45 protein-coding genes and 1 other RNA gene (1 of these 46 cut by a window edge) are annotated in these 48,076 nt (G+C 64.0%); 36 read left to right on the forward strand and 10 right to left on the reverse strand.

Going from position 1 to position 48,076, the window contains the following annotated elements; all coding sequences use genetic code 11:
- From thrC to C0Z18_RS18950, 4 genes are all read left to right on the forward strand, one after another.
- On the forward strand, positions 1 to 697 hold the 3' portion of the coding sequence (gene thrC / locus C0Z18_RS18935; protein WP_102646953.1) for a threonine synthase. 755 nt of this gene lie to the left of the window's left edge; the window shows 697 of its 1,452 coding nt (coding positions 756-1,452); its start codon lies off the left edge, out of view; the stop codon is at positions 695 to 697.
- A gap of 142 nt (positions 698 to 839) precedes the next feature.
- Positions 840 to 2,111, forward strand: coding sequence for a molybdopterin molybdotransferase MoeA (locus C0Z18_RS18940; protein ID WP_102647003.1), 1,272 nt, complete (start codon positions 840 to 842; stop codon positions 2,109 to 2,111).
- Between the two features lie 39 nt (positions 2,112 to 2,150).
- Positions 2,151 to 2,408: a molybdopterin converting factor subunit 1 gene (moaD, locus tag C0Z18_RS18945; protein ID WP_102646954.1), complete on the forward strand. Its 258-nt coding sequence runs from the start codon at positions 2,151 to 2,153 to the stop codon at positions 2,406 to 2,408.
- A 33-nt stretch (positions 2,409 to 2,441) separates the two neighbouring features.
- A complete protein-coding gene (locus C0Z18_RS18950; RefSeq protein WP_102646955.1) occupies positions 2,442 to 2,933 on the forward strand; it encodes a molybdenum cofactor biosynthesis protein MoaE in 492 nt (163 codons plus the stop codon).
- Here the strand turns inward: C0Z18_RS18950 and C0Z18_RS18955 are convergent, their stop codons facing one another.
- Positions 2,934 to 3,446: a group III truncated hemoglobin gene (locus C0Z18_RS18955; RefSeq protein ID WP_233217388.1), complete on the reverse strand. Its 513-nt coding sequence runs from the start codon at positions 3,444 to 3,446 to the stop codon at positions 2,934 to 2,936.
- A gap of 228 nt (positions 3,447 to 3,674) precedes the next feature.
- Here C0Z18_RS18955 and C0Z18_RS18960 point away from each other — a divergent pair, with 228 nt between their 5' ends.
- From C0Z18_RS18960 to C0Z18_RS18975, 4 genes are all read left to right on the forward strand, one after another.
- The gene (locus tag C0Z18_RS18960; RefSeq protein WP_102646956.1) at positions 3,675 to 4,166 is read left to right on the forward strand and encodes an Rrf2 family transcriptional regulator; all 492 of its coding nucleotides are present in this window, start codon (positions 3,675 to 3,677) and stop codon (positions 4,164 to 4,166) included.
- Between the two features lie 102 nt (positions 4,167 to 4,268).
- A complete protein-coding gene (gene clpB, locus C0Z18_RS18965) occupies positions 4,269 to 6,866 on the forward strand; it encodes an ATP-dependent chaperone ClpB (protein ID WP_102646957.1) in 2,598 nt (865 codons plus the stop codon).
- 116 nt (positions 6,867 to 6,982) lie between these two features.
- Positions 6,983 to 7,450: a MerR family transcriptional regulator gene (locus C0Z18_RS18970; RefSeq protein ID WP_102647005.1), complete on the forward strand. Its 468-nt coding sequence runs from the start codon at positions 6,983 to 6,985 to the stop codon at positions 7,448 to 7,450.
- Complete coding sequence (locus C0Z18_RS18975; protein WP_102646958.1) at positions 7,393 to 7,833, forward strand: carboxymuconolactone decarboxylase family protein; 441 nt, start codon at positions 7,393 to 7,395, stop codon at positions 7,831 to 7,833. Before C0Z18_RS18970 ends, C0Z18_RS18975 begins: the two co-directional genes overlap by 58 nt.
- A 6-nt stretch (positions 7,834 to 7,839) precedes the next feature.
- Here the strand turns inward: C0Z18_RS18975 and C0Z18_RS18980 are convergent, their stop codons facing one another.
- The 6 genes from C0Z18_RS18980 to trxA all read right to left on the reverse strand — a co-directional run bounded on the left by C0Z18_RS18980 (position 7,840) and on the right by trxA (position 14,362).
- On the reverse strand, positions 7,840 to 9,204 hold the full coding sequence (locus C0Z18_RS18980) for an MATE family efflux transporter (RefSeq protein ID WP_102646959.1): 1,365 nt from the start codon (positions 9,202 to 9,204) through the stop codon (positions 7,840 to 7,842).
- A 6-nt stretch (positions 9,205 to 9,210) separates the two neighbouring features.
- Entirely contained in the window at positions 9,211 to 10,971 is a 1,761-nt protein-coding gene (locus tag C0Z18_RS18985; protein WP_102646960.1) for an ArnT family glycosyltransferase, read from the reverse strand.
- Positions 10,972 to 11,223: 252 nt separating this feature from the next.
- Complete coding sequence (locus C0Z18_RS18990) at positions 11,224 to 11,487, reverse strand: type B 50S ribosomal protein L31 (RefSeq protein ID WP_102646961.1); 264 nt, start codon at positions 11,485 to 11,487, stop codon at positions 11,224 to 11,226.
- 187 nt (positions 11,488 to 11,674) lie between these two features.
- Entirely contained in the window at positions 11,675 to 12,532 is an 858-nt protein-coding gene (locus C0Z18_RS18995; protein ID WP_102646962.1) for a M90 family metallopeptidase, read from the reverse strand.
- Positions 12,533 to 12,586: 54 nt separating this feature from the next.
- Entirely contained in the window at positions 12,587 to 13,849 is a 1,263-nt protein-coding gene (rho, locus tag C0Z18_RS19000) for a transcription termination factor Rho (protein WP_102646963.1), read from the reverse strand.
- Between the two features lie 186 nt (positions 13,850 to 14,035).
- Positions 14,036 to 14,362: a thioredoxin TrxA gene (trxA, locus tag C0Z18_RS19005; protein ID WP_102647006.1), complete on the reverse strand. Its 327-nt coding sequence runs from the start codon at positions 14,360 to 14,362 to the stop codon at positions 14,036 to 14,038.
- 370 nt (positions 14,363 to 14,732) lie between these two features.
- Between trxA and ffs the strand changes: the two genes are divergently transcribed.
- The 5 genes from ffs (at position 14,733) to C0Z18_RS19030 (ending at position 19,873) form a co-directional block, all read left to right on the forward strand.
- Positions 14,733 to 14,831: signal recognition particle sRNA small type (gene ffs, locus C0Z18_RS19010), an RNA gene on the forward strand.
- Between the two features lie 240 nt (positions 14,832 to 15,071).
- On the forward strand, positions 15,072 to 17,546 hold the full coding sequence (locus C0Z18_RS19015; RefSeq protein ID WP_102646964.1) for a DNA polymerase III subunit gamma/tau: 2,475 nt from the start codon (positions 15,072 to 15,074) through the stop codon (positions 17,544 to 17,546).
- A 119-nt stretch (positions 17,547 to 17,665) separates the two neighbouring features.
- The gene (locus tag C0Z18_RS19020) at positions 17,666 to 17,992 is read left to right on the forward strand and encodes a YbaB/EbfC family nucleoid-associated protein (protein ID WP_102646965.1); all 327 of its coding nucleotides are present in this window, start codon (positions 17,666 to 17,668) and stop codon (positions 17,990 to 17,992) included.
- Between the two features lie 30 nt (positions 17,993 to 18,022).
- On the forward strand, positions 18,023 to 18,619 hold the full coding sequence (gene recR, locus C0Z18_RS19025; protein ID WP_102646966.1) for a recombination mediator RecR: 597 nt from the start codon (positions 18,023 to 18,025) through the stop codon (positions 18,617 to 18,619).
- Between the two features lie 48 nt (positions 18,620 to 18,667).
- Entirely contained in the window at positions 18,668 to 19,873 is a 1,206-nt protein-coding gene (locus tag C0Z18_RS19030; RefSeq protein WP_102646967.1) for a CaiB/BaiF CoA transferase family protein, read from the forward strand.
- A gap of 70 nt (positions 19,874 to 19,943) precedes the next feature.
- Here the strand turns inward: C0Z18_RS19030 and C0Z18_RS19035 are convergent, their stop codons facing one another.
- A complete protein-coding gene (locus C0Z18_RS19035; RefSeq protein ID WP_102646968.1) occupies positions 19,944 to 20,918 on the reverse strand; it encodes an NADPH:quinone oxidoreductase family protein in 975 nt (324 codons plus the stop codon).
- 143 nt (positions 20,919 to 21,061) lie between these two features.
- Here C0Z18_RS19035 and surE point away from each other — a divergent pair, with 143 nt between their 5' ends.
- The 5 genes from surE to C0Z18_RS19060 are packed head-to-tail and all read left to right on the forward strand — an operon-like array spanning position 21,062 to position 25,576.
- Positions 21,062 to 21,820 (forward strand): 5'/3'-nucleotidase SurE, encoded by a 759-nt coding sequence (surE, locus tag C0Z18_RS19040; protein ID WP_102647007.1) that lies wholly within the window; start codon positions 21,062 to 21,064, stop codon positions 21,818 to 21,820.
- The gene (locus tag C0Z18_RS19045; RefSeq protein WP_102647008.1) at positions 21,817 to 22,665 is read left to right on the forward strand and encodes a protein-L-isoaspartate(D-aspartate) O-methyltransferase; all 849 of its coding nucleotides are present in this window, start codon (positions 21,817 to 21,819) and stop codon (positions 22,663 to 22,665) included. The genes surE and C0Z18_RS19045 overlap by 4 nt, the downstream gene beginning before the upstream one ends.
- A 5-nt stretch (positions 22,666 to 22,670) precedes the next feature.
- Complete coding sequence (locus C0Z18_RS19050) at positions 22,671 to 23,630, forward strand: peptidoglycan DD-metalloendopeptidase family protein (RefSeq protein ID WP_102646969.1); 960 nt, start codon at positions 22,671 to 22,673, stop codon at positions 23,628 to 23,630.
- 11 nt (positions 23,631 to 23,641) lie between these two features.
- Entirely contained in the window at positions 23,642 to 24,739 is a 1,098-nt protein-coding gene (gene rpoS, locus C0Z18_RS19055) for an RNA polymerase sigma factor RpoS (RefSeq protein WP_102646970.1), read from the forward strand.
- A 33-nt stretch (positions 24,740 to 24,772) separates the two neighbouring features.
- Positions 24,773 to 25,576: a 3'-5' exonuclease gene (locus C0Z18_RS19060; protein WP_102646971.1), complete on the forward strand. Its 804-nt coding sequence runs from the start codon at positions 24,773 to 24,775 to the stop codon at positions 25,574 to 25,576.
- Positions 25,577 to 25,597: 21 nt separating this feature from the next.
- Here the strand turns inward: C0Z18_RS19060 and C0Z18_RS19065 are convergent, their stop codons facing one another.
- Positions 25,598 to 26,452 (reverse strand): endonuclease/exonuclease/phosphatase family protein, encoded by an 855-nt coding sequence (locus C0Z18_RS19065; RefSeq protein WP_102646972.1) that lies wholly within the window; start codon positions 26,450 to 26,452, stop codon positions 25,598 to 25,600.
- 72 nt (positions 26,453 to 26,524) lie between these two features.
- On the opposite strand from C0Z18_RS19065, the gene rlmD reads away from it, so the two are divergent.
- Positions 26,525 to 27,919, forward strand: a complete 1,395-nt coding sequence (gene rlmD, locus C0Z18_RS19070; RefSeq protein ID WP_102646973.1) for a 23S rRNA (uracil(1939)-C(5))-methyltransferase RlmD — start codon at positions 26,525 to 26,527, stop codon at positions 27,917 to 27,919.
- A gap of 131 nt (positions 27,920 to 28,050) precedes the next feature.
- On the opposite strand, the gene C0Z18_RS19075 is transcribed toward rlmD, so the two are convergent.
- Positions 28,051 to 28,752, reverse strand: coding sequence for a Bax inhibitor-1/YccA family protein (locus tag C0Z18_RS19075; RefSeq protein WP_102646974.1), 702 nt, complete (start codon positions 28,750 to 28,752; stop codon positions 28,051 to 28,053).
- A gap of 239 nt (positions 28,753 to 28,991) precedes the next feature.
- Between C0Z18_RS19075 and ndk the strand changes: the two genes are divergently transcribed.
- The 17 genes from ndk (at position 28,992) to C0Z18_RS19160 (ending at position 47,875) form a co-directional block, all read left to right on the forward strand.
- Complete coding sequence (gene ndk, locus C0Z18_RS19080) at positions 28,992 to 29,417, forward strand: nucleoside-diphosphate kinase (RefSeq protein WP_102646975.1); 426 nt, start codon at positions 28,992 to 28,994, stop codon at positions 29,415 to 29,417.
- Positions 29,418 to 29,535: 118 nt separating this feature from the next.
- The gene (rlmN, locus tag C0Z18_RS19085) at positions 29,536 to 30,693 is read left to right on the forward strand and encodes a 23S rRNA (adenine(2503)-C(2))-methyltransferase RlmN (RefSeq protein ID WP_102647009.1); all 1,158 of its coding nucleotides are present in this window, start codon (positions 29,536 to 29,538) and stop codon (positions 30,691 to 30,693) included.
- Positions 30,694 to 30,831: 138 nt separating this feature from the next.
- Entirely contained in the window at positions 30,832 to 31,998 is a 1,167-nt protein-coding gene (locus C0Z18_RS19090; protein ID WP_102646976.1) for a helix-turn-helix domain-containing protein, read from the forward strand.
- Positions 31,999 to 32,090: 92 nt separating this feature from the next.
- A complete protein-coding gene (gene ispG, locus C0Z18_RS19095; protein WP_102646977.1) occupies positions 32,091 to 33,395 on the forward strand; it encodes a flavodoxin-dependent (E)-4-hydroxy-3-methylbut-2-enyl-diphosphate synthase in 1,305 nt (434 codons plus the stop codon).
- Between the two features lie 18 nt (positions 33,396 to 33,413).
- Positions 33,414 to 34,751 carry a histidine--tRNA ligase gene (gene hisS / locus C0Z18_RS19100; RefSeq protein WP_102646978.1) on the forward strand — a complete coding sequence of 446 codons (1,338 nt, stop codon included), beginning with the start codon at positions 33,414 to 33,416 and terminating at the stop codon, positions 34,749 to 34,751.
- A 57-nt stretch (positions 34,752 to 34,808) separates the two neighbouring features.
- A complete protein-coding gene (locus C0Z18_RS19105) occupies positions 34,809 to 35,438 on the forward strand; it encodes a tetratricopeptide repeat protein (protein WP_102646979.1) in 630 nt (209 codons plus the stop codon).
- 73 nt (positions 35,439 to 35,511) lie between these two features.
- On the forward strand, positions 35,512 to 36,657 hold the full coding sequence (gene bamB, locus C0Z18_RS19110) for an outer membrane protein assembly factor BamB (protein WP_102646980.1): 1,146 nt from the start codon (positions 35,512 to 35,514) through the stop codon (positions 36,655 to 36,657).
- Between the two features lie 306 nt (positions 36,658 to 36,963).
- Positions 36,964 to 38,301 (forward strand): ribosome biogenesis GTPase Der, encoded by a 1,338-nt coding sequence (gene der / locus C0Z18_RS19115; RefSeq protein WP_102646981.1) that lies wholly within the window; start codon positions 36,964 to 36,966, stop codon positions 38,299 to 38,301.
- Between the two features lie 142 nt (positions 38,302 to 38,443).
- Positions 38,444 to 38,680, forward strand: coding sequence for an RNA chaperone Hfq (gene hfq, locus C0Z18_RS19120; protein ID WP_090543740.1), 237 nt, complete (start codon positions 38,444 to 38,446; stop codon positions 38,678 to 38,680).
- A 76-nt stretch (positions 38,681 to 38,756) separates the two neighbouring features.
- Positions 38,757 to 39,956 carry a GTPase HflX gene (gene hflX / locus C0Z18_RS19125; RefSeq protein WP_233217389.1) on the forward strand — a complete coding sequence of 400 codons (1,200 nt, stop codon included), beginning with the start codon at positions 38,757 to 38,759 and terminating at the stop codon, positions 39,954 to 39,956.
- A 32-nt stretch (positions 39,957 to 39,988) separates the two neighbouring features.
- The gene (gene hflK / locus C0Z18_RS19130) at positions 39,989 to 41,338 is read left to right on the forward strand and encodes an FtsH protease activity modulator HflK (protein ID WP_102646982.1); all 1,350 of its coding nucleotides are present in this window, start codon (positions 39,989 to 39,991) and stop codon (positions 41,336 to 41,338) included.
- A 12-nt stretch (positions 41,339 to 41,350) separates the two neighbouring features.
- Positions 41,351 to 42,259, forward strand: a complete 909-nt coding sequence (gene hflC, locus C0Z18_RS19135) for a protease modulator HflC (RefSeq protein WP_102646983.1) — start codon at positions 41,351 to 41,353, stop codon at positions 42,257 to 42,259.
- Positions 42,260 to 42,300: 41 nt separating this feature from the next.
- The gene (locus tag C0Z18_RS19140; protein ID WP_102647010.1) at positions 42,301 to 42,492 is read left to right on the forward strand and encodes a DUF2065 domain-containing protein; all 192 of its coding nucleotides are present in this window, start codon (positions 42,301 to 42,303) and stop codon (positions 42,490 to 42,492) included.
- Between the two features lie 110 nt (positions 42,493 to 42,602).
- Positions 42,603 to 43,769: an ATP phosphoribosyltransferase regulatory subunit gene (locus C0Z18_RS19145; RefSeq protein WP_102646984.1), complete on the forward strand. Its 1,167-nt coding sequence runs from the start codon at positions 42,603 to 42,605 to the stop codon at positions 43,767 to 43,769.
- A gap of 128 nt (positions 43,770 to 43,897) precedes the next feature.
- The gene (locus C0Z18_RS19150) at positions 43,898 to 45,244 is read left to right on the forward strand and encodes an adenylosuccinate synthase (protein ID WP_102646985.1); all 1,347 of its coding nucleotides are present in this window, start codon (positions 43,898 to 43,900) and stop codon (positions 45,242 to 45,244) included.
- 3 nt (positions 45,245 to 45,247) lie between these two features.
- Complete coding sequence (locus C0Z18_RS19155; RefSeq protein WP_199189494.1) at positions 45,248 to 45,835, forward strand: phosphoribosyltransferase; 588 nt, start codon at positions 45,248 to 45,250, stop codon at positions 45,833 to 45,835.
- Between the two features lie 147 nt (positions 45,836 to 45,982).
- Positions 45,983 to 47,875 (forward strand): potassium transporter Kup, encoded by a 1,893-nt coding sequence (locus C0Z18_RS19160; RefSeq protein WP_102646986.1) that lies wholly within the window; start codon positions 45,983 to 45,985, stop codon positions 47,873 to 47,875.
- Positions 47,876 to 48,076: the final 201 nt, after the last annotated feature.

A 48,076-nucleotide genomic window follows, 5' to 3' on the forward strand; every position in this document is an offset into this window, starting at 1 on the left:
CTTCGCGGCGACGAAGTCGAACGAGGAGCGCGTTTCGTTCACGGTGCCGTCGGGCAACTTCGGCAACGTCTGCGCCGGGCACATCGCCCGCATGATGGGATTGCCGATCGAAAAGCTCGTCGTGGCCACGAACGAAAACGACGTGCTCGACGAGTTCTTCCGCACCGGTATTTATCGCGTGCGCGGCGCGGCGCAGACGTACCACACCACGAGCCCGAGCATGGACATCTCCAAGGCGTCCAACTTCGAGCGTTTCGTCTTCGATCTGCTGGGCCGCGACCCGGCGCGCGTGCTGCAACTGTTTCGCGACGTCGAGGAAAAGGGCGGGTTCGATTTGGCGGCGAGCGGCGACTTCGCCCGGGTGCGGCAGTTCGGCTTCGTCTCGGGACGCAGCACGCACGACGATCGCGTGGCGACGATCCGCGACATCGATGCGCGTTACGGCCAAGTCATCGACACCCACACGGCCGACGGGCTCAAGGTGGCGCGCGAACACTTGGACCCGGGCGTACCGATGATCGTGCTCGAGACGGCGCAACCGATCAAGTTCGGCGAGACGATACGCGAAGCACTCGGGCGCGATCCCGAGCGGCCCGCGGCGTTCGATGGACTCGAATCGCTCCCGCAACGCTTCGACGTGTTGCCGGCCGATGCAGCCATCGTCAAGGCTTTTATCGCGGAGCACACAGGCGATTGACGTAAAGCGGGGGCGCACCGTCCCCCACTATTGCCGCCCGCGCGCCGCGCGCCGCGCGCATGCGCGGCTTGCCGCGAGGCATATGCCGGATCGGCCCATGCCTCGCTACAATGAGGGCTTTCGCAGCGAGAATCGCCTGCCGATGTCCACGCCCTCACACTCGACGCCCCGCGCGCCGCTTCTATCGACGGCCGAAGCGCTTGCCACGTTGCTCGCCGCCGCCACGCCCATTGCCGAAACCGAATCCGTGCCGACGCTCGAGGCGCTCGGCCGGGTGCTCGCAGCCGACGTCGTGTCGGAGCTCGACGTGCCGCCGACGCACACCAGCATGATGGATGGCTACGCCGTGCGCATCGCCGATCTCATGCAGGGCGATCGCCGCCTCCCGGTCTCGCAAAGGGTGCCTGCCGGTCATCGCCCGGAGCCGCTGGTTACGGGTACGGCCGCGCGTATCTTCACGGGCGCGCCGATCCCGCCCGGGGCGGACGCCGTCGTCATGCAGGAACAAGCGGAGGCGGACGGCGACGCCGTCGCGATCTTGCATACGCCCAAGGCCGGCGAATGGATTACCGCACAGGGCGCCGATATCCGCCGCGGTGCCGTGATCTTGCCGGCCGGCACGCGGCTTTCGCCGCAAGCACTCGGTCTGGCTGCGTCCATCGGGGCGGCGCGGCTCGAGGTGAAGCGGCGCTTGAAGGTCGCCGTGTTCTTCACCGGCGACGAGTTGACGATGCCCGGCGAGCCGCTCGCGCCGGGCGGTATCTACAACTCGAACCGCTTCACGCTGCGCGCGCTGCTGGAACGCCTGAACTGCCAGGTGACCGATCTCGGCATCGTCCCCGACCGGTTGGAGGCCACGCGCGATGCGCTGGCTGCGGCGGCAAGCGGTCATGACCTCATTTTGACCTCGGGCGGCGTATCGGTGGGCGAGGAAGACCACGTGAAGCCCGCCGTCGAGTCGCAGGGCCGCCTTGCGCTATGGCAGATCGCGATGAAACCGGGCAAGCCGCTCGCGTTCGGCGCGGTGCGGCGCGACGCGGCTTCCGGCGCTGTGGCTGCGTCCACGCGCGACGAGGCGCATTTCATCGGCTTGCCCGGCAACCCCGTATCGAGCTTCGTCACGTTCTTGCTGTTCGTGCGTCCGTTCTTGCTGCGGCTCGCCGGCGTGCCCAGCGTGGAGCCGCGCGCCATTGCGCTGCGCGCCGATTTCACGCAAACGAAGGCCGATCGCCGCAACGAATTTCTGCGCGCGCGTATCAACGGCGCGGGAGGGCTCGATCTGTTCCCGAATCAAAGCTCGGCGGTGCTGACTTCGACGGTATGGGGCGACGGCCTGATCGACAATCCGCCGAATCACGCGATCAGTGCCGGCGAGACCGTGCGTTTTCTTCCTTTTTCCGAATTGCTGGGCTGACGGCGCGCCCGTTACGGCACGCCGGACCCGGACTCCAACATGAAAATCGACCTCAGATACTTTGCGAGCGTGCGCGAGGCCGTCGGCCTCGCCGGGGAAGCGGTCACGGTGCCGGACGGCGTCGCGACCGTGGGCGACGTGCGGGCTTGGCTGCGCACGCGCGGCGGGGCATGGGCGGAGGCGCTCGCCGAGGGCCGAGCCCTGCGGATGGCCTGCAATCATACGATGACGGATGCCGGCACGCGGTTGACCGACGGCTGCGAAGTCGCCTTCTTCCCCCCCGTCACCGGTGGCTGAAATGAGCGGGCCACACATCGGGAGCCTGATGACATGACTATCCGCGTGCAAACGGAAGACTTCGACCTATCGACGGAAATCGCGGCGCTGCGCGCCGAGAACCCGAAGATCGGCGCCGTGGTGGCGTTCGTGGGAACGGTGCGCGATCTGAGCGAGGGGGAGAACGTCGAGGCGATGGAACTCGAGCATTACCCCGGCATGACCGAAAAAGCGCTCGAGGCGATCGAGCGGGAAGCGAAGGGGCGTTGGCCCGGCTCGGAATTGCTGATCGTGCATCGGGTCGGCAAGCTGCTCCCGCGCGACCAGATCGTATTGGCGGCCGCGACCTCCGCGCACCGGCACGATGCGTTCGACGCCTGCTCGTTCGTCATGGATTATCTGAAGACGCAAGCGCCGTTCTGGAAGAAGGAGACGACGCCGAACGGGGCGCGCTGGGTGGATGCCCGCGTCGCCGACGACGCCGCGCTTGCCCGCTGGGGAATTACGGGGACGAATGCGCCGGCGGACGATAAGCCGGGCGCTTGATCAGCGTTCGTCCCCCGATCTTTCATGCGGCGAATCGTCGCGTGCGCGCTTCGGCGCGATGCGCTCGAGCAGCGCCTGCTGTTCCGGGGGAATCGTGTAATCCCAACCGAAACGGCTCAATTGCAGGCTCTGGGCGATCCGCAGCGCGGGTTCCATGAAGCGTACGGCCGCCGCGGGTTCGTAGCGATCGCAGACCGTATCGAGAAACAAGTGCAGCCAGCGGCTGAAATGGCGCGGTTCGACGCCCGCCAGCGGCTGATGAGCTTGCTGGACGTTGCCGCGATAGCCCTTTTCGCCGAGCACGAGGCTACTCCAAAACAGACACATCTTCGGCAAGTGATCGTCCCAGCGGCCTTGCAGGACCGCGTCGAACACGGGCCCGAGCAGCGCGTCGGCGCGGACTCGATCGTAAAAGGCATACACCAGTTCGCGGATGTTCTCGGCGTTGGGTTCGCGATGGCGCGCGGGGGACACATCGGCGAGCGCGTTGCCCGGATTCGTGGAGGTCGGCATCTGAGGTCGAAAAACATGAGCGGTTTGTGGTCTAATCCGCCGCAAACCGCGCGCAAAGCAAGCTAAATTATCGAGAAGCGAAGCACGCACATCATATTACCCGTGCGGTCGATGCATGTTATGGTCAAGCCGCCGCCCATACAACCCTTGCGCTCGGTATCGTTTTTGCCGCGGGCATATTGCGTCCCGCCGGCTTTCGCCGAGCGCCAATCGAGCCGTTGCCTGCCCATGAGACTCACTGACTACACCGATTACGCGTTGCGCGTGCTGCTGTTCTTGGCCGTCCGCGACGAGGGGCTGGCGACGATCCACGATATTTCCGATGCCTACGGCATTTCCAAGAACCATTTGATGAAGGTGGTTCAACGGCTCGGGGAGCTGGGCTGGATCGAGACGGTGCGAGGGCGGCACGGCGGTTTGCGACTCAACGCGCGCTCGTTGAGTCTGACGATCGGCGAAGTGGTCCGCGGCACCGAGAGCGATTTCGCGCTCGTCGGCTGCTTTCCACGCGAGGGCGCGGAGCCGCGGCACTGCGTCATCGAGCCGCAGTGCCGCCTGAAGCACGTTTTCGAGGCGGCGCGCGGCGCGTTCCTTGCGGAACTCGACCGGTACACGCTCGGCGAGCTTGCCGGCCCGGCGGCCCCGCTGGCCGAACTGCTCGGCTTGCCCGCCGGCCGGGGCGCGCCTGCGCGTCCGGTGGTGCCGATCGCGTCGATGTAGCGTCGTTCGACGCGCAAAGTAGGCGTGGCGCGACAAAAATAGTGCTTGAAACGAGCCGAGAGCACCTCATTTTGGTGATAGTCAAAAATTGGAGGTCTCTTCATGAGAATCGACAAGCTCACCACCAAGTTCCAAGAAGCGCTCGCCGATGCCCAAAGCCTCGCGGTAGGTCGTGGCCAGCAATATATCGAACCGGTTCACGTGCTGGCGGCGCTCGTGGCGCAGCAAGACGGCTCGGCCCGCTCGCTGCTCTCGCGCGCCGGCGTGCACGTGCAAGCCCTGCAAACCGCGCTGAACGAGGCTATCGCACGCTTGCCGCAAGTGCAGGGCACGGATGGCAACGTGCAGATCAGCCGCGAGCTGAACGGCTTGCTCAATCAGGCCGACAAAGAAGCGCAGCAACTGAACGACACGTTCATCGCGAGCGAGATGTTTCTGCTCGCCGTGGCGGACGACAAAGGCGAGGCGGGGCGGCTCGCGCGCCAGTACGGTCTAGCCCGGAAATCGCTCGAAACGGCGATCGCGGCCGTGCGCGGCGGCGGGCAGGTGCATAGCGCCGACGCCGAAAGCCAGCGCGAGGCGCTCAAAAAGTACACCATCGACCTGACCGAACGCGCGCGGGCCGGCAAGCTCGACCCCGTTATCGGCCGCGATGACGAGATTCGGCGTTCGATTCAAATCCTGCAGCGCCGCACGAAGAACAATCCCGTGCTGATCGGCGAGCCCGGTGTCGGCAAGACGGCGATCGTCGAGGGCTTGGCGCAGCGTATCGTCAACGGCGAGGTGCCCGAGTCGCTCAAGAGCAAGCGCGTGCTGTCGCTCGATATGGCGGGACTGCTCGCGGGCGCCAAGTACCGCGGCGAGTTCGAGGAGCGTCTAAAGGCCGTGCTGCAGGACATCGCACGCGACGAAGGCCAGACGATCGTGTTCATCGACGAAATCCATACGATGGTGGGCGCGGGTAAGGCCGAAGGCGCGATGGACGCCGGCAACATGCTCAAGCCGGCGCTTGCCCGCGGCGAGCTGCATTGCATCGGCGCGACGACGCTCGACGAATATCGCAAGTACATCGAGAAGGACGCCGCGCTCGAGCGGCGCTTCCAGAAGGTGCTCGTGGACGAACCGTCGGTCGAAGCCACGATCGCGATTTTGCGCGGCCTGCAAGAAAAGTACGAGCTGCATCATGGCGTCGAGATCACCGATCCGGCGATCGTCGCCGCGGCTGAACTGTCGCATCGCTATATCACCGACCGTTTCTTGCCGGACAAGGCGATCGATCTGATCGACGAGGCCGCCTCGAAGATCAAGATGGAGATCGACTCGAAGCCCGAGGAGATGGACCGGCTCGACCGTCGCTTGATCCAGTTGAAGATCGAGCGCGAAGCGGTGAAGAAGGAAAAGGACGAGGCGTCGCAAAAGCGGCTGCAATTGATCGAGGAAGAAATCGAGCGGCTCAATCGCGAGTATTCGGATCTCGAGGAAATCTGGACGGCCGAAAAGGCGGCCGTGCAGGGCAGCGCGCAACTGAAGGAAGAGATCGAAAAGACGCGGGCCGAAATTGCGCGCCTGCAGCGCGAAGGCAAGCTCGAGAAGGTCGCGGAGCTGCAATACGGCAAGCTGCCCGAACTCGAAGCGCGGCTCAAGCAAGTGACGCAAGCGGAGGCCAAGGAGCAGAACAATCCCACGCAACCGCGCCTGCTGCGTACCCAGGTGGGCGCGGAAGAGATCGCGGAAGTCGTGTCGCGTGCAACGGGCATCCCCGTGTCGCGCATGATGCAAGGCGAGCGGGAAAAGCTGCTGCAAATCGAGGGGAAGTTGCACGAGCGCGTGGTCGGACAAGACGAAGCGATCGTGGCCGTGGCCGATGCGATCCGGCGCTCGCGCGCGGGACTGGCCGATCCGAACCGGCCGTACGGTTCGTTCCTGTTCCTCGGGCCGACGGGTGTCGGCAAAACGGAACTGTGCAAGGCGCTGGCCTCGTTCCTGTTCGACTCCGAAGAGCACTTGATTCGGATCGACATGAGCGAGTTCATGGAAAAGCACAGCGTCGCGCGCTTGATCGGCGCGCCGCCGGGCTACATCGGATACGAGGAAGGCGGCTATCTGACGGAAGCCGTGCGCCGCAAGCCGTATAGCGTCATCTTGCTCGACGAGATCGAGAAGGCGCACCCCGATGTCTTCAACGTGCTGCTGCAAGTACTCGACGACGGCCGCATGACCGACGGGCAAGGGCGCACGGTCGACTTCAAGAACACGGTCATCGTGATGACCTCGAATCTCGGTTCGCAGATGATTCAAGCGATGGCCGACGAGCCGCAGGAAGCCGTGCGCGATGCGGTGTGGGCCGAGGTCAAACAGCATTTCCGGCCTGAGTTCTTGAACCGGATCGATGAGGTCGTGGTGTTCCATTCGCTCGATCGCAGCAATATCGAGTCGATTGCCAAGATCCAATTGCAGCGTTTGCACGAACGGCTCGCGAAGCTCGACATGCAACTCGTGGTGTCGGACGCCGCGCTCGAACAGATCGCGAAGGTGGGTTACGATCCGCTGTTCGGCGCACGTCCGCTCAAGCGTGCGATCCAGCAAGAGATCGAGAATCCGGTGGCCAAGCTGATTCTCGCTGGGCGCTTCGGGCCGAAGGACGTGATCCCTGTCGAAGTGGAAGGCGGCAAATTGGTGTTCGAGCGCGTGGTGCATTGATCGCGCCAGATAGCGGACCTGTCATGGCCGAGCGTTCGCGCTCGGCCGTTTTTTTTCATTACCGCGCGAACGCGCTTGACTTAGAGTGCGCTCGAAGTCTTAACGTTGAGGTCGTCATGTCGGAAGCACTCACCATCGGCCGTATGGCCGAGGCACTCGGAGTTTCGACGCACACGCTGCGGTACTACGAGCAGGCGGGGTTGATTCGACCCGTGTCCCGCTCGCAGGCGGGCCACCGGCTCTATTCGCGTGCCGATATCGAATGGTTGCGTCTCGTGATGCGGCTCAGGGCCACGGGAATGCCGATCGCTCGCATCCAGGCGATTGCCGAGCTTAGAGCGGAGGGGCCCGCCACAGCAAACGAGCGGCGTGCGTTGCTGCTCGAGCATCGCGACGCGGTGCAAGCCGAATTGCGGCAATGGCAAGCGAACCTGGCCGCGATCGAGCAGAAGATCCGCGACTACGATGCGATGCTCAGCGACATGACGGATGACAAGAACAACCCTCAACCGTCAAAGGAACGATCATGGCAATCGACACGAACGCAAACAACGAACGCTACACGCGTGGATGGGCAAAGCTGAAAGAGGTGGACGGTGAAGTCGGCGAGCGTGTGGTGGCGTCGCTCGCGCAGATCGCGCCGGAGTTCGGGCGGCTCGTGATCGAATTCGGCTTCGGGGACATCTATAGCCGTCCGGGCCTCGACCTGAAGTCGCGCGAGATTGCGACCATCGCCGCGTTGGCCGCGCTCGGCAACGCGCAACCGCAACTGAAGGTGCATATCGAAGGCGCGTTGAACGTCGGCTGCACGCGCGAGGAAATCGTCGAAGTGTTCATGCAGATGGCCCTGTATGCGGGGTTTCCGGCTGCGCTGAACGCGCTCTTTGCCGCCCGCGAGGTCTTCGCCGCACGCGACGCGGCCGAGGCTGCGCCGACGGTTGCGTCGACGGCGACGGTCGCCGCCTGAGGCGCGCTAGCGCGAGGCTGACGCTTCGCTCGTGCGGCGCGCACTGATCGCGCGCCAATGAGCGAATAGCCCACCGCCGGCCACGGCCAGGCTGGCGGCGCTGGCGGCCCAAAAGCCACGAGCACCGGTGAGCCAGGACGGGATCGTGCCGCTTACGTCGAATCCGAGCGCATACCCGCCGCCGAGCCCGACACCCCATAGCGCGATGGCGTAGATCACGGTGGGTACGACGGCCACTTTGTATGCGCGCAGCACGAACGCCGTTACCGTCTGGAACGTATCGAAGATGTGATAGACGAGCATGATCGGCAGCAGCGGCATCGCAGCCGCGATGACCGCCGCGTTGGTCGTGTAGCCCGCGAGGATGGCCGGCCGCAGGATGAAGGCGATCGCCGCGTACGCGAGCCCGATCGCACACGCCATGACGATGCCGTGAAACGCCAGCGTGCGCGCGTGGTCGTAACGGTGGGCGCCTAGCGCTTGCGCGACGAGCGTCGAGGTGGCGATGCCGATCGACATCGGCGTCATATAGAGCACCGCACCGAGGTTACCGGTGATCTGATGGCCGGCGAGCGTCGTCGTGCCGAAGCGCGCGATGAACAGCGCCATGAACGTGTAAGAGGTGACTTCGATCAGGTACGACAGCCCCATCGGCACGCCGAGCTTGAGCAGCGCGATTTGGCGCTTGCGATCGGGCCAGCAAAAATGCTTGAAGATCTCGAACTGTGCGAAGAAGTCGAGCTTGGCGAGCAACGCCAAGCCGATCGCGGCGAACGAGTAATTGATGACGGTGCTGGCCAGTGCGCAGCCGGGGCCGCCGAGCGCCGGAACGCCGAAGCCGCCGAAAATGAACCACAAGTTGAGCGGAATCTTCAGCAACAGCGCGGCCACCTGCAGAATCATGACCAGACGCGGCTTGCCGATTCCGTTCGCGAGCGCCGTATAAACGCGAAATACGAGGCTGGCGGGCAGCCCGAGCGCCGCAATGCGCAAATAGGTTTCGGTACGGTCGTAGAGCGCGGGCGGCACTTTGGAGATCGCGAGCAGCGGCCCCGGGAAAAACATGACGACAAAGCCGAGCACCGCGAGCGCCGCCGACAGCCAAAGCCCTTGGCGCACCTCCTCGCCGATCTCGGTGTAGCGCCGCGCGCCGAAGAGTTGCGCGGCGATCGGTTGAAGGGCCAGGACGACGCCCGTCAGAGCGACGAAGACCGACACGTAGACCGACGAGCCGAGCCCGAGCGCCGCCAAATCGACAGCGGAAAACCGTCCCACCATCACGGTATCCATGACGCCGAACGCGATCACGGCCAATTGACCGATCAGGACCGGCCAGGCGAGGCCGGCGATTTTGCGGATGTCGGCGAACATGGGGAATCAGGGGCGGCGTTGGCGAACGAGGTGTCGATGCCGCTCCGCCTTCGGCGCGGGCCGATCGACGCGCACGTACAGACGGAATCGCTCGTCGCGGTCGGCCGCGCGCCGGCCTTCCCAAACGAGCTTCCAAGCGTAGTTGAGCATCGGACTCGGTGCGCTGAAGTCGGCGGAATCTTGCCGGAGCAGCACGTCGCAGTCCTGACTGAACGAAAACTGCATATCGGCGAAATAGGCGAACGAGGCAAGTTGCGCGTCGCCGAGGCGCACGGGGGAAATGCAGGTGTAGTCGTCGGGCAGATGCTCCGCGATTTGCAGCGCGACGTCCCGGTAGGTTCGGCTGTAATTGACCATCGGCAGCCACAGCGTCATCAGCAGTACCCACATGAGCGTCGTGCCGGCGCTCGAGAGGACGACACTGCGCCAGAGCACCTTCGGGTGCCGTGCGATGCGCCAGCGCACCAGCGCGAACCAGCAAACCGTCGCCCCGATCGCGCAGACGAACGCGAGCACGTTGAATTGCGGTACGAAGCCGGGCACGAGCCGGGCGAGGTTACGCGCGAGCGGATGCGGAAAGCCCGTTTGCGCCGCGAGCCAGACGAGCCAAACGAAGATGCCTAGAATCGAAAAGCTCAAGACCGCGAACCAATCGATCGCGTTGATCGCGCCGCGCTTGAGCGTCGGCAGCGCGAAGGCGGCCAACGTCGCGAGCGGGGGCAGCAGCAGAATATAAAGCCGATTCGTTTGATGGCTTTGCAGCACCGCGAGAATCAGCACCGGCAGCGCGACCGATACGGGAATCGCCACGTGCGGTTTGCGGCGCAGCCCGCCCCAGCTGACCCAGGCCCATATGGCGAGAGGCCACGCGGGCCAGGTGAACAGAGGCAGGTTCTTGAACGCGTAAAGCCAGACGTGGCCCGTCGGGGCCGAGAAGCGATTGATGCTGCCGTTGATCCATTGCTGCACGAACCAATGGGCATCGTCGGGGTAGGCGTGCAGAATCACGAGGGGCCACGCTAACGCGAGCGCGAGCGCGAGCGGAAGACCGATCGCCAACAGCCAAACGGAGCGCAGTTCGCGGACGATGACGATCATCGCGAGCGTACTGACGAGCAATGCGCTCACGAGCAACGGATTGCCCGCTAGGGCGAGCAGCCCCAATGCCCCCCCCCACCAAAGTGCGCCTTGCAGCGGTTTTTCGGCGCCGCGCACGAGCCCGTAGACGAGCATGGCGATGGCCATGAATTGCGACAGTTGCGGGGTGGCTTCGTGTCCGCGCTCGGCGAGCCCGAAACAAGCGACGAGAATCAGCAGGGCCCCGTCGGCCAACGTGCGGCCGAAATCGCGCGGCTCGGGTTCGCCGCCGAATGCGTATTTGAACGGTTGAACTTCGGCGCGGCGGCCGAGCAGATAGGCTGCGTACCAGACGAAGGCGCACGTCGCGCAAAACAGCAAGCCCGTGGCGAGCCGCGACGCATTGGAGGCGTCGACCCAGGGCGCGAGCGCGCGGATGGAGATCGCGCCGAGCCAGTATCCGAGCGGCCCGTCATCGGTGATGAACTTGCCTACGAGATTCGGCAGCAGCCAATCGCGCGTATGGCCGCCGGCCATCGTCCACATGACGCCGAAGCCCGCCGCGTCCTCGTTTTTCCACGGGTCGCGCCCGAACAGGCCGAACGCCGCGTAGACGATGCAAAGCGTAAGCAACAGCCAGCGCGGGAGGGCGCGTGTGGCGGAAGCGGTGAGGCGAACGACGGGTCTCATGCAGGCTGCGGGTCTCGGACGGCGGTTGTTATGCAGTGGTTGTCATGCTTATAGAGCGGGCGGCAGGGCGCGCGCGATCCGGCATTGTAGTCGCGCGCCGCCGCGCCCGCCATGCGACGCGGCGGATGTGTTCCTTCGCACCAACGAAAATGGGCAGCATGATGCTGCCCATATCGCAAAAAAGGGCAGCGTAGCGCTGCCCTTTTGTCCGGTCCGGCGTAGGGGCCGGGCGCATCGTTTTGCGCTGTGTGCTTACTTCGCTGCCTTGCCGGCTGCGCGTGCACCGAACTTCTTGTTGAACTTCTCGACGCGGCCTGCCGTGTCCATGATCTTTTGCTGACCCGTGTAGAACGGGTGCGATTCCGACGACACTTCGATCTTGGCGAGCGGGTAGGTCTTGCCGTTGTGCTCGACCGTTTCGCGCGTTTGGATCGTCGAGCGCGTCACGAACATGAAGCCGTTCGACAGGTCGTGGAAAACGACTTCGCGGTAATCGGGGTGAATGCCTTCTTTCATGATGTTTCCTTTAGTCTGGCGGTAGCCAACCCACGCTGCACTGCCGCGCAAGGCGCCCCTGAGAGCGAACGTGCGGCATGCCGAAGGCGCGAGCCACTTGCCTAAGGTCGAAAAACGGCGATTATGCCAGAAAATCAGGCGGTTGACGAATTATTCGCGTTGCGAAAAATCAGCCGCCGCGGCTCCGTCATCCGGCGCTTTCTTCCGCCTGGCTGGCGGTATCGGCGAGCACGCCCTTACGCGCGGGGTCTTGACGGTAATAGCGCGCGAGTAAGCGGTAAAGCTCCGGGAATTCCTGCTCGAATGCCTTGGGCTGCACGAACAACGCCTCGCTACAAACGGCGAAGAATTCGGAAGGGTGGTCGGCCGCGTACGGATCGATCAGCGATTCGCGTTCGAAGCGCGCCCAACGGCGGCGCGGGACGTTATCGACCACGTCGCAAAAACGGTCGTATGCGTGATCGAACACGTCGGCCCAAGCCTGCGCATCGAGCGGTGCGTGCCAGCGCCGGAAAAGGGGCGGGTGGCCGTCGGTTTCGCCGGTCAGCATGTCGATCTTGTGCGCGAACTCGTGAATGACGACGTTATAAGCGTCCTCGCCGTCCGTGAGTTGCGCGTCTTCCCACGACAGAATGACGGGGCCGCCTTCCCAAGCCTCGCCGCTCGCGTCGTGCTCGACCTCGTGGACCACGCCGTCCTCGTCCTCGACGGTCTTGCGAATGACGAATTCGCCCGGATAGACGGTGATGCCCACCCATCCGCGGTATAGATCGAGATTCAAATTGAGGACCGGCAGACACGCTTGCACGGCAATGCCGACGATCATCTTGTCGGTCAGCTCGAGTTCGTGCGCGGTCGAGAATTGCTTTTGAGCGATAAACAGGCTCGTCATCTCGCGTAGCCGAACGAGATCGGCGGCGTCGAGGTAGCCGAGGAACGGCAGACCCGCGAGCGTGGCCTGCCACAGCGCATCGTCGATGGCGTGCTCGCGCAACGCACGCTCGCGGCGGCGCGTACCGAACCAGCGCGTGAGCTTGGAGAGCATCGGAGAGCGAGGAGGGGTGCCGCCTTCATCGTTCGACGAAGGCGGCGCGATGCCTTAGCCGCCGCGACGCATCAAATCGAAGAACTCGGAATTGCTCTTCGTTTGACGGATCTTGTCGAGCAAGAACTCCATCGCTTCGACTTCGTCCATGTCGTGGATGAACTTGCGCAGCACCCAAATCTTTTGCAGGATTTCGGGCTTGATGAGCAACTCTTCGCGACGCGTGCCCGACTTGTTCAAGTTGATCGAGGGGTACACGCGCTTTTCCGCGAGACGGCGCTCGAGGTGCACTTCCATGTTGCCCGTGCCCTTGAACTCTTCGTAGATCACGTCGTCCATCCGGCTGCCGGTTTCGATGAGCGCCGTGCCGATGATCGTGAGCGAGCCGCCTTCCTCGATGTTGCGCGCCGCGCCGAAGAAACGCTTCGGGCGTTGCAGCGCGTTGGCATCGACACCGCCCGTGAGCACCTTGCCCGAAGCCGGGATCACGGTGTTGTAGGCGCGCGCGAGACGCGTGATCGAATCGAGCAGAATGACGACGTCTTGCTTCATCTCGACGAGACGCTTCGCCTTTTCGATGACCATCTCGGCCACTTGCACGTGGCGCGTAGCGGGTTCGTCGAACGTGGAGGCGATCACTTCGCCCGCGACCGAGCGCTGCATTTCGGTCACTTCTTCGGGGCGTTCGTCGATCAGCAGAACGAAGAGCACGACGTCCGGATGGTTTTGCTTGATCGCATGCGCGATGTGCTGAAGCATGACCGTCTTACCGGACTTCGGCGAGGCGACGAGCAGCCCGCGCTGGCCTTTGCCGATCGGGGCGATCATGTCGATGATGCGGCCCGTGACGTTTTCCTCGCCGCGCATTTCGCGCTCGAGCAGCAACGGCTTGTTCGGGTGCAGCGGCGTGAGGTTCTCGAACATGATCTTATGTTTCGAGGCCTCGGGCGGCTGTCCGTTGACCTTGTCGACCTTGACCAGCGCGAAGTAACGCTCGCCGTCTTTCGGCGTACGCACCTCGCCCTCGATCGTATCGCCCGTATGCAGGTTGAAACGACGGATTTGGGAGGGGCTGATGTAGATGTCGTCCGTGCTCGCGAGGTACGACATTTCGGGCGAACGCAGGAAGCCGAATCCGTCGGGCAGCACTTCGAGCGTGCCGTCGCCGAAAATCGTCTCGCCGGTTTTGGCGCGCTTCTTCAGGATGGCGAACATCAACTCTTGCTTGCGCAAGCGGTTCGCGCTTTCGATCTCGAGGCCGTTCGCCATCTCGATCAATTGAGACACGTGCTGAGACTTAAGCTCGGATAAATGCATACGGAAATCCCGCCGGGGAAGGTGCGACGAAAAGAAATGTGGGAGGAGAGTTGAGCGGAACCGCTCAGAGACTTAAACGTCTTGAAGTCTTATGATTCTAGCATAGCACAGGCAACGCGCGGCTCTATTGGCCGTTGTGCCGCATGCCGGGCCTGTTGTCCTGCTGCAACAGGCCCGGCGAGCTCGTCACAGATGGCTGTCGAGGAACGCGGTCAATTGCGATTTCGACAATGCGCCGACCTTCTGCGCCGCCACCGCCCCGTTTTTGAACAGGATCAGCGTGGGGATGCCGCGCACGCCGAACTTGGCGGGCGTCGATTGGTGCTCGTCGACGTTGATCTTGGCGATCTGGAGACGGTCGCCGTAATCCTTTGCGACTTCGTCGAGAATCGGGGCAATCATTTTGCACGGACCGCACCACTCGGCCCAAAAATCGAGAAGCACGGGCTTGTCGGATTTCACGACGTCCTGTTCGAACGATGCGTCGCTGATGTGCTTGATTTGTTCGCTCATGTAAAAGTACCTCTTCGGGTTCGAGGCCCGCGTCTGAAATTGCTCGCCACGATACACTAAAACCGGAAATCGTTCCGAACGCTCACGCCCGGGCGGGTATGCCGGAGACGGACGCGGCGCCGGCTTCGAAAGAAAAGCGCGCGACGCAAGCCGTTCTACGAGGCTCGCGACAGTCGCGGGTCGCCTAGTTGTCATATTAGCCCAAATTGCTATGTGTCGTACGAAGCGATAGCCCCGGCAGGAGCGTTGCCGCACGCGCTTCGCGGCGCGCTCTCGTGCGGCATTCGGCCATGGTTGCATGCCGCCTGTCGATGGTGCGCCGCGAAACAAAATTGCGCGGGCGCTCGGAACCGGTGATAGAATGCGACGTGACGGGCCTCCTCGCATGGAGGGGCGGTCAACCTGGTCAGGTCGGGAACGAAGCAGCCACAGCCGTTTTCCACCAGTGCCGAGGGTCAGGCTCGTCACCTTCCGCTTTGCCTTTTCAGCTTTGCCTCTTCCGCTTTTTCTTTCCCCTTGTTTTGTTTCCCGTGCGCTTGCCGAATGCGGCATCGTCTCCGCTTTGCGTTTTACCTCCCGTTTTCTCGTCGTTGACCCCGTAGCCGCGCCTTGGAACTTAGGGGCGCGCCGGCGGCTGATCATCGCCACCGGCTTCGCAAGCGCGATCGCAGTTGCATTGGCGCCGGGGCGTTGCTGATACAATTTCGCGATGACCTATCAAGTTCTCGCACGCAAGTGGCGACCGAGGGATTTCGCTTCGCTCGTCGGCCAAGAACACGTCGTGCGCGCGCTCACGCACGCGCTCGACGGCGCGCGTCTGCACCACGCCTATCTGTTCACCGGAACGCGCGGCGTCGGCAAGACGACACTTTCCCGTATCTTCGCAAAAGCGCTCAATTGCGAAACCGGCATCACGGCGAAGCCGTGCGGCGTGTGCCGCGCATGCCGCGAGATCGACGAAGGACGTTTCGTCGATTACGTCGAAATGGATGCGGCCAGCAACCGCGGTGTCGATGAAATGGCCGCGCTGCTCGAGCGGGCCGTGTATGCGCCCGTCGATGCGCGCTTCAAGGTCTACATGATCGACGAAGTGCACATGCTGACCAACCACGCCTTCAATGCCATGTTGAAGACGCTGGAGGAGCCGCCGCCGCATATCAAGTTCATTCTCGCGACGACCGACCCGCAAAAGATCCCCGTCACGGTGCTCTCGCGCTGCCTGCAATTCAACTTGAAGCAGATGCCGGCCGGCCATATCGTCGGCCATCTCGAAAAGATTCTGGCGGCCGAGCAGATCGTTTTCGAACCGCAGGCGTTGCGTTTGCTCGCGCGCGCGGCGGAAGGCAGCATGCGCGACGCGCTGTCGCTGACCGATCAGGCGATCGCCTATTCGGCCAATCAGGTCAGCGAGGAAGCCGTGCGCGGCATGCTCGGCGCGCTCGATCAGAGCTATCTGATTCGTTTGCTCGATGCGATCGCCGCCGGGGACGGTCCGCTCGTGCTGTCGATCGCCGACGAGATGGCATTGCGCAGTTTGTCGTTTTCCACGGCGCTGCAAGATTTGGCGAGCTTGCTGCACCGCGTGGCCTGGGCGCAGTTCGCGCCGGCCTCGGTGCTCGACGAATGGCCGGATGCGAACGATTTGCGCCGGTTCGCGCAGGCGCTGACGCCCGAGCAGGTCCAGTTGTATTACCAGATCGCCACGCTCGGGCGAGCCGAACTGGGCCTCGCCCCCGACGAGTATGCGGGCTTCACGATGACGCTGCTGCGCATGCTCGCGTTCGAGCCGGCCTTGCCGCCCGGATCGGGGCCGGCCGGGCCGGCGCCCAAACGCGGTGGGGCGCCTGCCGGCGCCGCGGGCGCGCGCGGCGCCGCTGTCGTTGCCCAGGCGAGCCGCGGCGCTGCGCAAAGTGTGGCGGCGCCGCAGAGTGCGGCAGCCTCTCAAAGCGCAGCGTCTGCGCGTTCGGCTTCTCGCGAAACGCCGGTCGATACGCCCGCGCCGCGAGCCGCCGAGCCGCCGATGCAAGTCGCGTCGGCCGACGCGGGCGAGGGCGGCCGCGTGCCCGATGCGTCGGCCGACGGCGCGCCGCAAACCGCCGTGTCGTCCGCGTCCGATGCGTCCGATGCGTCCGGTATGAACGGCGAACGCGCCGCGATGTCCGTTGCCGACGAAAATCGGGCGTCGCCGCTGGCCACCGGCGAGACGCCGACTACCCAGACCCAGCACGCGCCGGCTCGCGCGACGCCCGCCGCGCCGGATTCGGCGCCGAGCGTGCCGCGAGCCGATGCGCCGGGAGAACCCGTCGCGCAGGCGAGCGTCGCGCAGCCGCAGGCGGTGCCCGACGAGTCCTTTGCGGAGCCCCCTGTCGAGTCGCGCGCCCGCATGGGCGGCGCGAGTGCCGCGCTGGACGTGTTGCGTAACGCGGGCATGCGTGTATCGACCGATCGCAACCGGGCGGCCGCCAAACCCGCTGCGGCCGCTCCCGTGAAAGCGCCGGCGCCGCGCGCGCCGGTGGTCGTGCCCACGCCGCGTCCGCGCACCCCCGAGCGCAACTCGGCTCCGGCACCTTGGGACGACATGCCGCCGCTCGACGACTATCCGCCGCCGTCCTCTGAGGACGACTATTTCGCCGGTCCGCCGGACGACGGGTTCGTCCCGGTTTTCGGCGCGGGACCGGACGACGTTCGGCTCGACACGCGTTTCGACTCGCCCGCCGTGCCTTCCACGCCGGCCGTCGACCTCAGCAAGCTGCCCGCGCCCATTGCGCTCGATGCAGTCGGGTTCGCAGGGGATTGGCCGGCGCTCGCGTGCAGCTTGGGTCTCACGGGCGTCGCCCATCAACTGGCGTTCAACAGCGAGTTGACCGAGCTCGATGGCCTAACGCTTGCGCTTAGCGTTCCGGTGCCGCAGTACGCGGACGCGGCGCAAGTGGCGAAGCTCAAAGCCGCGCTGGCGGAAAAGCTGGGCACGGTCGTCGAGGTGCGCGTCGTGGTCGGGCCCGCGCGACGGACGGCGGCGGTGCTCGATGCGGCCGCGCGGGCTGAGCGTCAGCGCGAGGCGGAGCGCGAAATCGGCGCCGATCCGTTCGTTCAATCATTGATTCGCGAGTTCGGTGCGAGTATCGTGCCGGGCTCGATCAAGCCGGTGTCGCCCGATACCGAAGCCGGAGCGGGGGCGCGCTGAGCGCTAGCGTGCGCGGCAGCGTGTCGCGGCAAGCCGGTCACGCTTTCCATCATTCATTCGCGGCGCCGCACCGAAGCGGACACCGCAAGCAACGTCCACACGATCCAAGGAGCATATCCATGATGAAAGGCCAACTCGCCGGGCTCATGAAGCAAGCCCAGCAGATGCAGGAAAACATGAAGAAGATGCAAGAGCAGCTTGCGCTGATCGAGGTCGAGGGCCAGTCGGGCGCCGGGCTCGTGAAGGTGACGATGACTTGCAAGAACGACGTGCGTCGCGTCTCGATCGACCCGAGCCTGCTCGCCGACGACAAGGACATGCTCGAAGACCTCGTGGCGGCGGCGTTCAACGATGCGGTGCGCAAAGCCGAAGCGACGGCGCAAGAGAAGATGAGCGGGATGACGTCGGGCTTGCCGCTGCCGCCCGGATTCAAGCTGCCGTTCTGATCCGGGCGACGCGGCGAACCTGACCGAGACATGAAACAGCCATCCGCACTGGTTGCGCTCGTCGAAGCGCTGCGCGCGCTGCCGGGCGTCGGGCCCAAATCGGCGCAGCGCATGGCTTACCACCTGATGCAGCACGATCGGGAGGCGGCTGAACGGCTCGGCCGCTCGCTGCTTTTCGCAACCGAACATTTGCGACATTGCGAGAAGTGCAACACGTTCACCGAGGCGCGCGTATGCGACGTCTGTAGCGACGAGTCGCGAGACCCCACGCTGCTGTGCGTCGTGGAAACGCCGGCGGATCAGATCATGCTCGAGCAAACGATGACCTACCGCGGGCTGTATTTCGTCCTCATGGGGCGTCTGAGTCCGCTCGACGGCATCGGTCCGAAGGAAATTCACTTCGAGCGACTCGTCAAGCGGGCATCGGACGGCGTCGTCAAGGAAGTCGTTCTCGCGACGAATTTCACGAACGAAGGCGAGGCGACGGCCCATTACCTCGCGCAGACGCTGAAGGCGCGCGAGCTTTCCGTGACGCGCCTCGCACGCGGGGTGCCGGTGGGCGGCGAGCTCGAATACGTCGACGCCGGCACGATCGCGCGGGCCATGCTCGACCGGCGCTCGTTATAAGGTGCGGCGTGGGCGCGCCCACGCGTTTTGAGTAGGGAGACGACATACATGAGCGTATCGGCCGGCCCGCTTGCGGGCGTCAAGGTGCTCGAACTCGGCACGCTGATCGCGGGCCCCTTCGCCTCGCGGTTGTTGGGCGAGTTCGGCGCCGACGTCATCAAGATCGAAGATCCTAACGGCGGCGATCCGCTGCGCAAATGGCGCATGCTCTATCCGGAGTCGGGCGGCACTTCGCTCTGGTGGGCGGTGCAGGCGCGCAATAAGAAGTCGGTGACGCTGAATCTGAAGGCGCCCGAGGGCAAGCAAATCTTATTGCAGCTCGCGCGCGAGGCCGACATCGTCGTCGAGAACTTTCGTCCGGGGTTGCTCGAAAAGCTAGGCCTAGGCTACGACGTGCTCAGCGCCGACAATCCCGGCCTGGTGATGGTGCGCCTCTCGGGCTACGGCCAGACCGGGCCGTACCGCGATCGGCCCGGGTTCGGTTCCATCGCCGAAGCGATGGGCGGCTTGCGCCACATCACGGGTTACCCCGAGTTGCCGCCGCCGCGCATCGGAATCTCCATCGGAGATTCCATCGCCGCGTTGCACGCGGTGATCGGGGCGCTGATGGCGCTCCATCATCGGCAGGCGAACGGCGGGAAAGGGCAGATCGTCGACGTGGCGCTCTACGAAGCCGTGTTCAATATGATGGAAAGCATCGTGCCCGAATATGGCGTCTACGGGGCGGTGCGCGAGCGCACGGGTGCGTCGCTGCCGGGCATCGTGCCGTCGAACACCTATGCGTGCAAAGACGGCAGCATCGTGATCGGCGGCAACAGCGATCCTATTTTCAAACGGCTCATGCTGGCGATCGAGCGTCCCGATCTCGCAAACGATCCGGCGCTCGCGCACAACGACGGCCGCGTCCCGCGCACGCACGAGATCGACGATGCGATCGCCGCGTGGCTGGCTGAGCGGACCATCGACGAAGCGCTCGATGTTTTGAATGCGGCCGACGTGCCCGTCGGTCGCATTTATAGTGCCGCTGACATGTTCACGGACCCGCAGTTCGCCGCACGCAAGATGATCGAGCATTTCAAGTGGCAAGACGGGCTCGACATCGCATTGCCGAACGTCACGCCGAAGTTTTCCGAGACGCCGGGCGGCACCCGCTGGCTCGGGCCGTCGCTCGGCGAGCACACGGACGAAGTACTGAGCGGGCTCGGTTACGACGCGGCGGCGATCGGCGATCTGCGCGAGCGCAAGATCGTCTGAATGCGAAAACGGCGCGGGCCGTGTCGCCCGCACCGCTTCTTTTTCGATTCACCGCGGCCCACGCGAAGGTTCAGGGCGTGATGACGATCTTCCCGGTGACGCGCCGCTGCGCCATGTCCGTCAGTGCGCGCGGCGTTTCCTCCAGCGCATAGCGCGCGCTCACGTGCGGGCGCAGCTTGCCTTCGCGCAGCCAACGCATCAGTTCCTCGAAGGCTTGCGCATTGCGCGCGGGCTCACGCGTCGCGAATTCCCCCCAAAAGACGCCGACGATGCTTGCCCCCTTCAGCAACGGCAGATTCAACGGCAGCTTGGGAATATCGCCGCCGGCGAAGCCGACGACGAGATATCGGCCGCGCCAGGCGATGCTGCGAAACGCGGGCTCGGCGAACGATCCGCCGACCGGATCGAAAACGACGTCGGGTCCGCGTCCGCCGGTCAGCGCCGCGACGCGCTCGCGCAGGTTCTCCGTGTCGTAGCGGATCGTGTCATCGGCGCCGTGTTCGCGAGCGACGGCGAGTTTTTCGTCGCTGGAGGCCGCCGCGATCACGCGCGCGCCGATCGCCTTGCCGATTTCGACGGCCGCTAGCCCGACGCCGCCTGCGGCGCCAAGCACGAGCATGGTTTCGCCGGCGCGCAATGCGCCGCGGTCCACGACGGCATGGTGCGATGTTCCGTAGGCGAGCGTAAACGCAGCCGCCGCGGCGAAGTCGGCGTTGCCGGGCAGCGGTACGCATGCGCCGGCCGGCGCGAGCGCTTGCTCGGCAAATCCGCCGACCCGCGTGAACGCCGCCACCGGCATGCCGATGCGAACGTTCGACACGCCGTCGCCGATCGCACGAACGATGCCCGCGACCTCGGAGCCCGGCGTGAACGGCAGCGGCGGCTTGAACTGATACTTGTTCTCGATGATGAGCACGTCCGGGAAATTGACGCTGGCCGCTTTCACGTCGATGACGACCTCGCCGGGGCCCGGTTGCGGATCGGGCAACGTGTCGACGACGAGCGATTCCGGGGGGCCGTACCGATGACATCGAATGGCGCGCATGGGCTTTTCCTCGATCGATTGTGGGGGCACCGACGCAGTGTAGTTCAACTCGAACGACCGTGCCTTTTTTGCTCGAAACGATTCGATGCCGAAGCACGCGCATAGGCATTCAGACGGTGGCGCTCCTCGGTTACAATCGCCGGATGCGAATCCTACTGAGCAACGACGACGGTTACCTCGCGCCCGGACTTGCGGCGCTTTATCACGCGCTCAAGCCGCTGGGCGATGTCACGGTCATGGCCCCGGAGCAGAACTGCAGCGGCGCGTCCAATTCGTTGACGCTGTCGCGTCCGCTTTCGGTTTGGCGCTCGGCCAACGGCTTTTATTACGTCAACGGCACGCCCACCGACTCGGTTCACATCGCCTTGACAGGCATGCTCGATCACAAGCCCGATCTCGTCGTCTCGGGTATCAACAACGGCCAGAACGTGGGCGAGGACACGCTTTATTCGGGCACGGTCGCGGCCGCGACCGAAGGCGTGATGTTCGGCGTGCCGGCCATCGCGTTTTCGCTCGTCGAGAAGGATTGGGCGCACCTTGAAGATGCCGCGCGCGTGGCGGCCGATATCGTTCGGCACTTTCTCTCCCACCCGTTGCCGACGCACCCGCTGCTGAACGTCAACATCCCGAACCTGCCTTACGAATCGCTGCGGGAATGGGAAGTCACGCGGCTCGGCAAGCGTCACCCGTCGCAGCCGGTCATCCGCCAAACCGATCCGCGCGGTGAACCCATCTATTGGATCGGGCCGTCGGGCGCCGCGCTCGACGCGAGCGAAGGGACCGATTTTCATGCGCTCGCGAACGGCCGCGTCTCGATTACGCCGCTGCAGCTCGATCTCACCCATACGCAAATGATGGCGGCCACGCGCGAGTGGGCACGCGCGGGGCGTCGCGATTCATGACGAGCGAACGGGCCAAGCGCTTTCCGCTCGGGCTTGCCGATCTCGAGCGCAAGCCGCGCGCGGCGGCGGATGGCCGCGACCGCACGCGTCAACGCGAGCCGCTCGCGACACGTGAGAGCGTCGCGCGCCGCGCTGACACGCATCCGTCGCATGCGGCCGACAAAATTGGCGCACCCAACGTCCCGCTCGCGAGCTCGCTCGCGCTGACCTCGGAACGGGTGCGCGAACGCATGGTCGAACGGCTCAGGGCGAACGGCATCGCCGATCCCCGCGTGCTCGATGCGTTGGCCGCCGTTCCGCGGCACATGTTCGTCGATCCCGGGCTCGCGGTGCAGGCTTACGAGGATGCGGCGCTGCCGATCGGCCATCACCAGACGATTTCGAAGCCGTCGGTGGTCGCGCGCATGCTCGAGTTGGCCTGTGCCGGCCGAACGCTCGACCGTGTGCTCGAGATCGGGACGGGCTGTGGTTATCAGGCGGCGGTACTGAGCCGTGTCGCCAAAGACGTTTATTCGATCGAACGGATCAAGCCGCTTTACGAGCGCGCGAAGCTCAACCTGCGGCCGCTGCGCGTGCCCAATATTCGCTTGCATTACGGCGATGGACGCGTCGGTTTGGCTGCCGCTGCGCCGTTCGATGCGATCGTGATCGCGGCGGCCGGGCTCGATGTGCCGCAAGCGCTGCTCGAACAACTGACCGTGGGCGGCAGGCTCGTGGCTCCGGTGGGTTCACAAAGTGGACCGGCACAGGTGCTCACGCTCGTCGAGCGTATATCGGCCACCCAGTGGCGAGAGTCTCGTCTTGATCGCGTTTTCTTTGTCCCTTTAAAATCCGGAGTGATTTGACACCGATGTCTACGTTGCGCGCGATGCAAACAAACAACGAACAGCCTCGGCTGACCGCCGTTCAGCGCGTCGTCTGTGTGCTTGCCCTTACTACGCTCGCCGCGTGTGCGACGCGGCTCGATCAAGCGCCCGTCGTCGATCGCTCGAGCGCACTCTCGACGAGCGGCGCACCCGCGATTGCGCAAGGCGCATCTCAACCCGCGGTGCCGCTCGGTCCGCCGCCGCCGGGATACTACCGTGTGAAGCCCGGCGACACGCTGTATCGCATCGCGCTCGAGAACGGCCAGAACTATCGCGATATCGCCGCCTGGAACAATCTGTCGAACCCTAACCAGATTGAAGTCGACCAATTGCTGCGCGTGGCGCCGCCCGGCGCGAACGTAGCGGCGGTCACGCCCGGGGTGGCGACCGCGCCCGTGACGACGGGCGGTGCGGTGCAAGGTGCGCCGCTCACGCCGTCCTCGTCGGCGAGCGCGTCGGGCCCGGCGAGTGCGAACGCGGCCCCGCCGATCTACGGTACCGGTCCCGGCGCAACCGCGACCACGATTCCACCGCAGCCCGCTGCCGGCGTGCAGGCTAGCGCACCGATGGCCGACGGAAACGTCAACTTCTCTTGGCCGGTACGCGGCCCGGTGCTGAACACGTTCGACGACAGCGCCAATAAAGGGTTGAACATCGGCGGAAGCGTGGGGGAAGCGGTCAAAGCGGCAGCGGCAGGACGTGTTGTCTACGCAGGAAATGGGCTGCGCGGCTACGGCAATCTCATTATCATCAAACACAACGCAACGTATCTCACCGCCTATGCACACAACCGCGCTTTGATGGTAAAAGAGGGGGATGCGGTGACGAAGGGGCAGGAGATTGCCCAGATGGGCAACACCGATTCCGACCGCGTGATGCTGCACTTTGAGATCCGTCGACAGGGCAAACCTGTCGATCCGATGAAATACTTGCCGCCGCAATAAGCGATACGACCATGCCGACATCGAAGCGCCGCAAGCAGCAAGCCGAAACGGACACGCTCAGCCGCGCCGGGCACGACCTGGTGCACGACACAAGCGCTTCGACGAACGAGCCCGAGGACGACCCCGCCGAGTCCGAAACCGAGTTCGAGCGGGAGGGTTCGTCCGAGCAGGCCGAGGAAGGTGGCGAGGAACGCGAGGCGTCGGCCGAGCCCGGACCCGATCCGGACGATTTCCGGGCGCTGCTGCAAGCCGAGCTGACGGCCGACACGATCCAGCATTATCTGAATCGCATTAGCGTGAAGCCCCTTCTGACGGTGGAAGAGGAACAGCGCTATTCGCGGCTCGCCAAGGCCGGTGAGTTCGAGGCCCGGCAAGTGATGATCGAGCGCAATTTGAGGCTCGTCGTCAGCATCGCCAAAGGTTATCTGAACCGCGGGGTGCCGCTGCTCGATCTGATCGAGGAAGGCAACCTCGGGCTCATGCACGCGATCGAAAAATTCGATCCCACACGCGGTTTCCGGTTCTCGACCTACGCCACTTGGTGGATTCGCCAGAGTATCGAGCGGGCGATCATGAACCAGGCGCGCACGGTCCGGCTGCCGGTTCACGTCATTCGCGAACTGAACCAGGTGCTGCGCGCGAAGCGCCACCTCGAGAAAAACTCGTTGAATTCGGGCGAGGCCGCCGAGCGGCGCGATGCCAGCATCGACGATATCGCCTACCTCACGGGCAAGACGACCGACGAGGTGACCGACATCCTCGCGCTGAACGAGCATACGGCGTCGCTCGATGCGCCGCTCGACCTCGATCCCGCGAGCTCGTTGCTCGACCTGCTTTCCGACGATCAAAGCCAGTCGCCCGATGCCGAGGTGCAGCACCGCGAGTTGGAAACGCTTACACGCGCATGGCTCTCGAGGCTGTCCGACAAGCATCGCCATGTGATCGAGCGGCGCTTCGGCCTCAATCACATCGAACCGGCGACGCTCGAGGAGCTAGCCGACGAAATGGGCCTCACGCGCGAGCGCGTGCGGCAAATTCAGCAAGAAGCGCTCGTGCGCTTGAAGCGTTTTTTCGCGTCGAACGGCGTACGCAAAGACGCGGTCCTATAGGACATCGCCCTCGCGGCGATACTTTAGATATTCATGATTCCGATTCTCGTTTTCGACATCGAGACGATTCCCGATGTCGCCGGCATTCGCCGTCTCGACGATTTGCCCGATTCGATGAGCGACGCCGACGTCGCGGAGCACGCCTTCGCGGCGCGCCGGGAAAAGACCGGCAGCGATTTCCTCCCGCATTATCTGCAACGCATCGCCGCGATCTCATGCGTATTTCGCGATCGTGCGGGTTTGCGCGTACGCTCGCTCGGTACGGTCGAAGACGGCGAGGCCGCACTGATTCAGTCGTTTTATCGGGTCATCGAAAAGTACACGCCGCAATTGGTCTCGTGGAACGGCGGCGGTTTCGATTTGCCCGTTTTGCACTACCGCGCGCTCGTGCACGGCATCCCGGCTTCGCGCTATTGGGATCTGGGCGAGGACGATCGCGATTTCAAGTGGAACAACTACATCAGCCGGTATCACTCGCGCCATACCGACCTGATGGACGTGCTGGCGATGTATCAAGCGCGAGCCAACGCGCCGCTCGATTCGCTGGCCAAGCTATGCGGTTTCCCAGGCAAGCTCGGGATGGACGGCGGGCAGGTATGGACCGCCTTCCGCGAGGGACGCATCGACGAGATCCGCAACTATTGCGAAACGGATGTCGTGAACACCTATTTGCTCTATTGCCGATTCCAGTTGATGCGCGGTGCGTTTTCGGCGGACGAGTACGCCGATGAAATTGCTTTCGTCAAAAACGCGCTCGCCCAAGAGAGCGCCCCTCACTGGGGTGAATATCTCGCCGCCTTCGCCGAACCGGCGATCGCGCCGGCAGGGCCGCGCTGAAAACGTTTCGATCCGCCATTTTCAATCTAATTCAACGATGATCGGCTGGTGATCGGACGCTTGCGTGGCGCCCTCGATCTCGCAGCTTCGCAGCCGGGCACGCAGGTCGTCCGTCACGAACACGAAGTCGCACGTGAGCGGCCCGGTACTCCATTGCGCCGTATCGTAGATGCCGGCCGTGGGCGGTGGCGTCGCGCCGGGGTGTAGGGTGGTCCACGCATCGACGAAGCCCGGCGCTTGCGCGAGCGGGGCGATGAACGCGCGATAGGCCTGCGAGCCGTACTCGCTGTTGAAGTCCCCGCAGACGATCGCGCTGACGGGGCGTGAAGTGGCGGCGAACGGGCCCGTCGCGTTCTCGGCGGGGGCCGGGTGTGCCGCGTGGCCGGCCGCTTCCTGTTGCAGGCGCCGCAGTTCGTCCACCTGCGCCAGACGTTGTTTCAGCGAATAAAACTCGAGATGGGTCACGAGAATGCGTAGCTGACCATGCTCGGTCGCGACGATAGCCTCGAGCGCCACGCGTTGCATCGAGGGCGCGGCCGCGTCCGCCGGCCAAGGCAGCGAATGGCGAATCACTTGCGCGACCGGTAGGCGCGTGGCGATCGCGTTGCCGAATTGGCGGCGCCTTGACGAGCCGTCGAGTGAGGAGAGATCGGCGCCGACGGCATCGAAAACGGCGAATCCCGGCAAGGCCCGCGCGATTTCCTCGAACTGGTCCGGGCCGGGCCCGCCCGGCAACACGCCGAAGCCGCGCGTGATCTCCTGCATGCACAGAATGTCGAAATCGGCGAGCCGCCGGGCTTCGTCGATCGTTCTGCGCAGGTCGACGCGCCCTTGCGCATCACGGCCCCATTGCACGTTCCAACTCAAGAGTTTCACGATCGCCTCCGTTCGGCTGCGCCGTTCGTCTACAATCTCGCCTTCCGTTTCATTTCCATCAGGAAGCCGCAGGTGTCTGAATCTCCCCGTAGTATCGCGCGTCGCACCGAAGGCGGCGCATCGCCCGTCGAACCGCCCGTGATCGAGATCGATTCGCTCGACATGGAGGCGCGTGGAGTGGGGCGTCTGACGACCGAGAACGGCGAGCCCGGCAAGGTCATTTTCGTCGAAGGCGCGTTACCCGGGGAGCGCGTTACGTATTCGAGCTATCGCAAAAAGGCGAGTTTCGAGCAAGCGCAGGTCGTGGACGTGCTGCGAGCAAGCGCCATGCGCACGACGCCCCAGTGCCGGTTTTTCGGTACCTGCGGCGGTTGTTCGATGCAACATCTAGACGAGCGCGCGCAAGTGGCCATCAAGCAGCGCGTGCTCGAAGACAATCTGTGGCATCTGTCGAAACTGCGTCCCGAAACGGTTTTTCGTCCGATCCACGGGCCCACTTGGGGATACCGCTATCGCGCGCGGCTGACCGTGCGCCACGTCGCGAAAAAGGGCGGCGTGTTAGTGGGGTTCCATGAGAAGAAAAGCAGCTACGTTGCCGATATGACGAGTTGCGAAGTGTTGCCGCCGAACGTGTCGGCCATGCTCGTGCCGCTGCGCCGGCTCGTCGAAAGCCTCTCGATTCGCGACCGGCTGCCGCAAATCGAATTGGCCGTCGGCGCGAGCGTCACGGCGCTTGTGCTGCGCGTGCTGGAGCCGATGACGCTCGATGACGAAGCGCACGTCCGCGCATTCGCCGACGAGCACGGCGTTCAATTCTGGGTCCAGCCTAAAGGGCCGGATACGGCCGTGCCGTTCTATCCGATCGACGTCCAACTCGATTACACGTTGCCCGAGTTCGGCATTCGCATGCCGTTCAAGCCGACGGACTTCACCCAGGTCAACCATGCGATCAACCGGGTCCTGGTCGGCCGGGCGTTGCGGCTTCTGGCTCCGGCGCGCAGCGACCGGGTGCTGGACCTGTTTTGCGGCCTCGGTAATTTCACGCTGCCGCTCGCGCGTCTGGCCCGGGAGGTCGTGGGCATCGAAGGCAGCGAGGCGTTGACGTCCCGTGCGCTCGCCAACGCCAAGGTCAACGGCGTCGATCGTCATACCTCGTTCGCTTGTCGCAATTTGTTCGAAGTGACAGCCGACGATATGCGTGCGCTAGGGCCGTTCGACAAATTCCTGATCGATCCCCCGCGCGAGGGCGCGCTGGCCGTGTCCAAGGCGCTGGCCGACATCGCTCAGGGCGGACAAGGGTCGCTCCCAGGGCGCATCGTCTATGTCTCGTGCAATCCCGCCACGCTGGCCCGCGATGCGGGACTGCTCGTGCACGAAGCCGGCTACCGGTTGAAGGGGGCGGGCGTCGTCAACATGTTCCCGCATACCTCGCACGTGGAATCGATCGCGCTGTTCGAGCGCGATTGACCGATCGGTACCTCTCAGGTGCCGAGGACAAAACAAAGCCCCCAGGTTGCGGTTGCAGCCATGGGGGCTTTTTCGATTCACGCCGGCCTTGTTCGCGGCGGGCGGTGAGGGCGCTTGCGGCCCTCGAGCGATCAGTTGCGGTTGTTGCCGCCGAAAATGCCGAGCAGCGACAGCAAGTTGACGAACACGTTGTACAGGTCGAGGTAAATCGCGAGCGTGGCGGTGATGTAGTTCGTCTCCCCGCCGTTCACGACGCGCTGCACGTCGAACAGCATGAAGCCCGAGAAGATCACGATCGCCAGCACCGAAACCGTCAGCATGAGTGCCGGCAGGTGCAGGAAGATGTTCGCGACCGACGCGAGCAAGATGACGATCACGCCCATGAAGAGCCATTGGCCGAGGCCCGAGAAATCGCGCTTGCTGACCGTGGCGATCGAGGCCATCGCGGCGAAGATCACGGCCGTGCCGCCGAAGGCCATCATGATGAGCGATGGGCCGTTCGAGAAGTGCAGAATCATCGTCAGCAGGCGCGAGAGCATCAAGCCCATGAAGAACGTGAAGCCCAACAGGAACACCACGCCCAGGCTGCTTTGCTTCGTGCGCTCGATGGCGAACATGAAACCGAACGCGATCGCCAAGAACGCGAGCATGCTCATCATCGGGCTCGTCGCGGCGAACAGCGAGAAACCGCTCACGACCCCGAGCCAAGCGCCGATGACGGTCGGCACCATCGACAGCGCGAGCAGCCAGTAAGTATTGCGCAGCACGCGGTTGCGGACGGCCGCCGAACCGACGGCACCGCCGCGGGCGACGTTATACGGGTAGTCGTTCATGCTTTCTCCTTGCGTAAAAACGCATTCGACGCGGTTTGCGCCCGGCGCCGATTTGGCGGCGGCACGGACGCACCCCGTTGCTTCCTAAGATCGGTCCTATGCGTGGGAGTTTCAAGCTCCCTTTTGACTTTTCGGACGAAGTTTCGTCTGAGGTGGGGATCGATCGCAATCATACACCGGAACATGCTACAATTGCAGATTCGTTAGAATTCGTAACCCCTTAATTTTTTGGAGTTTTTATGGCGATCGAGCGTACCCTGTCGATTATCAAGCCCGATGCAGTGGCAAAGAACGTGATTGGCCAGATCTACAGCCGCTTCGAAAACGCAGGCCTCAAGATCATCGCTTCGCGCATGGCTCAGCTGTCGCGCGCCGATGCGGAGAAGTTCTACGCCGTTCACGCCGCTCGTCCGTTCTTCAAGGATCTGGTCGAATTCATGATCTCGGGCCCGGTGATGGTGCAAGTACTCGAAGGCGAAAACGCCATCCTGAAGAACCGCGACCTGATGGGCGCGACGGATCCGAAGAAGGCCGACAAGGGCACGATCCGCGCCGATTTCGCCGACAGCATCGACGCGAACGCCGTGCACGGTTCGGATGCCGCCGAAACGGCAGCCGTGGAAATCGCGTTCTTCTTCCCGGAAATCAACGTCTACTCGCGTTGATCGCCGGGTAAAGCGTTAGCGAATGCCGCTTGGCCCGTTTGGCGCGGGCGGCTCGCCCGGCGCCGCGCGCGAGGCGCGGTTGCCGCGGGCGCGCCGCAATGAAAATGCAGGATCAATCATGACGAGCAGTCCTACCGTCAACCTTCTCGATCTCGATGCCGCGGGGCTCGTCGCGTATTGCGACAGCCTCGGCGAGAAGGCATTTCGCGCCAAGCAGCTGCAGCGCTGGATTCACCAATACAACGCCGTCGATTTCGACGGTATGACCGACCTCGCGAAATCGCTGCGCACGAAGCTCAAGGATCGCGCGGCGATCGTGATGCCGCCCGTGGTCAGCGATCACGTGTCGGCCGACGGCACACGCAAGTGGCTGGTCGACGTCGGTAACGGCAATGCCGTGGAAACGGTGTTCATCCCCGAAGAGACGCGCGGCACGCTGTGCGTGTCGTCGCAGGCCGGTTGCGCGGTCAATTGCCGGTTTTGCTCCACGGGCAAGCAAGGTTTTTCCCGCAACCTGACGACGGGGGAAATCATCGGCCAGCTGCGCATGGCCGAATTCGCGCTGCGCGCGGCGCTTGGCCGCCCGCATGCGCCGGACAACAAGGGCGAACGCGTCATCACGAACGTCGTGATGATGGGCATGGGCGAGCCGCTGTTGAACTACGACGCGCTGGTGCCGGCACTACGGCTGATGCTCGACGACAACGCCTACGGCCTCTCGCGGCGGCGGGTCACGGTATCGACGTCGGGCGTCGTGCCGATGATGGATCGGCTCGGGGCCGATCTGCCGGTCGCGTTGGCGGTGTCGCTGCACGCGCCGAACGATGCGCTGCGCGACATCTTGGTGCCGCTGAACAAGAAGTATCCTCTGCGTGAGTTGATGGCCGCGTGCCGCCGTTATCTCGACGTGGCGCCGCGCGATTTCATCACGTTCGAGTACTGCATGCTCGACGGCGTGAACGACACCGACGCCCATGCCCGGGAATTGCTCGCGCTGACGGCCGATGTGCCGTGCAAGTTCAATTTGATTCCGTTCAACCCGTTCCCGGAGTCGGGGCTCGTGCGTTCCAAGGCCGACCGGATCAAACGGTTTGCGCAGGTGCTCATCGATGCGGGCGTCGTGACGACGGTGCGCAAGACGCGCGGGGACGATATCGACGCGGCATGTGGTCAATTGGCGGGCGCGGTGAAGGACCGAACGCGTGTCGCGGAGCGGACGGGGCGTGCCGCAAGTGGTTCCGCGGGCAAAATTATCGAAGTGCGGCCCGTGCGCTGACGCGGGGCGGCACGAAAGGCGGCGGTGCGGTGTGCGCGCCGCCGGACAGTTGTGAGACAGACGGTCCGCGCATCGAGGGCATCGAACGATGCTCGGCAGGCGTGGGGTGGAAAATTAGAATCGACGCGAGGATCAGGGATGAGTGAGTCGCAGCATCCGCAATCAGAAGGCCCACAGACGAGCTCGGGACGTCCAAGCACCGTACCTCAAACGGCGCCCGGCGCCGCGTACGCGCCGCTCGACTCGCTCGCCGCGGTGGGCGCGCGCCTGGCGCAATTGCGGGAAGCGAAGGGCTGGTCCGTCGATGACGTATCGGCTCGGCTGAAGGTCTCCCCGAACAAGATGCGGGCGCTCGAGGCCGGTGACATCACTCAGTTGCCCGGCACGACGTTCGCGCTCGGCGTCATTCGCAGCTATGCCAAGATGCTCGGCACCGATCCGGAGCCGTTCGCGCAGGCCCTGCGCCGCGTCAAAGGCGAGCCGGAGCCCGATTTGTCGATGCCCGCTTCGACGGGGGCCGATTTGCCGCGGGGGCGCGTCTCGGTGTCGCTCGGCGGCACGCCGAAGCATCGCTCATGGTGGTGGGGCGTCGCCGCCGGCGTCATCGTGATCATCGCATTGGCGATGTGGCATCAGGGCGGCGATTCGTCGGCCTGGCTGGCGCGGCTCAAAGCGAGCGCGGGCGGTATGGCCGCCAATCCGGGCGGGGCGGCGTCGAGCGCGGCGGTGGCCGCTTCGGCGGTAACCTCGACGGGTCTCGTGCTGTCGCAATCGGCCGGCGCCTCGGGTACGACGGCCTCGGAACCAGGTGCTGCGTCGTCCCCCGAGGCGAGCACGCCGGCGATCACGCCTCTCGAACCGGCGTCGCAGTCGGCCGCGGCTCAGCCGAGCAGCGAGCCGGCGGCGGTGGCAGCCGTGCCGGCACCCGCCTCGGCGGCGGCGAGCGCGCCGGCTCGGGCGGACAAGCAGCCGCCGCAAGCCGCTGCGGGCGAGCAGGCATCGGCCGCTTCGGCCGGGACCGCCTCGGTGGCGGGCGCTCAGGCAGCTCCGGCGGCGGGCGCCGCGACGATCGGCGTCACGGTGTCCAAGGATAGCTGGTTCAGCGTACGCGACAAGGACGGCAAAGAGATCTTCTCCGGGCTCGTCCACGCCGGCGACACCAAGCAAGTGCAGGGCGTACCGCCCTTCAAGATCACCGCGGGCAACCGCGCAGGGCTCGAATCGATGACGCTCGACGGACAGCCTGTCGACGCGGCGAAATTCGGTCCGAACAAGGGCAACGTCGCGCATTTCACGTTGCCGTAATGGTCCAATGCCGCGGCGGCGCGCCGCGGCTCGATCGTCAATTCGGGTGCGTGGCCGCGAGGCGAGCCGCGTGCGCAGCATAACTAGGACTCATGGGTCTTTCGATGCCTACCGACAGCAGCAGTCAGATTTGTTCTTCCGTGCCGGTTTTCGGCGGTCCCGCAAAGCGTCGCGCCTCGCACGCGGTCGATGTTCGCTGGGGCGGCCAGCTCGTTACCATTGGGGGCGACGCGCCGGTGCGCGTGCAGTCGATGACGAACACGGATACGGCCGATGCCATCGGCACGGCCATTCAGGTGAAAGAGCTCGCGCAGGCCGGCTCGGAACTCGTGCGCATCACGGTCAACACGCCCGAGGCCGCTCAAGCGGTGCCGGCGATCCGCGAGCAGCTCGACCGCATGGGCGTTGCCGTGCCGCTCGTCGGCGATTTCCATTACAACGGCCATCTGTTGCTGCGCGATTACCCCGCATGCGCCGAGGCGCTGTCGAAGTATCGGATCAACCCGGGTAACGTCGGTCAAGGCGCGAAGCGCGATACGCAATTCGCGCAGATGATCGAAGCCGCGGCCCGCTACGACAAGCCGGTGCGCATCGGCGTGAACTGGGGCAGCCTCGACCAGGATTTGCTCGCGCGCATGATGGACGAAAACGCGTCGCGCAGCGAACCTTGGGACGCGCAAAGCGTCATGTACGAAGCGCTGATTCAATCGGCGATCGGCTCGGCCGAGCGCGCGGTCGAACTCGGCCTGCCGCGCAACAAGATCATCCTTTCGTGCAAGGTCAGCGGCGTACAGGATCTGATCGCCGTCTATCGCGAGCTGTCGCGCCGGTGCGCCTTCGCGTTGCACCTCGGTTTGACCGAGGCCGGTATGGGCTCGAAGGGTATCGTCGCGTCCACCGCCGCGCTCGGCGTGTTGTTGCAAGAAGGCATCGGCGACACCATTCGAATCTCGCTCACGCCCGAACCGGGCGCCTCGCGCACGGGCGAAGTCATCGTCGGTCAGGAAATCTTGCAGACGATGGGGCTGCGTTCGTTCACGCCGATGGTCATTGCCTGCCCGGGCTGCGGCCGAACCACCAGCACGCTGTTCCAAGAACTCGCATCGCAGATCCAGAACTATCTGCGCGCGCAAATGCCGGTCTGGCGCGACGAGTATCCCGGCGTGGAGAAGATGCACGTGGCGGTGATGGGCTGCATCGTCAACGGCCCCGGCGAGTCGAAGCAGGCCAACATCGGCATCAGCCTGCCCGGCTCCGGCGAGAATCCGGCGGCGCCCGTCTTCATCGACGGCGAGAAGGTCAAGACGCTGCGCGGCGAGCGCATCGCGGAGGAATTCCAGCAAATCGTGAGCGACTACGTCGAGCGCCGTTACGGCCGCACGAGCGTCGCGAATTAACGAGTCAACCGAACAACGATGACAGAACAGAAGAGAAAGCTCGAGAAGCTTGCCGGCGTCAAAGGCATGAACGACATCCTGCCGGCCGATGCGGTGCTGTGGGACTTCTTCGAGTCGACGGTCAAGTCGATGCTGCGCGCGTACGGCTACCAGAACATCCGCACGCCGATCGTCGAGCACACGCAGCTCTTCACGCGCGGCATCGGCGAAGTGACCGACATCGTCGAAAAGGAGATGTACAGCTTCGTCGATTCGCTCAACGGCGAACACTTGACGCTGCGTCCCGAAAACACCGCGGCCGTCGTGCGCTCGGCCATCGAGCACAACCTGCTTTACGACGGCCCCAAGCGGCTGTGGTACATCGGGCCGATGTTCCGTCACGAGCGCCCGCAACGCGGCCGTTACCGTCAGTTCCATCAAGTAGGCGTCGAGGCGCTTGGTTTCGCCGGTCCCGATACGGATGCCGAAATCATCTTGATGTGTCAGCGGCTTTGGGACGATCTCGGTTTGACCGGCATCCGTCTCGAAATCAACTCGCTCGGTTTGGCCGAGGAGCGCGCGGCGCATCGCGTCGAGTTGATCGCTTATCTCGAAAAGCACGTCGACGCGCTCGACGAGGATGCGAAGCGCCGCCTTTACACGAACCCGCTGCGCGTGCTGGACACGAAGAATCCCGCGCTACAGGAAATCGCGCAAAACGCACCGAAGTTGATCGACTTCCTCGGCGACGTCTCGCGGGCACACTTCGACGGGCTGCAGCGCTTGCTCAAGGCGAACAACATCCCCTTCACGATCAACCCGCGGCTCGTGCGCGGCCTCGACTACTACAATTTGACGGTATTCGAGTGGGTGACCGATAAGCTCGGCGCGCAAGGCACGGTGGCGGCCGGCGGCCGCTACGATCCGCTGATCGAACAACTGGGCGGCAAGCCGACCGCCGCATGCGGCTGGGCGATGGGCGTCGAGCGCATCCTCGAATTGCTGAAGGAGGAATCGCTCGTTCCGCAAGAAGAAGGCTGCGACGTCTATGTCGTTCACCAGGGCGATGCCGCGCGCGAGCAGGCGTTCATCATTGCCGAGCGTTTGCGCGATACCGGCCTGGACGTGATTCTTCACTGCAGCCCGGACGGCGCCGGAGCCAGCTTCAAGTCGCAGATGAAGCGAGCCGATGCGAGCGGAGCGGCATTCGCGGTGGTGCTCGGCGAGGACGAAGTGGCGAACGGCACGGTCGGCATCAAGCCGCTGCGCGAGACCGCCGGAGCGGAAAAGAGCGAACAGAGCACTGTTCCGGTTGAAAACTTGACCGAATTTCTAATCAATGCGATGGTTGCAACCGCCGAAGACGGCGACGACTGACGCAACTGTCGCCGCTCACGACAAGAACGGCACGAGATAAGAAGGAATCGCTTGGCGATGAGTTATCACGACGAACAAGAATCGATAGAAAGCTTCAAGGCTTGGTGGGCGCAGTGGGGCAATGCTTCCACGTGGATCGTGCTCGTGGCGCTCGTCGCCGCGGCCGCCTGGAACGGCTGGCATTTCTGGCAGCGGCGCCAAGCCACCGAGGCCGCGGTGCTCTATGAGCAGGTCCAGCAGTCCGTGGCGGCGAAGGATAAGGCCGCTGTCGCGCGCGACGCCGGCGATATGGAGTCGCGCTACGGCCGGACGGCATACGGGCAGATGACGGCGCTCGCGGCTGCGAAGGCGCTGTACGAGGCAGGCGACGTCGCCGGCGCGAAGACGCAATTGCAATGGGCGATCGATCACGCGAAGGACGACGAGTACAAGGAAATCGCGAAGCTGCGCTTGGCCGCCGTTCTGCTCGACGAGAAGGCGTACGATGCAGGGCTCGCGCTGCTCGCCGGCACGGCCCCCGAGGGCTTCCAAGGCGCCGTGGCCGATCGCCGCGGCGATCTGCTGGCGGCCGCCGGCAAGCGTGGCGATGCGCGCAGTGCTTATCAACTGGCGCTTTCGTCGCTCGCGAAAAGCGATACGTCCGCGCGTCAGCTCATTCAATTCAAGCTCGACGCGCTCGGCGGTTGAACGGTGCATATGCACCGTCCTTAGTCTTTAGCCGGCCTTATCTGAACAACCTTTGACGAAGCCTCGCTCACCGATGAATTTGCTGAAACGTTTCGCCGTGCCCGTCGCTTGCGCGATGACCGTCCTCGCGATGGCGGCTTGCTCGTCCACCAAGGACCCGCGCCGTGATCCGGTGCCGCTCACCGAGTTCAAGCCTGTCTTCAAAGTCGAGCAGGCCTGGAGGACGAGCGTCGGTAAGGCGGGACGTTATTTCTTCTCGCCGGTGGTCGTCGGCGATGCCGTGTACGCGGCCGGATCGAACGGCTCCGTCGTGAAAGTCGACGGCAAGACGGGGCGCAAGCTCTGGAGCACGAAGCTGCATGACGACCTGACTTCAGGCGTCGGTAGCGATGGCACCTACACGGCCGTTGGCGCGGAAAAGGGCGGCGTGGACGTGCTCGACGCGGACGGCAAGCTGCTTTGGAAGACGACGGTACCGGGCGAAATCGTCTCGCCGCCGCTCGTCGGCAACGGCTATGTGATCGTCCGTACGATCGACGGTCAAATCAGCGCGTTCAATGCGTCCACGGGCGAGTTGCGCTGGCAGTATCGCAATCGTGCCGTGCCGTTGAATCTGCGTGTGGCCGCCGGCATGGCGTTCGCCGGACAAGCCGCGGTGCTCGCGGGCTTCCCCGGCGGCTCGCTGTCCGCGATCAACATGAAGACGGGCGACGACTATTGGCAGGCGCCGGTCTCCTTCCCGAAGGGGGTGACCGAGGTCGAGCGGATCAACGACGTCACGGGCGCGCCTACGCTTGTCGGCGCCGAGGCGTGTGCGGTCACGTTCCAAGGCCGCATCAGCTGCTTCGATGCGAACAACGGCCAACCCGTTTGGGAGCAGTCGTTCTCCGGTGTGGCCGGACTCGCCGCCGACCGCACGGCGGTCGTGGCACCCGACGATTGGTCGGTGCTGCAAGCGTTCGATGCGGCGTCGGGCAAGCCGCTTTGGAAGAACGATCAGCTGAAGAACCGCGATCTGAGCACCCCGTATCTGCTCGGACCCGATGTCGTCGTCGGCGACTACAAGGGTTACGTGCACTTCCTTTCGCGCGACGACGGCAAGTTCCTCGCGCGCGTGAAGACCGACGGCAGCCCGATCACCGCCGCGCCGGTTGCGGTGGGCGATACACTGATCGTGCAGACGCACGACGGCGAGTTGTACGGGTTCGTCTCGCACTGATCGCTGAGCGACCTGGAACGATCGACCGCGGGCCGGCTCAGCCGGCCGCGGGCGTTTTTGAGTACCGGTGTGCGCCTGGCGCGCGGCCGGCAGATGGATACGCGGTGCTTGCACGCCGTCGTATCGTGATAATTTTCGAGCAGCGGCGCGCGGTCGCGCGCCCCTCGGCCGCTTGCAAGCAAGCGCGATGCTAGGGGCCGGCAGCATCCTGCCGGCTCGTGGGCATATCGATGCGCCGATGCGTTCCGCAACTCGCCGCTTTGGCGAGCCGGCACCGTGGCGCATGCCTCTTTTAGACAACGTCAGATGAAACCCGTAATTGCCCTAGTCGGGCGCCCCAATGTGGGGAAATCCACTCTATTCAACCGGCTCACGCGCTCGCGCGATGCCCTCGTCGCCGATTTGCCGGGCCTGACGCGCGATCGCCATTACGGCGAGGGACGCGTGGGCGACCGTGCCTATCTCGTCGTCGATACGGGCGGCTTCGAACCGGTCGCCAAGGACGGGATTCTGCACGAAATGGCGCGGCAAACGCGCCAAGCCGTCGAGGAGTCGGACGTCGTCGTATTCATCGTCGACGGGCGCAACGGGCTCGCGCCGCAGGATAAGTCGATCGCCGACTACCTGCGCAAAACCGGCCGTCCGATCATCCTCGTCGTGAACAAGGCCGAGGGGATGAAGTACACGGCCGTCGCCTCGGATTTCTACGAACTCGGGCTCGGCGATCCGCGCGCGATTTCGGCCGCGCACGGCGACGGCGTGACGGAAATGATCAACGACTCCCTGGAAATCGCTTACGCGGGCCATCCGGAGGAGCCGGAAGAGGAGCGCGGCGCGCGCGGCGTCAAGATCGCGATCGTCGGGCGGCCCAACGTCGGCAAGTCGACGCTCGTCAATACGCTGATCGGCGAGGAACGCGTCATCGCGTTCGACATGCCGGGCACGACACGCGATTCGATCTACGTCGATTTCGAGCGCCAGGGCAAGAAGTACACGCTCATCGATACGGCTGGCTTGCGCCGTCGCGGCAAGGTGTTCGAGGCGATCGAGAAGTTCTCGGTCGTGAAGACGCTGCAGTCCATTGCGGATGCAAACGTCGTCATCTTGCTGCTCGACGCTCGTCAAGATATTTCCGACCAGGACGCCCATATCGCCGGCTTCGTGGTCGAGCAAGGGCGGGCGCTCGTGGTGGGCGTGAACAAGTGGGACGGGCTGGACGGGCATGCGCGCGATCGCATCAAGGCCGACATGATGCGCAAGCTCAAATTCTTGGAGTTCGCGAAGTTCCACTTCATCTCGGCCACTGAAAAGACCGGCATCGGTCCGCTCATGCGATCGGTGGACGACGCCTACGCGGCTGCCATGGCCAAGCTGCCGACGCCGAAGCTCACCCGCGCGCTCATCGAAGCCGTGGAATTCCAGCAGCCGCGCCGGCGCGGCCCGGTGCGTCCGAAGTTGCGCTACGCGCACCAAGGCGGTCAGAATCCGCCGATCATCGTCATCCACGGCAACGCACTCGACGCCGTGACGGAAACGTACAAACGCTATCTCGAAAACCGCTTCCGCGAAACTTTCTCGTTGACGGGAACTCCATTGCGCATAGAGTTCCGTTCGTCGACGAACCCATACACCGATAAGGGCTGATTCGGTGCCGGGGCGCCTTGGCCAGATGGCCTGGGCGGCCCGTGCGCCAACGAAAATCGGCTATAGTGTAGCGATTGGCGGCGGATTTCTTTTTCTTCGTCCCAATCCGGATCCAACCTGCAAAAAAACGACGGAGTTTGCTATGAGCAACAAAGGGCAACTGTTACAAGACCCGTTTCTGAACGCACTGCGCAAAGAGCACGTGCCGGTTTCCATCTATTTGGTCAACGGCATCAAGCTTCAAGGGAACATCGAATCGTTCGACCAGTACGTCGTGTTGCTCCGTAACACCGTGACCCAAATGGTCTACAAGCACGCCATTTCGACGGTTGTGCCGGCCCGCCCGGTGAATTTCCACCCGGATGCGGAAACGGCCTAAGCTCATCTTCGCGGCCGGCGCGGCGCCGACTCATCGGCGTGCGTGCCGGCCGCTTCTCATTTAGACGCCCATCAATTTGATCAACGCAGCGCTCGTCGGCATCGATTTCGGAAAAATAGACTTCGAAGCCAGTCTCGAAGAACTCAGTCTGCTCGCGCAAAGTGCGGGCGCCCATCCCGCCGTGACCTTGACCGGCCGCCGTTCGAGCCCGGATGCGGCGCTTTTCGTCGGAAGCGGCAAGGCCGAGGAATTGCGCCTGGCGTGCGAGGCCAACGATGTCGAAATCGTCATCTTCAACCACGCATTGGCGCCGGCGCAGCAGCGCAATTTGGAGCGCACGCTTAATCGGCGCGTCGTCGACCGCACGAGCCTCATTCTCGATATCTTCGCGCAGCGCGCGCGCAGCCACGAAGGTAAGTTGCAGGTCGAATTGGCCCAATTGCAATACATCGCCACGCGCCTCGTGCGTGCATGGACTCACTTGGAACGGCAAAAAGGCGGTATCGGGCTGCGCGGCCCCGGCGAAACCCAGCTCGAAACCGACCGCCGTTTGATCGGCGAGCGTATCAAGATGCTCAAGGGGCGGCTGGATAAGCTGCGTCGCCAGCATGGCACGCAGCGGCGCCAGCGGGCTCGCAATCGCGCGATGTCGGTGTCGCTCGTCGGCTATACGAACGCGGGCAAATCGACACTGTTCAATGCGTTGACGAAAGCGCAAGCCTACGCGGCCGATCAGCTATTCGCCACGCTCGATACCACCTCGCGGCGCCTTTATCTAGGTGACGAGGCGGGGCAGGTGATCGTGTCGGATACGGTCGGCTTCATTCGCGAATTACCGCACCAGCTCGTGGCCGCTTTTCGGGCCACGCTCGAAGAAACGATTCACGCCGATTTGCTGTTGCACGTGGTCGATGCGTCGAGCGCAGTGCGGCTCGACCAGATCGATCAAGTCAACGAGGTGCTCGACGAGATCGGCGCGCACAGCGTGAGGCAAGTACTCGTCTTCAACAAGATCGACGCCGTGCCGGAGCTGGCGGCTCGCGGCGAGACGGTTGAACGGGACGAATATGGTAATATTTCGCGCGTCTTTTTGAGCGCGCGCACGGGGCAGGGTTTGGATACGCTGCGCGCAGCCATCGCCGAAATCGCCACCTCAGAACATCTCCCGGACAGCGGGCGGGCGCAGCCGGAAGCGGCACCGCCGGCGCATGGGCATGAAGACCCAGACGCATCGGGCTCGTCCGATGCGCCGATATGGCGCTCCGATCTGCATTGACCGGTTCTCCCAACTCGAGCGAACGAACACTGGTGAACGAATACAACGAGCGGAGTTTCTGGCTGCGTGCGCGCGCCATTCTATCGATCAGCGATCCCCGCTGGGGGCGAGGCGACGGCAATGGCAGCCGGCAGCGGCCGAACGAGCCGAAGCGCGGCCCGGGCGACGGCGACGGCCCGCCCGATCTCGACGAGATGTGGCGCGAGTTCAACCGCCGCTTGTCGCGTCTATTCGGCGGCAACAAGGGCTCGGGGCCGGGCGATCGGCGTCCTGACAACGGGCGCGCCGCACGCATCGGTGTCGGTATCGTCATCGGCGTGCTCGTTGCGATCTACATCGGTAGCGGGGTGTTCGTCGTACAAGACGGCCAGACGGGCATCGTCCTGCAATTCGGCAAGTATCGAGCGACGGTCGAGCCCGGCGTGCACCTGCGCATGCCTTATCCGTTCGAGACGCACGAAATCGTCAACGTTGCCCAGATTCGCTCCGTCGAAATCGGCCGCGGCAATGCGATGACCGATGCGAGCGCGAAAGACGCCTCGGTGCTGACGCGCGACGGTGACATCGTCGACGTGCGCTTGGCCGTCCAATATCAAGTGAAATCGGCAACGGACTACCTCTTCCGTACGGCCGACCCGGACCTCGCCGTGAATGAGGCGGCGCATGCCGCCGTGCGCGAGATCGTCGGGGCGCAAAGCACCGAAAGCCTGCTCGGCGGGAACCGCGATGCGCTTCGCGAGCCGATCATGCAATCGATCCAAAAGGCGCTCGATCTGTATCACAGCGGGCTGGCGGTAACGGGTGTGACGGTGATGTCGATCGAGCCGCCGTCGGCCGTGCTAAGCGCCTACGCGGATGCCACGCGTGCACGGCAAGATCGCGCGAACGCGAAAGCGCAGGCACAGGCCTATGCGGGGCAGATTCTGCCGGGCGCGAAGGCGCAGGCTCAGCGCTCGATCGACGATGCCAAGGCCTACGCCGCGCGCGTCGTCTCCGATGCGCAAGGCGACGCCGAGCGCTTCAACCAAGTCTATGCCCAATACGCGAAGGCGCCGGCGGTCGTGCGCGAGCGGATGTATCTGGAAACCATGCGCGACATTTACGCCAATTCGACGAAGATTTTCGTCAGCGGGAAGGCGGGCGGCAGCGTCGTCAACCTGTCGGTCGACAAGCTGCTCGAGGCCAACCGCCGCGCGTCGTCCGAGGCCGGTGGGCCGGCGGCCGCGAGCGCGGCATCGGCCGCATCCGTCGCGGCGGCTCCTTCGGCGGCTCCTTCGCCGGCCGAGCCGAACGCGGCGAGCCAGGCGGCCGCCGCGAGCGACGCGATGCGCTCGCGCGATACGCTGCGCAGCCGCGCGCGCGAAGACGACCTGCAGCAATAAGGAGCGCTCGAAATGAATCGTATCGTTGCGCTCGTTGTCGTCGTCGTGGCCGTCTTGTTCGCGGGAGCGTCGACTTTGCTCGTCGTCGATCAGCGTCACGTCGCGGTCGTTTATTCACATGGCGGCGAAAATCCCGCATTGGTCGGCCCCGGCCTGCACGTGAAACTGCCCACGCCGCTGCAATCGGCCATGCTCGTGGACACCCGCATCCGCACGCTGGCCTCGTCCGACGCCGAGTCGTTCGTTACGTCCGACAAAACGGACTTGCTCGTGACGCCGGTGCTCAAATATCGCGTAACCGACCCGCTCAAACTATTCGCCGAAACCGACGCGGACCAGCAAAGCGCGCTGGAGCGGTTGTCAGGCCAGATGCGCACCGCGCTTGGCGAAGCGTTTGCCAAACGCACGCTCGCCGATGCGCTCTCGCATCAAAGCGAGCTCGCGGAAGAAGCGCGAACGGCCATGGCGGCCACGGCGAAGACGCTTGGCATCGAAGTGGTGGATCTGAGCCTCGTGCGCGTCGACTTGTCGCAAGCGAGCGCGGAGGCCGTCTACAAACGCATGTCCGCCGCGCAGGAGCAACTCGCAAGCGACGAGCGTGCGCAAAGCGCGACCGAAGTGGCTCAAATCAAGGCCGATGCCGAGCGTCAGCGCGATGCGGTGCTGGCCGACGCCTACTCGACGGCGCAGGCGGTCAAGGGCGAGGGCGATGCGAAAGCGGCGGCCATCGCGGCCGATGCATTCGGGCGCGACCCCGGCTTTTATCAGTTCTATGAGAGCTTGCAGGCGTATCGCGGCGTGTTCAAGCCCGGCGACGTCATCGTCGTCGATCCGGACAGCGAATTTTTCCGCTTCATGCGCAACCCCGACGGGAGCGGCGCTCCTGTCGCGCCGGCTGCCTCGGCTTCACGCAAACATTGATTCTGGGGCGCCGCCGACCGATCGGCGGTGCCGGCATCTTCATGGATATGGCCGCCTCGTTATTGCTTGCGATTGCCCTGATGCTCATCATCGAGGGCATGTTCCCCTTCGTCTTTCCGACGGCGTGGCGCGATACGTTTCGTAAAATAGCGGAGCGGCCGGCGCATCATATCCGCATCGGCGGCTTGATCGTGATGGCGCTCGGCCTGCTGCTGCTTCTCGCGGCCACCTGAGGCTGCCGCGACAGTTTGCGCGAAGGGCGCTCGCGCGCCGTGTCGCGCCCCGCTCGATTCGCTTTTGGCTGCGCCCCGCGCGCCTTCATTAACGTCGTAGGACTGACCCGATGTCGACCTGGCTGCTCCCCGAAAATATCGCCGATGTGTTGCCTTCCGAGGCACGCAAGATCGAAGAACTGCGACGTGCGCTGCTCGATCGCTTCCGTACCTATGGGTACGAGATGGTGATGCCGCCGCTGCTCGAATACCTCGAATCGCTGCTGACGGGCGGAGGGAGCGATCTGAACCTGCGTACGTTCAAGCTCGTCGATCAGCTTTCCGGGCGCACGCTCGGGCTGCGTGCCGATACCACGCCGCAAGTCGCGCGGATCGATGCGCACCTGCTCAACCGGCAGGGCGTGACGCGATTGTGTTATGCGGGCAGCGTGCTGCATACGCGTCCGCGCGGCCTGCACGCGACGCGCGAGCAGATCCAGATCGGCGCCGAAATCTACGGGCACGCGGGCCTCGAGGCCGATCTCGAGATCCAGCAACTGATGATGGACGTGCTGCGTTTGGCCGGCATCGAGCACGTACGCCTCGATCTTTGCCACGCCGGCGTGCTGCTCGCCTTGTTCGAGCGCGATCCCGCCGCCAGCGCACGCGGCGAGACGCTGTACGAGGCGTTGGCCGGCAAGGACGTGCCGCGCATCGACGAACTCACGCACGATCTCGATCCGCAAGTGCGCGATGCGCTGCGCGCGTTGCCTTCGCTATATGGCGATGCGTCCATCGTCGAGTTGGCGCGCGAGCGGCTCCCGCAGTGGCCGGCGATCACGCGGGCGCTGGACGATCTGGCGTTTCTCGCGGCGCGGGTCGAAGGCGGAAGCGCGACGATCGACCTCGCCGATTTGCGCGGTTATGCCTACCACAGCGGCGTCATGTTTTCCGCTTACGTCGCGGGCGTTCCGAACGCGCTGGCGCGCGGCGGCCGCTACGATCACGTCGGCCAAGCATACGGACGCGCGCGCCCGGCGACGGGCTTTTCTCTCGATCTGCGCGAGATTGCGCGCATTTCGCCGATCGAGGCGCGCAGCAGCGCCATCCTCGCGCCGTGGAAGCACGACGATGTGTTGCGCGAACGCGTCGCTGCATTGCGCGATGCGGGCGAGGTGGTCATCCAAGCGTTGCCGGGGCACGATCACGCGCTCGACGAGTTCGCGTTCGACCGCGTGCTCGTGGAGCAGGGCGGCGCGTGGGTCGTGAAGGCGCGTCAGCCTAACGCGGGCGCGTGAAGCGGACACACGCCCAAAGGGGCCGCGCGTCAAGCTCGAATGGTCCATGCCGTTGAAGCGAAACGGAAAAATTCGGAAGCTTCCGCGAACATGGGTAGAATACGTTTTTAACCAGCTAACGAAACAACATGTCTGCCAGCGCAGTGAATGCAGCCCAGGGACGCAACGTCGTCGTCGTCGGGACTCAATGGGGTGATGAAGGCAAGGGCAAGATCGTCGACTGGCTGACGGACCACGCGCAAGGCGTCGTACGTTTCCAGGGCGGTCACAATGCCGGGCACACGCTCATCATCGGCGGCAAGAAAACGATCTTGCGCTTGATTCCGTCGGGCATCATGCGCGCCGGCGTCGCTTGCTACATCGGCAACGGCGTGGTGCTGTCCCCCGAGGCACTGTTCAAGGAGATCGACGAGCTCGAAGGCGCAGGCCTCGACGTGAGCCGCCGTCTGTTCATCTCCGAGGCAACGACGCTGATTCTCCCGCACCACATCGCCATCGACCAGGCTCGCGAAGCGCGTCGCGGCGCCGGCAAGATCGGCACGACGGGACGCGGCATCGGCCCTGCGTATGAAGACAAGGTGGGCCGCCGCGCCCTGCGCGTGCAGGATCTGTTCACGCCCCAATCTTTCTCCGACCGCCTGCGCGAAAACCTCGACTTCCATAATTTCGTGCTGACCCAGTATCTGGGCGCGGCCGCTGTCGATTTTCAGCAAACGCTGGACACGATGCTCGGGTACGCGGAGCGTCTCGCGCCGATGGTCACCGACGTGTCGCGTCGCTTGTACGACGAAAACGCGGCCGGCCGCAATCTGCTGTTCGAAGGTGCGCAAGGCACGCTGCTCGACATCGATCACGGTACCTATCCGTTCGTTACGTCGAGCAACTGCGTCGCGGGCGCCGCTTCGGCGGGCGCCGGCGTGGGACCGCAAAAGTTGCATTACATCCTCGGTATCACGAAGGCGTACTGCACGCGAGTGGGTTCCGGTCCGTTCCCGAGCGAGCTGTACGACGCGGATAATCCGCAACGCCAAGAAGCCGTGGGCGTGACGCTGGCCAACGTCGGCAAGGAATTCGGTTCGGTGACGGGGCGTCCGCGCCGCACCGGCTGGCTGGATGCCGCGGCGCTGCGCCGCTCGATCCAGATCAACGGCGTGTCGGGCCTGTGCATGACCAAGCTCGACGTGCTCGACGGCCTCGACGAAGTGAAGCTTTGCGTGGGTTACAAGATGGACGGCAAGAGCGCCGATCTGCTGCCGCGCGGCGCGGCCGAAGTGGCACGCTGCGAGCCCGTGTACGAAACGTTCGGCGGCTGGAAGGAAAGCACGATCGGCATCACGCAGTGGAGCGAATTGCCGGCGAACGCGCAGGCGTATCTCACGCGCGTGCAAGAAGTCGCCGGTGTGCCGATCGATATGGTTTCGACAGGGCCGGATCGCGACGAAACGATCTTGTTGCGCCATCCGTTCAAGGTTTAATCGATGACGCAGAACATGCCGATGATCGCTATGACGGATCCTCGCAACGACGACAAGAACCTCTGGGTGAGCTGGGACGAGTACCACCGGCTCATCGAGTTGTTGGCGCTCGCCGTGCACGAGTCAGGGTGGAAGTTCGACAACATTCTGTGTCTGGCACGCGGCGGGCTGCGCGTCGGCGACCAACTTTCGCGCATTTACGATCTGCCGCTGGCGATTTTAGCGACGAGCTCCTACCGCGAAGCGGCGGGCACGCAACAAGGCGAGCTCGATATCGCGCAATACATCACGATGACGCGGGGCAATCTGTCGGGCAACGTGTTGCTCGTCGACGATCTCGTCGATTCGGGCGTGACGCTCGCGCGCGTTCAGGAACACTTGAAAGAGCGTTATCCGGCCGTCACGGCCGTGCGCTCGGCGGTGCTTTGGTACAAGGGCTGCTCGAAGGTCAAGCCGGATTATTTCGTCCAGCATTTGCCCACGAATCCTTGGATCCATCAGCCGTTCGAGGAATGGGACACCGTTCGGCCCCACAATCTGGGCGCATGGATCAAGCGCGGCGTATCCCAGAATTTGTCATCCGGCACGTAATTTGCGGTCGACGCAACGGGCGGATTCACGACTGCACCGGCAATTGAGCGGAGTCGACTGACTCCGCTCTTTTTGTGTGTATTCCATAACGTTGCACCGCTAGAATAGCGCTCGCTCTCTGCTTATCCGGTACGACCGGTCGCGTTTATGACAGACAACAACCACGACAATCTTCGACAGCATTCCTTGCCGTCGCTCGCGCTCGCGGCGATCGGCGTCGTGTTCGGAGATATCGGCACGAGTCCGCTGTATGCGCTGAAGGAAGCGTTTAGTCCGGCGCACGGTATCGCGCTCACCGATCATTCGATCCTGGGTGTGATTTCGCTGCTGTTCTGGGCCATCGTCTTCGTGGTATCCATCAAGTACGTGCTGTTCGTGATGCGCGCGGACAACAACGGGGAGGGGGGCGTGCTGGCGTTGATGGCACTCTCGCTGCGGCCGTTCTCGACGAAATCGAAGGTTGCCGGCGTCCTGATGATGCTCGGTATCTTCGGCGCATGCATGTTTTACGGCGATGCCGTGATTACGCCCGCCATCTCGGTCATTTCCGCGGTGGAAGGGCTCGAAATCGCAACGCCGCAACTGTCGCACCTCGTCTTGCCGATCACGATGGTGATTCTGGTCGCGCTATTTTGGATTCAACGGCACGGCACCGCGCTCGTAGGCAAACTCTTCGGGCCGATCATGCTCGTTTGGTTCGCGACGCTGGCCGTGCTCGGCGTGAATCATATCTTCCGCGCGCCCCAAATCATCGCCGCGCTCAATCCGTACTACGCGTTCTCCTTCATGCATGCCCATATGCTGCAGGCGTATGTCGTGCTGGGCTCGGTTTTCCTCGTGCTCACGGGGGCCGAGGCGCTCTACGCCGATATGGGGCACTTCGGCGTGCGGCCGATTCGTCTCGCGTGGTACTTGCTCGTCATGCCGGCGCTCGTGCTCAATTACTTCGGGCAAGGCGCGTTGTTGATGCAGAACCCGAAAGCAATCGAAAATCCGTTCTTTTTGATGGCGCCGGAATGGGCGTTGCTGCCGCTGGTGGTCTTGTCGACGGTGGCGACCGTCATCGCTTCCCAAGCCGTGATTTCGGGTGCCTATTCGTTGACGAGCCAGGCTATACAGCTCGGCTACGTGCCGCGGATGAAGGTACTCCATACGTCGGAACTCGCGATCGGGCAGATCTACGTGCCGGTCGTCAATTGGTTATTGCTGTTCGTCATTTTGTGCGTCGTGCTTGGCTTCAAGAGCTCCGACAATCTAGCGGCCGCGTACGGTATCGCGGTCACCACGACGATGGTCATGACGACCGTTCTGGCCAGCGTCGTCATGGTGAAGGTCTGGAACTGGAACAAGGCGCTCGTCGCCGTGATCATCGCGTCGTTCCTGACCGTGGACATCGCGTTCTTCGGGGCGAACTTGCTCAAGGTCGCCGAAGGCGGGTGGCTGCCGCTCGGTATCGGCGCGTTGCTGTTCTTCCTGCTGATGACGTGGTACAAGGGCCGCTTGCTCGTGAAGGAACGCACGGCAGCCGACGGCATCCCGCTCGCGCCGTTCGTACAAGGGCTGCTCGCGCACCCGCCGCATCGCGTCTCGGGTACCGCCATTTATTTGACGGGCAGCGATTCGCTCGTGCCGGTTAGCCTGCTGCACAACTTGAAGCACAACAAAGTGCTGCATGAGCGGACCATCTTCCTCACGTTCGTCACGCGCGATATTCCGTACGTCAAGGACGATGAGCGCATTACGCTCAAGGATGTCGGCGGCGGTCTCTATCTCGTCCGAGCCGTCTACGGCTTTAACGAGACGCCTGACGTGAAAGCGGTTCTATTCGAACTCGAGCGCATGTGCGGCATGCAGTTCGAACTGATGGATACATCGTTTTTCCTGGCGCGCGAAACGGTCGTGCCGACGCAATTGCCGGGTATGTCGATCTTGCGCGAGCGCATCTTTGCGTGGATGCATCAAAACGCAGCGAAGCCGACGGACTTTTTCAGCATCCCAGCCAATCGCGTCGTGGAGCTCGGGACGAAAATCGAGATCTAGCCGCCGCGGCGGCGTTTTGCACCGCGCCGCCGTTCATTGGCGAAATGAAAAAAGCCGCGTCCCGTAAGACGCGGCTCAGACTGCTGACAAAGCCCTGGCTTCGGCCAGGGCTTTGTTCTTTAATAGGGTTCATGCTCAAGAAGCCGACACCCGCCCAGCAAGAACTCGAGATGGTGACGCTCGAGATGCTTGTTCCAAAGG

The sequence above is a fragment of the Trinickia dabaoshanensis genome, from assembly GCF_002879885.1.
Lineage (GTDB): Bacteria > Pseudomonadota > Gammaproteobacteria > Burkholderiales > Burkholderiaceae > Trinickia > Trinickia dabaoshanensis.

Bases quoted from the DNA above. Each gene is read 5' to 3' on its own strand.
- C0Z18_RS19160 (WP_102646986.1), top strand. From the start codon at position 45,983: ATGACAGACAACAACCACGACAATCTTCGACAGCATTCCTTGCCGTCG.
- C0Z18_RS19075 (WP_102646974.1), bottom strand. From the start codon at position 28,752: ATGAACGACTACCCGTATAACGTCGCCCGCGGCGGTGCCGTCGGTTCG.
- C0Z18_RS19155 (WP_199189494.1), top strand. From the start codon at position 45,248: ATGACGCAGAACATGCCGATGATCGCTATGACGGATCCTCGCAACGAC.
- C0Z18_RS18955 (WP_233217388.1), bottom strand. From the start codon at position 3,446: ATGCCGACCTCCACGAATCCGGGCAACGCGCTCGCCGATGTGTCCCCC.
- C0Z18_RS18940 (WP_102647003.1), top strand. From the start codon at position 840: ATGTCCACGCCCTCACACTCGACGCCCCGCGCGCCGCTTCTATCGACG.
- C0Z18_RS19020 (WP_102646965.1), top strand. From the start codon at position 17,666: ATGATGAAAGGCCAACTCGCCGGGCTCATGAAGCAAGCCCAGCAGATG.
- C0Z18_RS19105 (WP_102646979.1), top strand. From the start codon at position 34,809: ATGAGTTATCACGACGAACAAGAATCGATAGAAAGCTTCAAGGCTTGG.
- ndk (WP_102646975.1), top strand. From the start codon at position 28,992: ATGGCGATCGAGCGTACCCTGTCGATTATCAAGCCCGATGCAGTGGCA.
- C0Z18_RS18975 (WP_102646958.1), top strand. From the start codon at position 7,393: ATGGCAATCGACACGAACGCAAACAACGAACGCTACACGCGTGGATGG.
- C0Z18_RS19140 (WP_102647010.1), top strand. From the start codon at position 42,301: ATGGATATGGCCGCCTCGTTATTGCTTGCGATTGCCCTGATGCTCATC.
- recR (WP_102646966.1), top strand. From the start codon at position 18,023: ATGAAACAGCCATCCGCACTGGTTGCGCTCGTCGAAGCGCTGCGCGCG.
- C0Z18_RS18980 (WP_102646959.1), bottom strand. From the start codon at position 9,204: ATGTTCGCCGACATCCGCAAAATCGCCGGCCTCGCCTGGCCGGTCCTG.
- C0Z18_RS19015 (WP_102646964.1), top strand. From the start codon at position 15,072: ATGACCTATCAAGTTCTCGCACGCAAGTGGCGACCGAGGGATTTCGCT.
- C0Z18_RS18985 (WP_102646960.1), bottom strand. From the start codon at position 10,971: ATGAGACCCGTCGTTCGCCTCACCGCTTCCGCCACACGCGCCCTCCCG.
- rpoS (WP_102646970.1), top strand. From the start codon at position 23,642: ATGCCGACATCGAAGCGCCGCAAGCAGCAAGCCGAAACGGACACGCTC.
- der (WP_102646981.1), top strand. From the start codon at position 36,964: ATGAAACCCGTAATTGCCCTAGTCGGGCGCCCCAATGTGGGGAAATCC.
- rlmN (WP_102647009.1), top strand. From the start codon at position 29,536: ATGACGAGCAGTCCTACCGTCAACCTTCTCGATCTCGATGCCGCGGGG.
- ispG (WP_102646977.1), top strand. From the start codon at position 32,091: ATGGGTCTTTCGATGCCTACCGACAGCAGCAGTCAGATTTGTTCTTCC.
- C0Z18_RS19035 (WP_102646968.1), bottom strand. From the start codon at position 20,918: ATGCGCGCCATTCGATGTCATCGGTACGGCCCCCCGGAATCGCTCGTC.
- C0Z18_RS19045 (WP_102647008.1), top strand. From the start codon at position 21,817: ATGACGAGCGAACGGGCCAAGCGCTTTCCGCTCGGGCTTGCCGATCTC.
- C0Z18_RS18990 (WP_102646961.1), bottom strand. From the start codon at position 11,487: ATGAAAGAAGGCATTCACCCCGATTACCGCGAAGTCGTTTTCCACGAC.
- bamB (WP_102646980.1), top strand. From the start codon at position 35,512: ATGAATTTGCTGAAACGTTTCGCCGTGCCCGTCGCTTGCGCGATGACC.
- hfq (WP_090543740.1), top strand. From the start codon at position 38,444: ATGAGCAACAAAGGGCAACTGTTACAAGACCCGTTTCTGAACGCACTG.
- trxA (WP_102647006.1), bottom strand. From the start codon at position 14,362: ATGAGCGAACAAATCAAGCACATCAGCGACGCATCGTTCGAACAGGAC.
- clpB (WP_102646957.1), top strand. From the start codon at position 4,269: ATGAGAATCGACAAGCTCACCACCAAGTTCCAAGAAGCGCTCGCCGAT.
- hisS (WP_102646978.1), top strand. From the start codon at position 33,414: ATGACAGAACAGAAGAGAAAGCTCGAGAAGCTTGCCGGCGTCAAAGGC.
- C0Z18_RS18950 (WP_102646955.1), top strand. From the start codon at position 2,442: ATGACTATCCGCGTGCAAACGGAAGACTTCGACCTATCGACGGAAATC.
- C0Z18_RS19060 (WP_102646971.1), top strand. From the start codon at position 24,773: ATGATTCCGATTCTCGTTTTCGACATCGAGACGATTCCCGATGTCGCC.
- hflC (WP_102646983.1), top strand. From the start codon at position 41,351: ATGAATCGTATCGTTGCGCTCGTTGTCGTCGTCGTGGCCGTCTTGTTC.
- C0Z18_RS19050 (WP_102646969.1), top strand. From the start codon at position 22,671: ATGTCTACGTTGCGCGCGATGCAAACAAACAACGAACAGCCTCGGCTG.
- C0Z18_RS18970 (WP_102647005.1), top strand. From the start codon at position 6,983: ATGTCGGAAGCACTCACCATCGGCCGTATGGCCGAGGCACTCGGAGTT.
- C0Z18_RS19150 (WP_102646985.1), top strand. From the start codon at position 43,898: ATGTCTGCCAGCGCAGTGAATGCAGCCCAGGGACGCAACGTCGTCGTC.
- C0Z18_RS18995 (WP_102646962.1), bottom strand. From the start codon at position 12,532: ATGCTCTCCAAGCTCACGCGCTGGTTCGGTACGCGCCGCCGCGAGCGT.
- surE (WP_102647007.1), top strand. From the start codon at position 21,062: ATGCGAATCCTACTGAGCAACGACGACGGTTACCTCGCGCCCGGACTT.
- C0Z18_RS19030 (WP_102646967.1), top strand. From the start codon at position 18,668: ATGAGCGTATCGGCCGGCCCGCTTGCGGGCGTCAAGGTGCTCGAACTC.
- moaD (WP_102646954.1), top strand. From the start codon at position 2,151: ATGAAAATCGACCTCAGATACTTTGCGAGCGTGCGCGAGGCCGTCGGC.
- C0Z18_RS19145 (WP_102646984.1), top strand. From the start codon at position 42,603: ATGTCGACCTGGCTGCTCCCCGAAAATATCGCCGATGTGTTGCCTTCC.
- rho (WP_102646963.1), bottom strand. From the start codon at position 13,849: ATGCATTTATCCGAGCTTAAGTCTCAGCACGTGTCTCAATTGATCGAG.
- C0Z18_RS19090 (WP_102646976.1), top strand. From the start codon at position 30,832: ATGAGTGAGTCGCAGCATCCGCAATCAGAAGGCCCACAGACGAGCTCG.
- C0Z18_RS18960 (WP_102646956.1), top strand. From the start codon at position 3,675: ATGAGACTCACTGACTACACCGATTACGCGTTGCGCGTGCTGCTGTTC.